The sequence below is a fragment of the Terriglobia bacterium genome, from assembly GCA_020073185.1.
GTDB lineage: Bacteria > Acidobacteriota > Terriglobia > Terriglobales > Acidobacteriaceae > JAIQGF01.
In genome coordinates this window covers 1-53,492 of sequence record JAIQFT010000026.1, presented here as the reverse complement: position 1 = coordinate 53,492, position 53,492 = coordinate 1, and the positions used below count along the sequence as shown (strand labels likewise).

Annotated in this window: 44 protein-coding genes; 26 read left to right on the top strand and 18 right to left on the bottom strand. The window is 61.4% G+C overall.

The annotated features are described in order from the left end of the window. Positions 1 to 308: 308 nt before the first annotated feature. The gene (gene tmk / locus LAN64_11375) at positions 309 to 1,004 is read right to left on the bottom strand and encodes a dTMP kinase (GenBank protein ID MBZ5568438.1); all 696 of its coding nucleotides are present in this window, start codon (positions 1,002 to 1,004) and stop codon (positions 309 to 311) included. A 136-nt stretch (positions 1,005 to 1,140) separates the two neighbouring features. On the opposite strand from tmk, the gene LAN64_11370 reads away from it, so the two are divergent. Next, the gene (locus LAN64_11370; protein ID MBZ5568437.1) at positions 1,141 to 3,051 is read left to right on the top strand and encodes a M61 family peptidase; all 1,911 of its coding nucleotides are present in this window, start codon (positions 1,141 to 1,143) and stop codon (positions 3,049 to 3,051) included. Between the two features lie 75 nt (positions 3,052 to 3,126). Here the strand turns inward: LAN64_11370 and LAN64_11365 are convergent, their stop codons facing one another. The 5 genes from LAN64_11365 to LAN64_11345 are packed head-to-tail and all read right to left on the bottom strand — an operon-like array spanning position 3,127 to position 10,116. Continuing rightward, positions 3,127 to 4,725 (bottom strand): glycoside hydrolase family 28 protein, encoded by a 1,599-nt coding sequence (locus LAN64_11365; protein ID MBZ5568436.1) that lies wholly within the window; start codon positions 4,723 to 4,725, stop codon positions 3,127 to 3,129. A 25-nt stretch (positions 4,726 to 4,750) separates the two neighbouring features. Then, positions 4,751 to 5,923 carry a DUF4861 domain-containing protein gene (locus LAN64_11360; protein MBZ5568435.1) on the bottom strand — a complete coding sequence of 391 codons (1,173 nt, stop codon included), beginning with the start codon at positions 5,921 to 5,923 and terminating at the stop codon, positions 4,751 to 4,753. A gap of 15 nt (positions 5,924 to 5,938) precedes the next feature. Further along, a complete protein-coding gene (locus LAN64_11355) occupies positions 5,939 to 7,324 on the bottom strand; it encodes a glycoside hydrolase family 88 protein (protein MBZ5568434.1) in 1,386 nt (461 codons plus the stop codon). Further along, the gene (uxaC, locus tag LAN64_11350) at positions 7,321 to 8,787 is read right to left on the bottom strand and encodes a glucuronate isomerase (protein MBZ5568433.1); all 1,467 of its coding nucleotides are present in this window, start codon (positions 8,785 to 8,787) and stop codon (positions 7,321 to 7,323) included. The genes LAN64_11355 and uxaC overlap by 4 nt, the downstream gene beginning before the upstream one ends. A gap of 24 nt (positions 8,788 to 8,811) precedes the next feature. After that, positions 8,812 to 10,116: a tagaturonate epimerase family protein gene (locus tag LAN64_11345; protein MBZ5568432.1), complete on the bottom strand. Its 1,305-nt coding sequence runs from the start codon at positions 10,114 to 10,116 to the stop codon at positions 8,812 to 8,814. Between the two features lie 468 nt (positions 10,117 to 10,584). Between LAN64_11345 and LAN64_11340 the strand changes: the two genes are divergently transcribed. The 6 genes from LAN64_11340 (at position 10,585) to eda (ending at position 18,568) form a co-directional block, all read left to right on the top strand. After that, positions 10,585 to 11,391 (top strand): IclR family transcriptional regulator, encoded by an 807-nt coding sequence (locus tag LAN64_11340; protein MBZ5568431.1) that lies wholly within the window; start codon positions 10,585 to 10,587, stop codon positions 11,389 to 11,391. 85 nt (positions 11,392 to 11,476) lie between these two features. Then, entirely contained in the window at positions 11,477 to 12,571 is a 1,095-nt protein-coding gene (locus LAN64_11335; protein ID MBZ5568430.1) for a sugar kinase, read from the top strand. Positions 12,572 to 12,651: 80 nt separating this feature from the next. Continuing rightward, a complete protein-coding gene (locus tag LAN64_11330) occupies positions 12,652 to 16,086 on the top strand; it encodes a TonB-dependent receptor (GenBank protein MBZ5568429.1) in 3,435 nt (1,144 codons plus the stop codon). Between the two features lie 128 nt (positions 16,087 to 16,214). Beyond that, complete coding sequence (locus LAN64_11325) at positions 16,215 to 17,012, top strand: 5-deoxy-glucuronate isomerase (protein ID MBZ5568428.1); 798 nt, start codon at positions 16,215 to 16,217, stop codon at positions 17,010 to 17,012. Positions 17,013 to 17,068: 56 nt separating this feature from the next. Further along, a complete protein-coding gene (gene kduD, locus LAN64_11320; GenBank protein ID MBZ5568427.1) occupies positions 17,069 to 17,827 on the top strand; it encodes a 2-dehydro-3-deoxy-D-gluconate 5-dehydrogenase KduD in 759 nt (252 codons plus the stop codon). 51 nt (positions 17,828 to 17,878) lie between these two features. Further along, positions 17,879 to 18,568, top strand: a complete 690-nt coding sequence (gene eda, locus LAN64_11315; protein ID MBZ5568426.1) for a bifunctional 4-hydroxy-2-oxoglutarate aldolase/2-dehydro-3-deoxy-phosphogluconate aldolase — start codon at positions 17,879 to 17,881, stop codon at positions 18,566 to 18,568. On the opposite strand, the gene LAN64_11310 is transcribed toward eda, so the two are convergent. After that, entirely contained in the window at positions 18,495 to 18,980 is a 486-nt protein-coding gene (locus LAN64_11310) for a response regulator (GenBank protein ID MBZ5568425.1), read from the bottom strand. The genes eda and LAN64_11310 overlap by 74 nt on opposite strands. A 9-nt stretch (positions 18,981 to 18,989) precedes the next feature. Further along, positions 18,990 to 19,520: a phosphohistidine phosphatase SixA gene (gene sixA, locus LAN64_11305; GenBank protein ID MBZ5568424.1), complete on the bottom strand. Its 531-nt coding sequence runs from the start codon at positions 19,518 to 19,520 to the stop codon at positions 18,990 to 18,992. Positions 19,521 to 19,761: 241 nt separating this feature from the next. Between sixA and LAN64_11300 the strand changes: the two genes are divergently transcribed. The 4 genes from LAN64_11300 to LAN64_11285 all read left to right on the top strand — a co-directional run bounded on the left by LAN64_11300 (position 19,762) and on the right by LAN64_11285 (position 23,265). After that, entirely contained in the window at positions 19,762 to 20,544 is a 783-nt protein-coding gene (locus tag LAN64_11300; protein MBZ5568423.1) for a UDP-2,3-diacylglucosamine diphosphatase, read from the top strand. Continuing rightward, positions 20,541 to 21,506, top strand: coding sequence for a hypothetical protein (locus LAN64_11295; protein MBZ5568422.1), 966 nt, complete (start codon positions 20,541 to 20,543; stop codon positions 21,504 to 21,506). The genes LAN64_11300 and LAN64_11295 overlap by 4 nt, the downstream gene beginning before the upstream one ends. Before the next feature lie 150 nt (positions 21,507 to 21,656). Then, entirely contained in the window at positions 21,657 to 22,034 is a 378-nt protein-coding gene (locus tag LAN64_11290) for a hypothetical protein (protein ID MBZ5568421.1), read from the top strand. A gap of 49 nt (positions 22,035 to 22,083) precedes the next feature. After that, a complete protein-coding gene (locus LAN64_11285; protein MBZ5568420.1) occupies positions 22,084 to 23,265 on the top strand; it encodes a galactosyldiacylglycerol synthase in 1,182 nt (393 codons plus the stop codon). A gap of 107 nt (positions 23,266 to 23,372) precedes the next feature. Here the strand turns inward: LAN64_11285 and LAN64_11280 are convergent, their stop codons facing one another. Next, on the bottom strand, positions 23,373 to 23,732 hold the full coding sequence (locus LAN64_11280; GenBank protein MBZ5568419.1) for an STAS domain-containing protein: 360 nt from the start codon (positions 23,730 to 23,732) through the stop codon (positions 23,373 to 23,375). A gap of 241 nt (positions 23,733 to 23,973) precedes the next feature. Here LAN64_11280 and LAN64_11275 point away from each other — a divergent pair, with 241 nt between their 5' ends. After that, positions 23,974 to 24,645, top strand: coding sequence for a hypothetical protein (locus LAN64_11275; protein MBZ5568418.1), 672 nt, complete (start codon positions 23,974 to 23,976; stop codon positions 24,643 to 24,645). Positions 24,646 to 24,735: 90 nt separating this feature from the next. On the opposite strand, the gene LAN64_11270 is transcribed toward LAN64_11275, so the two are convergent. Both LAN64_11270 and LAN64_11265 read right to left on the bottom strand, forming a co-directional pair. Next, positions 24,736 to 25,713 carry an NAD(P)-dependent alcohol dehydrogenase gene (locus LAN64_11270; protein MBZ5568417.1) on the bottom strand — a complete coding sequence of 326 codons (978 nt, stop codon included), beginning with the start codon at positions 25,711 to 25,713 and terminating at the stop codon, positions 24,736 to 24,738. 400 nt (positions 25,714 to 26,113) lie between these two features. Then, positions 26,114 to 27,268: an OmpA family protein gene (locus tag LAN64_11265; GenBank protein MBZ5568416.1), complete on the bottom strand. Its 1,155-nt coding sequence runs from the start codon at positions 27,266 to 27,268 to the stop codon at positions 26,114 to 26,116. A 264-nt stretch (positions 27,269 to 27,532) separates the two neighbouring features. On the opposite strand from LAN64_11265, the gene LAN64_11260 reads away from it, so the two are divergent. From LAN64_11260 to LAN64_11240, 5 genes are all read left to right on the top strand, one after another. Further along, positions 27,533 to 28,960 (top strand): M20/M25/M40 family metallo-hydrolase, encoded by a 1,428-nt coding sequence (locus tag LAN64_11260; protein MBZ5568415.1) that lies wholly within the window; start codon positions 27,533 to 27,535, stop codon positions 28,958 to 28,960. 344 nt (positions 28,961 to 29,304) lie between these two features. Continuing rightward, positions 29,305 to 31,017, top strand: coding sequence for an alpha-amylase (locus tag LAN64_11255; protein ID MBZ5568414.1), 1,713 nt, complete (start codon positions 29,305 to 29,307; stop codon positions 31,015 to 31,017). A 441-nt stretch (positions 31,018 to 31,458) separates the two neighbouring features. Then, positions 31,459 to 32,262: an MBL fold metallo-hydrolase gene (locus LAN64_11250; GenBank protein ID MBZ5568413.1), complete on the top strand. Its 804-nt coding sequence runs from the start codon at positions 31,459 to 31,461 to the stop codon at positions 32,260 to 32,262. A gap of 3 nt (positions 32,263 to 32,265) precedes the next feature. After that, positions 32,266 to 32,712 (top strand): hypothetical protein, encoded by a 447-nt coding sequence (locus LAN64_11245; protein ID MBZ5568412.1) that lies wholly within the window; start codon positions 32,266 to 32,268, stop codon positions 32,710 to 32,712. A 144-nt stretch (positions 32,713 to 32,856) separates the two neighbouring features. Further along, complete coding sequence (locus tag LAN64_11240; protein ID MBZ5568411.1) at positions 32,857 to 34,104, top strand: hypothetical protein; 1,248 nt, start codon at positions 32,857 to 32,859, stop codon at positions 34,102 to 34,104. 58 nt (positions 34,105 to 34,162) lie between these two features. Here LAN64_11240 and LAN64_11235 read toward each other — a convergent pair whose 3' ends face one another. The 3 genes from LAN64_11235 to LAN64_11225 are packed head-to-tail and all read right to left on the bottom strand — an operon-like array spanning position 34,163 to position 37,419. Next, positions 34,163 to 35,110, bottom strand: coding sequence for a dihydroorotate dehydrogenase (locus LAN64_11235; GenBank protein ID MBZ5568410.1), 948 nt, complete (start codon positions 35,108 to 35,110; stop codon positions 34,163 to 34,165). Then, positions 35,107 to 36,699, bottom strand: coding sequence for an alkaline phosphatase family protein (locus LAN64_11230; GenBank protein MBZ5568409.1), 1,593 nt, complete (start codon positions 36,697 to 36,699; stop codon positions 35,107 to 35,109). The genes LAN64_11235 and LAN64_11230 overlap by 4 nt, the downstream gene beginning before the upstream one ends. A 51-nt stretch (positions 36,700 to 36,750) precedes the next feature. Next, positions 36,751 to 37,419, bottom strand: a complete 669-nt coding sequence (locus tag LAN64_11225; GenBank protein ID MBZ5568408.1) for a hypothetical protein — start codon at positions 37,417 to 37,419, stop codon at positions 36,751 to 36,753. Positions 37,420 to 37,968: 549 nt separating this feature from the next. On the opposite strand from LAN64_11225, the gene serS reads away from it, so the two are divergent. From serS to LAN64_11205, 4 genes are all read left to right on the top strand, one after another. Then, the gene (serS, locus tag LAN64_11220) at positions 37,969 to 39,261 is read left to right on the top strand and encodes a serine--tRNA ligase (GenBank protein MBZ5568407.1); all 1,293 of its coding nucleotides are present in this window, start codon (positions 37,969 to 37,971) and stop codon (positions 39,259 to 39,261) included. A 97-nt stretch (positions 39,262 to 39,358) separates the two neighbouring features. After that, positions 39,359 to 39,721, top strand: a complete 363-nt coding sequence (locus LAN64_11215; protein ID MBZ5568406.1) for a hypothetical protein — start codon at positions 39,359 to 39,361, stop codon at positions 39,719 to 39,721. 66 nt (positions 39,722 to 39,787) lie between these two features. After that, positions 39,788 to 40,510 carry an outer membrane lipoprotein carrier protein LolA gene (locus tag LAN64_11210; protein ID MBZ5568405.1) on the top strand — a complete coding sequence of 241 codons (723 nt, stop codon included), beginning with the start codon at positions 39,788 to 39,790 and terminating at the stop codon, positions 40,508 to 40,510. Positions 40,511 to 40,704: 194 nt separating this feature from the next. Continuing rightward, complete coding sequence (locus LAN64_11205) at positions 40,705 to 40,926, top strand: hypothetical protein (GenBank protein ID MBZ5568404.1); 222 nt, start codon at positions 40,705 to 40,707, stop codon at positions 40,924 to 40,926. A gap of 62 nt (positions 40,927 to 40,988) precedes the next feature. On the opposite strand, the gene LAN64_11200 is transcribed toward LAN64_11205, so the two are convergent. After that, positions 40,989 to 42,386: a glycosyltransferase family 39 protein gene (locus LAN64_11200; GenBank protein ID MBZ5568403.1), complete on the bottom strand. Its 1,398-nt coding sequence runs from the start codon at positions 42,384 to 42,386 to the stop codon at positions 40,989 to 40,991. Positions 42,387 to 42,594: 208 nt separating this feature from the next. On the opposite strand from LAN64_11200, the gene LAN64_11195 reads away from it, so the two are divergent. The 3 genes from LAN64_11195 to LAN64_11185 all read left to right on the top strand — a co-directional run bounded on the left by LAN64_11195 (position 42,595) and on the right by LAN64_11185 (position 48,592). Next, positions 42,595 to 46,074: a glycosyltransferase gene (locus tag LAN64_11195; protein MBZ5568402.1), complete on the top strand. Its 3,480-nt coding sequence runs from the start codon at positions 42,595 to 42,597 to the stop codon at positions 46,072 to 46,074. Between the two features lie 149 nt (positions 46,075 to 46,223). Then, positions 46,224 to 46,775, top strand: a complete 552-nt coding sequence (locus LAN64_11190; GenBank protein MBZ5568401.1) for a LemA family protein — start codon at positions 46,224 to 46,226, stop codon at positions 46,773 to 46,775. Positions 46,776 to 46,783: 8 nt separating this feature from the next. Next, positions 46,784 to 48,592: a DUF2207 domain-containing protein gene (locus LAN64_11185; protein ID MBZ5568400.1), complete on the top strand. Its 1,809-nt coding sequence runs from the start codon at positions 46,784 to 46,786 to the stop codon at positions 48,590 to 48,592. Positions 48,593 to 48,764: 172 nt separating this feature from the next. Here the strand turns inward: LAN64_11185 and LAN64_11180 are convergent, their stop codons facing one another. The 3 genes from LAN64_11180 to LAN64_11170 are packed head-to-tail and all read right to left on the bottom strand — an operon-like array spanning position 48,765 to position 52,496. Further along, positions 48,765 to 49,289, bottom strand: a complete 525-nt coding sequence (locus LAN64_11180; GenBank protein ID MBZ5568399.1) for a hypothetical protein — start codon at positions 49,287 to 49,289, stop codon at positions 48,765 to 48,767. A gap of 26 nt (positions 49,290 to 49,315) precedes the next feature. Next, complete coding sequence (locus LAN64_11175; GenBank protein MBZ5568398.1) at positions 49,316 to 50,272, bottom strand: hypothetical protein; 957 nt, start codon at positions 50,270 to 50,272, stop codon at positions 49,316 to 49,318. Then, positions 50,190 to 52,496, bottom strand: coding sequence for a protein kinase (locus LAN64_11170; protein MBZ5568397.1), 2,307 nt, complete (start codon positions 52,494 to 52,496; stop codon positions 50,190 to 50,192). The genes LAN64_11175 and LAN64_11170 overlap by 83 nt, the downstream gene beginning before the upstream one ends. A 162-nt stretch (positions 52,497 to 52,658) precedes the next feature. On the opposite strand from LAN64_11170, the gene LAN64_11165 reads away from it, so the two are divergent. Together LAN64_11165 and LAN64_11160 are read left to right on the top strand one after the other, a co-directional pair. Beyond that, positions 52,659 to 52,994 (top strand): PilZ domain-containing protein, encoded by a 336-nt coding sequence (locus LAN64_11165; GenBank protein MBZ5568396.1) that lies wholly within the window; start codon positions 52,659 to 52,661, stop codon positions 52,992 to 52,994. Further along, on the top strand, positions 52,994 to 53,492 hold a 499-nt coding region (locus tag LAN64_11160; GenBank protein ID MBZ5568395.1), incomplete at its 3' end, for a DNA-binding response regulator. The genes LAN64_11165 and LAN64_11160, both read left to right, overlap by 1 nt.

Here is a 53,492-nt window from a genome sequence, read left to right as displayed (position 1 = left end):
TGTGCGCAATCCAGATGTCCTCTTGCTTCTCCCGCTGCTTGCGCGTCCCCATCGACATGCGCGACATTCTACGAACTATGCCTGTGGATACTTCAGTACTTTCCGCTCACGAATCCAGACTTGCACCACGGGCTGCTAGACGTTTGGGTTAGGTGATAGCTGATTGAAAGATTCTTCGGCTCGAGACAGTGGATGGCGGCACGCTTGGGAGCGGCCGGAGGCAAGTCCAGGAGTGCGGTCAAAACATCGGCTTCGCGCAGGAATGGCCGGCTCGGCGGCAGGCCGAAGAAAGTTGCTGCCGGATAGGATCACGCCGAGTTTGCCACGCCCAGGAATCTTTGCCGCACGACTTCAACAATCTCGCCATGCACCACATCCCCCGGCCGCCGCGCGTCCAGCATCAGCACGCGCTGCGGCTCGCGTTTGGCGATGGCGTGATAGGCCTGCTGCACGCGCGTGAAGAACGCCTGGTTCTCCTGCTCGAAGCGGTTCTCGTCGGCCTCGCCACCCTGCGCGGTTGCCACCTTTGCCAGGTTGCGGCGCCGCGCCCGCGCCACGCTGGAGGCCACATCGGAATCCATCAGCACCGTCATGTCGGGCTGAAGATCGCCGCACACCACCCAGTGCATGGTCAATACCGCCTCGCTGCCCAGGCCGCGCCCGCCGCCCTGGTACGCCTCCGACGAATCGGTGAAGCGGTCGCACAGCACCCAAATTCCTGCGTTGAGCGCAGGCAAAATCTTCTCGTAAGCCTGTTGCGCGCGCGCCGCAAACAGGATTGCCAGCTCGGCGCGCGGCGCCAGGCCCAAAGTCGCCGAATCGAGCACGATGCTGCGCAGGCGCTCTCCAATCGGCGTTCCTCCCGGTTCGCGCGTGACCACCACCTCGATGCCTTCGGCGCGCAGTACCTCCGCCAGCCGCTTCAATTGCGTGCTTTTGCCGCAGCCATCCAACCCTTCGAAGGTGATGAACCGGCCTCGTTTTCGTGCGCTCACGCGCGCCATGATACCATCGCGCTTCGAGCATCTGCGGCGGGCGCGCCAGTGGGGGCGTACTCGCAAAACGTAACTCCATCCGGGAGCACTGATGATTTTGGCTCGTCCTCGTCTTGTCCTTTGGTGCCTGCTCTTAACCTCTACTATGGCCCTGGCTGCCGCGCCGCAGCGCCGCTCCGCCGCCCCTGCCAAAGTGCTTCCGCCGACCATCTCCCTCGCGGTGGATGCCACCCAGGCCGCGCAGAAGATTCTGCACGCGCGCCTTACCATGACGGTCACACCCGGACCGCTCACCCTGCTTTACCCCAAGTGGATTCCCGGCGAACACATGCCCCATGGCCCGATTGTGGACAGCGTCGGCCTGAAATTCAGCGCCGGTGGGCAGACGCTTCCCTGGCGCCGCGACGATGCGGACATGTTTACCTACCACCTCACCATCCCGGCGGGCGTGAGCCAGCTCGAAATCGCGCTCGACTACGCCTCGCCCGTCGCCGGCGAAGGAGGCTTCTCTGCCGGCGGCAGCGCCACCGACAAGCTCGCAGTCATCAGTTGGAACCAACTCCTCCTTTATCCCGCCGGATTTACCAGCGACCAACTGACGTACGAGGCTTCGCTAACGCTGCCGCAAGGATGGAAGTTCGGCACCGCGCTGCCGCAGTCTGGGACGCTACAGCGTGTCGACAGCCAGAAGATGAATATGGCTCTCTTCCAGCCCGCCACGCTGACCACGCTGGTGGACTCGCCGGTCATCGCCGGCGAATACTACCGCTCCGTGCCGCTGTCGCCCGAAGGCGAAGCGCGTCCGGCTGAGCTGGACATGGCGGCCGACAGCGCCGCCGCCGTTGACATCGGCCCAGACGTGCAGAACCGGATGCGCAACCTCGTCGCCGAAGGTGGCGCTCTGTTTGGCGCGCGCCACTACCGCGATTATCACTTCCTGCTCTCGCTCAGCGATCACGTCGCGCACTTCGGCCTGGAGCACCACGAGTCCAACGACAGCCGCGTCTCCGAGCGCGCCCTCATTGATGACAACCTGCGCCGCGTCGCTTTCGGCGATCTGCTGCCGCACGAATACACCCACTCCTGGAACGGCAAGTACCGTCGGCCGCTGGGGCTCAGCACACCCGACTTCCAGCAGCCCATGAAAGGCGAGTTGCTCTGGGTGTACGAAGGTCTGACGCAGTATTTCGGCAAGCTGCTGGCCGCGCGCTCCGGCATTTGGTCGGCTGACGATTTTCGCGACAACGTCGCCCTGCTCGCCGCCGAGCTGGCGCATCGCCCCGGCCGGCAGTGGCGCCCGTTGGAGGACACCGCGGTCGCCGCGCAAATCCTCTACGAATCATCGCCGCAGTGGTCGAGTTGGCGCCGCGGCGTCGATTTCTACGATGAAGGCGCCCTCATCTGGTTGGACGTCGACGCCACCATTCGCCGCCTCACCAACAACCAGAAATCCATGGACGATTTCGCCAAGCTGTTCTACGGCCCGCCCGATAATCCGCCGGGTGTCGCGCCGAACGTGAAGCCGTACACGATTGACGACGTCGTTTCCACTCTCAACCAGGTCGCGCCCAACGACTGGCGCAAGTTCCTCCTCGACCGCGTCGCCACGGTCGGTCCCAACGCCCCGCTCGGCGGCCTCGAGGGCAGCGGCTGGAAGCTGGTCTACACCGACACGCCCAGCGGCCTGCAGCGCACCCGCGATTCCATCGAGCGGGATGCCGACTTGCGCTATTCCCTCGGCCTGCTCCTCAACCGCACCGGGCGCGTCGCCGATTCCGTCTTTTTCATGCCCGCGTATCAGTCCGGGATCATGCCGGGCATGACCATCGTCGCCGTCAATGGGCGGAAGTATTCGGCCGAAGTGCTCCACGACGCCGTCAAAGCGGCGAAGAACGACTCCGCGCCCATTCAGTTGCTGGTGGAAAATTCCGAATACTACAAGACCTATTCCGTGAACTATCACGACGGGGACCGCTACCCGCACCTGGTGCGCGACCCGTCAAGAACGGATTACTTGGGCGACATGATCAAGCCGCGCCAGACGCCTGCGAAGTAGTTGTCAGTCGTGAGTCCATTGGCCCGGGCGATTCGGCGAGCTGTGCAGGCTTGGGAGGTTGTTCCACCTGAAATCTCAACTTCGCTGGACGATGGCGCTGTCGCTGGCGCCGTCGACCAAGCCGACCTCGTCAGCAGCGCGGCTCAAGCGGTTGCCGATCAAGCTGATGTCGCGGTTGGCCGCACCCTTCAGTTCGAGGAAGGTGCTGGTACCTTCGGGAGCGGTGCAGGAATGCACCACCGCGTCGGTAACGTTTTCCAGGCGAACGACGGGTTCGCCGCTGTTTGGCTTGCGCGTGGTCGCCCCGCTGAGGACAAGGTCGTGAACCGTATCAGCAACGAGCATCGGTCCCTTCGCCGCATTCACCACGGCATCGGAGAATCTGACGCCGATTGCGTTGGTACAAGCAATGCCGCTTTCCGCACTCTCGACCGCGAAGTTGCTGATACTGAGTTCTTCGATCGGCATCTCGGGAAGGCCTTCGATGACTGCCGCCTTCTTAACATTGGTGGCGAAGATGTCACTGAAATGGAAGTTGCGGAACCGGGGCGTACCCTCGTTGACCGGTTCGGACTTGTGAAGGTCGCCCCCGGTGTAGAACATGGTGACCACCACGGCCTCGCCGACATGACGCATCACCAGGTTGGAGGCGCGGACGTTCTCCACGACGTTGCCGCGGCTCCTGGCGGTCTTGAAGCGTAGCCCGCGCTGGGTTCCGTCGCAGACGCAGTTGCTGATGGCAACGTTTCTCACGCCGCCCGCTGTTTCGCTGCCTATTCCCACGCCGGCATGACCTGTGCCGAAGATGCAATCGGTGATAGTGAGATTCTCGCAGGGGATTCCATCCTCGCGGAATTTGTACCCAGACTTAATAATGATGCAGTCGTCGCCCACGCTGATGTAGCAGTTTGCGATGCGCACATTGCGGCAGGAGTCGGGATCGATACCGTCGGTGTTGGGAGAATTTTCGGGCGCGGTGATGGTGAGACCGTCGATGACCACGTTAGCGCACCGCACCGGGTGGACATTCCACGAGGGCGCGTTGACGATGCTGATGCCGGCGATCCGAACGTTGCGGCAGCGGAAGAGGTTGATCATCCGCGGGCGGCCCCATTGCAGCAGGGATCCGGGAGGATTCTCCGGTTCGCGCTCCTCGAGCCCCAGCTTGCGCCGCAGATTCCGGTCCTGGCGAAAGGCTTTCCACCAGGCTTCGCCCTGTCCATCGAGTACGCCGCGGCCGGTGATGGAGACGTTCTCCAGATCAAGCCCGGTGAACAAAGCGGCATAGGTTGTACGATCGATCCCTTCCCAGCGCCCTTGTATGGCAGGTACAGCACTGAAGTCGGTGGTGAACAGGAGAGTCGCACCTGCCAGAATCTCGACTTCCATGTGGCTCTTTAGGAAGATTGCGCTGGTGAGAAAGTTGCCGGCCGGCACGATGACCTTGCCTCCGCCGGACTTCGCACAAGTGTCCACTGCTGCCTGGATCGCCGCAGTGCACAGAGTCTTGCCGTCGGGAACGGCGCCGAAGTCGAGGATGCTGCACAGCGAGGTACGAGAGCCCTGCGGAGCCGGAACCCGTTCCGCACCGTACGCGCTTGCGACTGGAACGGTTACGGCGGTGACAGCTGCCAGGCCTCTTATGAAGTCGCGACGCGGGCTATCGTCAGACATCTTCCCCCCTTGCCTTCAGCGGGCGCTACTGGACCGCCAGCGACACCTGAAGCGGCGCGCGCAGGCGAGTTGCGAACTGGGCAACGTAGCGGTCCCACTCTTCGGGGCCTTTGAAGTCGCCGCTCTTGTTCCAGCCAAAGCCGGCGTAATAGATAGCGACCTTGTCGGGCGGCAATTTCGCGGTGACAAGGTAGTTCTTGCTGTCTTCCGCTTTACTGATCACGCTTGCGGGATCGACGATGACAGCGCAACCCAGTTGGCCATCATCGCCCTTCAGGGATTCCCAGGCACGGAGCGTGCCAAGGTCGGGCGAAAAAGCCAGTTGAACCGCCGCCGATTTCCTGATGCCGGTAGCTTCAGTGAGTTCGCCCGAGCCACTCTCGACGGTGTAGTGGCTTTCGAAGCGATCAAGGTTCTGGCCGGCATCGAGGGTAATTCGCTTCACCATGGAAACGCGTACGCCGCCCGCCTGCCATGCCGGGTAGACAAGCTCGAACATGACGCGGATGGGCCCGTTGGCGAGCACGCGCGAATCGCGGAAGTTGGCGGACGGATGGAGTTGTCCACCGGCCCAAAGGCCGTCTCCGCCGCAGCCGCGGCTGCTGCCGGCAGAGTACAGGTCGGCGCCCTCACCGTGATCGTGGTGATAATCGTCCACCATGTACCAATCGTTGATCACCAGCTTTCGAGTGCGCTTGCTCCACACATCGACCGCACTGCTGGTCAGCGGCTCCTGGGCCCAAGTCTCCAGCGCCGCACCGTACATGCGGTGAGCGATGCGATCGTTTTCCCAGGCGAAGTCGTCGCGGCGTTCTCGCACGAAACGGCCGTAGGCCTTGAACTGTTCACGGGCGGCGATTTGTTTTTCACCAACCGTGAGAACAAACTTCAGCGCCTGCGACGGTCCGATGTCGGTCTGAAACAGAAGTTGGTCCTGGGTACCGTCGTCGTTCAAGTCGACAGCTTGAACGAGCAGATCCTGCGAGGAGCGGGCATCGCGCACATGGACCCGCCGGACGTCATCGACGCCGAGAATTCGCCGCAGCTCGGCAGCGTCCAGGACAATGGTCTCGGAGGATCGAGCGAGACCAATGGGGTTCTTCACTGTGACGGTGGCGGATGAGGAAGCCGCCGTGGCGGGACTTACGGCAGCCAAGAAGCTCAGGCCGATCAGCAATAAGCCAATAATGCGGGCCATGTACTGCTCCTCTTACTACTTCTGGCGCGGACGGTAATGAAAGGTGTTGAGCTTGCGTTCGACATCGAATGAGCGGAGCATCTGGATCATCTCCGCGCCGGCGAGCAGGGTAGGGCCGTAGCCCTGCATGGCGCGGAGACTGGTCGGACGGTTGTAGTAGTAAACGGCATCATAGGCAGCGGTCGTGCCAACGCAGATGCCGTCAATCTCTCCGCTCTCACGCACACGCGTGGCAACGGCCTGCCAACCGGCTTGCGCAACCGGGGCATAGATCGGGCTGAGCCAACCGCGATTCACTCCGCGCGCAATGGCAAAGGTAAACATCGCAGATGCCGAGGTCTCTAGATAGCTATCGGTACGATCGAGCAGTTGGTGCCACAGGCCATTGCCGGCTTGCAGCTCGGTGACGCCTCGAATGCCCGCTTGGAAGAGCTCGAGCACGCGTGGGCGATCCGGATGATTGTCCGGCATAACGCTCAAAAGTTCAGCCAGGGACATCAGGGCCCAGCCGTCGGCGCGGCCCCAGTAGAACCGGGGGTCGTGATCAACTCCCTGAAACCAGGCGTGGTCGTAGAGCCCATTGGCGGGGTTGAAGACGCGTGCCGACATCTGGATGGCTTGCCGGGCGGCATCGTCGATGTACTTGCCATCGCCCGTGAGGTGTCCCATCTGCGCCAGCAGCGGGATGCTCATGTACATGTCATCGGTCCAGATGGAAACCGGCTGCGGCCGCGGGCGCGCCAGAGTGCCGTCGGACATGCGCATCATACTGTGGAAAACGAAGTCGGCAGCCACGTCGATGGTCTCGCGGTAGCGTGGGTCCGGCTTCTTCCCATAGGCCTGGATGAGAGCAAAGCCGATGGCGCCGCAGTCATCGAGTTCGTGCATCGCCAGCAGACGGCGATAGCCGCGCGGCCGCGGCCCAAACTGCTGGGCCTGGCGGCGGAAGTAATCGAGATGGGAGAATATGAAGTCGAAGTTCTTGAGCGCGTAGTCCTGGTAGCGGCGATCCCCGGTCACATCGGAAACGTGCAACATGCCTGCCAGCGCAACCCCGGTAGAGTAGGTCCAGTCGTTGAACTCTCCGTTGCTGAGATCGACTTCGGCGGTTTTCACCGGATGGGAGAAGTCGGCGATGGGTCTGCCGGTACTGGAATCAATGATGCGATACGGCGTGGAGCCGACGAAGTGAGCAAGGATGCGATCGAGCGTGGCCTTGATCTCGGCCTCGGTGGGAACGGTATAGTCCACGCCCGGCGCGAGAGAAGGTTCGGAGAACGATGGATCGCTGCGTCCCGGCTGCTGGGGAACCGTCGTCGGCGTCTGTGCGATTGCGCCGATGGCGACGGCCAGTACGAAGGGCAGCGCTCTTCCGAAGACGACGGTCGCTGCTCCGCTCATGCCGGTTCTCCGCACTTCGCCAACTGCTTGCCGGCGACTGCGCCTTCGGTTGTGCCCTGGTCGAGTTCCAGTCCGAGATACTGCCTGGAGTTTTCGAAGCAGATGTTCCGCACCATGCCCCCGATGAGCGCTTCATCGCCTGGCAACTCGCCACTTTCCATGTCGGCCCCAAGCATGTTGCACAGGACGCGGCGGAAGTACTCATGGCGTGGATAGGACATGAAGGAACGCGAATCGGTGAGCATGCCGATGAAACGCGACAGAAGGCCTGCGTTGGACAGCGCATTGATCTGCCATTGCATGGCTTCCTTCTGATCGAGGAACCACCACCCGCTACCGAACTGGATTTTTCCGGCCACCGATCCGTCCTGAAAGTTGCCGATCATGGTCGCGAGGACGTAGTTGTCAGCCGGGTTCACGTTGTACAGGATGGTTTTCGGCAGCGCATTCTCGCGATCCAGTGCGTCAAGGTAGCGGCCCAGCGCCTCAGCCTGCGGCCAGTCGCCAATGGAGTCAAAGCCGGTGTCGGGACCGAGTTGTTGCAGCAGGCGGGTATTGGCGTTGCGGAGCGCACCCAAATGCAACTGCTTGGTCCAGCCTTTTTCGGCATCGAGGTGGCCGAAGTAGAGCATCATGAATGATGCGAACTGCTGCTGCTCGAACGACGTAGCGGCCTTGCCCGCCCGGGCATTGTCGAATATGCGGGCCGCCGTCGATTCCGGACAGAAATCGGCATAGCAGTAGTTCAGGCCATGATCGGAGAGACGGCAGCCCATGGCGTGAAAGAAATCGTGCCTCTGGCGAAGGGCAGCGAGAAGGCTATCGAGCTTGTCGATGTCGATGTTGCTGGCCGAAGCCAAGCGATCTATCCACGAGTTGAGCAGGCTGGGTTGGTGCACGTTGAGCGCTCTGTCGGGCCGGAATGCGGGATAGACACGCGTGCCGAATGGCCGGCCGGCAATCTGCTGGTGGAAGGCGAGGTCGTCAGTAGGATCGTCCGTGGTGCAAAGGGCCTTCACCGCGAACTTTTTCAGGATGGCCTGAGTGCGAAGGCTTTCTCCCGCAAGCTGGGCGTTCGCCTTCTCCCAAATCTCGCGGGCGGTGCGTTCATCGAGCAAGTCATCGATTCCGAAGTAGCGTTTGAGTTCGAGATGAGCCCAGTGGAAGAGCGGATTGCGAATCGTGTGCGGCACGGTGCGGGCCCAGGCCAGGAACTTGTCGAACGCAGAGGCGTCGCCGGTGCAGTAGCGCTCGGGCTCGCCGTCGGCTCGCATGGCGCGCCACTTATAGTGGTCGCCTTCCAGCCAGATTTCGAAAAGATTGCGAAAGCCACGGTTCTCGGCGATGTCCCTGGGCGAGAGGTGGCAGTGATAGTCCAAGATCGGCTGATGCTCGGCATAGCCGTGATAAAGGCGCTTCGCGGCTTGCGAGTGCAGAAGGAAATCTTCGTGGATATAGCCCATTGCTCTCCTCCTGGGCTGGCGGGCCTACGCTGACGCGTCCCCAGCCAGGAAAATCGGGGTCAAATGCCTTTCGTACAAGTTGGCGATCACATTGCGCGAGATGGAGTCTTCGCACGCCACCAGCATGTCCAGATAGCGCCGGCCCAGCTTCGCGGCGACCTTATAGGCAACGTGCAGCAACTGGCGGAAATCGGGGTTGTACTCGGGACACTTCGGGTCGTGACGCAGAGCGTCCGCATACTGCTGTGACGACCACCCGTTGACCTGCTCCGGAGAGGGCAGTCTCGCTGCGCTGATATCAATCACGGTTGCATAGGGAGCGCACAGCTCATCACGATGTACATACGCCGCGGCGTAGATCTCCTTCGCCAGTGCAAGGCCATCTCCACCAGCTTCCGCCAGTCCGACCAGTTCTTCGAGCCAGGTGGTGCCGGCTGTTTTTACATGCACGCCGGCCCCGGTATCGCGCAGGGCGCGGCGTATGGCCGGATAGATGGAGAATTTGTCGCTGCCGGAATGGATGCTCAGCTTGAGTTGGGCAGGCAGGCCGTAGACGTCGATAGCATGAGCGATGACCGCCAAGTCGCTGCGAAACTCGGCTTCAAACTGCGCCACGTCTCCCACATAATCCACGCCCTTGTTGAAGCGGCCGGTAAACTTCGGCGCAATCGTTTGCAGGGGAATGCCCTCATCGGACAGGGCCGCGAGGATCACCAACAACTCGGCGGGACTCTGGGGAGTGTCGGTTTCGTCCATCGAGACTTCGGTGATGAAGGCGCCGGTTCCCAGCGCGCTCTCGATGTGCCGATAAATCCTGCCCGCCTCCTGGGTGGCGAACAGGTACTTGGTTGCGATCTCGGCCAACCCTTCGGGCGACAGTGGCCGGACGGACCCGCGAGCTTGCAGTTCTATGGGCCGCAGTAACTCAGGATGGCGGCCGATGAATGCGCCGATGGCCGACGGCTGCGGTGGCTTGCCGATGGCATAGGCAACGTCCAGGGTGTAAAAGTCGCTCGATGGCAGGAAGTCGTCCACCGTGTCGAGGTTGATATGGTCGGCGTCCACGTGGAAAGGCCTGGTCCATTCCAGCTCGCGGACCGCGATTTCGGCGGCGGCGCGCACGCTGTCGGGCTTGGAACCGACAATGCGGTGTTCGCGGTTCGACTTGTTCCATACCGGAATGATCTCGACGCCACGCTGCGAAGCCATGACGCAGGCGCGCAACTGAGCCCGGGCTTGATGGGCAAAGCGGTCGCCGACGCCAAAGGAGCATCTCGCGAGGCGGAGGCCGGCGGAGGACGCCAAGGAGTGAGCGGCGGATGAGGTCATCTGGGATCCTCGCGGAGCGGCCTGGGCAAAAATCTGCGGAGGTGCCGCTCAAGTTACTGCGAATCCTAGTCGTTTTATACAATACAACGATGTTGCAATTGACAAAACAATAGTTTCGTGTTTTCTGTTGCGTGTCAACCTCCTTCTTGGTCCGCGGTGTGGCCGGAGGCGCCCGCCCGAGACGATGCAATGCCGCAGCCTGCAAGCCAATTCGCCGGCGGCACAACCACGGGTGACATCGCGGTCGGCGGTGGCCAGTCTGCAAAAGCGGGGCCATTGTACGACTTCACCGGCCAGGCGGCGGTGCGGTCGAGAGAACCGGCTCCACGCGCCACGGTCAGTGGGTTCCCGAAACGGGCCCTCCGATCGTCCCAGCAAAGGAAGAATGCTGCTTGACAAGCGGGCTCGCCGGTGACAGGCTGTGCTCGCTCGGTTTGTCTATTGCAACAGCATTTTAGTAGATAAAACATGAAAGTAGCGCGAACCACCTCCGGCAAATACGTGGTGGATGCGGTCGCCAAGGCGCTGGATCTGCTGGAAGTCTTTGCCGGCAGCGAAGGCCTTACGCTGAACGAAATCAGCCGGCAGCTCGGATTGAACAAGAGCCGCACGTTCCGGCTGCTGCACACCCTGGCCGAGCGTGGTTACGTGGAGCGCAGCGCCGATGGCAGCCTGTACATGCTGGGCATCAAGTTGTTCGAGCTTTCCACCCATGTCCGGCGCGACATCAAGGAAATCGCCCGCCCGCTGATGCTGGAACTGCGCGAGCGTTTTAACGAGATGGTAAACCTCAGCGTTCTCGACGACGGCAACGTTCTCTACCTGCAGATTGTGGACAGCGCGCGTCCGATCCGCATGAGCGCGACCGTGGGATGCCGCATGCCGGCTCACCAGACATCCATGGGAAAGGCGATGTTGGCGTTTCTGGGAGCGGATGATTCGCGTTCTCCCTACTTCTTCTATCTTGCCAGGCTTTCGCGGCCGCGCCTGCAAACCGTGCGCAAGGAGCTGGAACTGACGCGCCAGCGGGGCTATGCGATCGACAACGAGGAGAACGAACCCGGTGTGGCCTGCATCGGGGCGCCCGTCTTCGACCAGTACGGGCAGCCCATCGCGGCCATGAGCGTCTCCGGGCCGGTCCATCGGATTCTGGAAAATGAAAGCAAGGTCGCGAACGCGCTGATCGCGGCCTGCCACGGCGTTTCGAAAAAGCTTGGCTACAGCGTGCGCGTGGCCGCGGAGCCTGCCAAGCAGCGCCTCAGGGCGAAAGCATGAGGCCGCTGGGGCGGCAGCATGACGGAGGGAATGCGAACCTGCTTTTCTTCCGCCATGCGACCCCAGCCGGGTGAAAGGCAATTTGATGTTGCAGATTAGGCCCAAGGCCGGTTGCAAGTGGGATCTGGTCAGCTTGGGAGAAGTCATGCTCCGGCTCGATCCCGGGGATGCGCGCATTCATACCACCCGCGGTTTTCGTGCCTGGGAGGGCGGCGGTGAATACAACGTTGCCCGCGGCCTGAAGCGTTGTTTCGGAATGGACACGACGATCGTCACCGCCTTCGCCGATAACCCGGTGGGCCGACTGATCCAGGACTTCATCTATCAAGGCGGCGTGGACCAGTCGCATGTGCTGTGGGTGCCGTACGACGGGGTTGGGCGCACGGTGCGGAATGGGCTCAACTTTACGGAGCGGGGATTTGGAGTGCGTGCGGCTCTGGGCTGCTCCGATCGCGGGCACACCGCGGTTTCGCAGCTGAAGCCCGGCGCCATCGACTGGGCCCAGATTTTTGCGCACGAGGGTGCGCGCTGGTTCCACTCCGGCGGGATCTTTAGCGCGCTTTCCGAAACCACGCCGTGCGTTGCCAAGGAAGCCATGCTGGTGGCGAGAAAGAACGGGGTCGTCGTTTCCTATGACCTCAACTACCGCGAGTCCCTGTGGAAGTCCATCGGCGGCAAGAAGGCGGCGCAGAAAGTCAATCGCGAACTGGCTCCGTTGGTGGACGTGATGATCGGGAACGAAGAGGACTTCACCGCCGCCTTGGGGTTCGAAGTCGAGGCCCTGGATGAAGACCTTTCGAAGCTGGATCCGGCAAGCTTCTGCCGCATGATGGAGCGCGTGGTCGCCGCCTTTCCCGGGATCAAAGCGGTTGCCACCACGCTGCGCCATGTGAGGTCGGCGAGTAGCAACGACTGGAGTGCCGTCTGCTTTTGGGACGGGAAACTCCATCGCGCGACGAATCGGGAGAATCTCGCGATCCTGGATCGCATTGGCGGAGGCGATTCCTTTGCCTCCGGCCTTATCTATGGATTTCTGACCGGCCGCGAGCCCCAGTGGGCTGTCGAATGCGGGGCGGCGCATGGCGCACTGGCCATGACCACCCCCGGAGACACCACCATGGCAACGCTGGCCGAAGTCGAGAAAGTAATGAAGGGCGTGAGCGCACGCGTCGCTCGATAGGCGGCGTGTGGGCAAACGGCCTTGGGCCGAACCTTGGGGCTTCAACAACTTCCTAGCCGAAGGGCAGCTTGGAGATAGCCATGAAGATCGTACAGTTGCTAAAGGTCCTGGCCGTGTGTGCGTTCGTCGCATTAGCGCAAAACGTTGTCTTCGGCCAGGCAGTTAACTTCGCCCAGATTCAGGGCCGCATCAGCGATCCGAGCGGGGCGGCAATCGTCGGAGCACAAATCACCGCAACCCAGGTCGAAACCGGATTGGTCAGGAACACGGTCTCCAATGCGGAGGGCCATTACGTCCTGCCCAACCTGCCGGTCGGCCCCTACCGAGTGAATGTCTCGGCCAGCGGCTTCCAGAACTATCAGCAGAAGGGCATGGTGTTGCGAGTGGGCGAGACCCCGGAACTCAATATCAAGCTCACCGTGGGTAGCGTTGCTGAAACCATCGAAGTGAGGGCGGATGCCGCTCTGGTCGAGACGCATGAAAACTCGATCTCGACCATGATTGACAACGAGCGCATCCTGCAGCTTCCGCTCGATGGCCGCAACATGGTGTCACTGGTCATGGGGACGGGCGCGGCAACTAATCCCACGCTGCCCAGCAACGACCTGAACAGCACCAAGAACTACGGCAACGGGCAATCGAGCGGGCCCTCGCAGACGATCTCGGTGGCCGGCGGCCAGGAGAACGCCAACAACTACTTGCTGGATGGGAGCGACAACAACGACGCCTTCTCGAACGTGAATGCGCCTTATCCGTTTCCTGATGCGATCCAGGAGTTCAGCGTGCAGAGCAGCGGGCTCTCAGCGCGATACGGCGTGCATGCCGGGGCCACGGTGAATGCAATCACCAAGTCCGGCACCAATGTCTATCACGGCACCCTGTTTGAATTTCTGCGCAATCCGGCTGTCAATGCCCACCACGTGTTCTTTACCACCCCGGCTCCTGGCTCGCGCGACGACACCGTCAAGCGCAACCAGTTCGGAGGAACATTTGGCGGACCGATCAAGAAAGACAAATTACTGTTCTTCGTTGGGTTTCAAGGGACCCGGCAGTCAGCATCGTCGAACCTGACAACCGTCATCGTTCCCACTGCCGCAGCCATTACCAATGGCGACTTCAGCGTGATGATGGCGGCGGCGTGCCAAAGCAGTGGAAAAGCCAAGACATTGAAAACCGTCAACGGCGTCACCATTACAGGCAACAAGGTCAATCCCGCAAGCTTCAATGCCTCGGCATTGGCCTTGCTCAAGTACGTGCCTGCTTCCACCGATGCCACGGGCTGCGGCAAGATCAGTTATTCCTACCCGCAGATTTGGAATGAGGACCAGGGTGTGGCTAAAGTGGATTGGAACCTGAGTCCCAAGCAGACCGTGTTCGCGCGTTATTTCGGCACCGATTCCAGGGTGCCGCTGCCGTTTGACAAGTCCGACATCATCCCGCAGAGCCAGATCTCCAACCAATATGCCCGGTTCCAGACCGGGGCCATCGGGCACACGTTTACGATCAGCCCGAACCTGGTCAACTCCTTCCACGTCACCGCCACTCGGCTAGCCATCAACCGCGGCCCGGCCGACGACATGATCAATCCCGCCAGCATCGGCATCACCGTCCCGAGCCCGGTTCCGAATGGTTTAGTGCTCAGCATCTCCAACTACTTTGCGACCGGCGGCGGATCGTCCATGCCGGGACACTTCATCAACAATCTGTACCAGATTGCCGATGATGTGGACATCGTGCATGGCAAGCACCAGTTTTCTTTTGGCATCAACTTCATGAAGATGCAACTGAACTACATCTCCACCTTCCAGTCCAACGGCCAGTTTACGTTCGGCGGGAACTTCAGTGGAGACAACCTGGTTGACTTCATGCTGGGCTTCCCCTCGAACTTCGCGCAAGGGAATCCGGAAGCGGAAAACTGGAGATACACCTACTGGGGTCTCTACGCCCAGGACAACGTCAAACTACGGTCCAACCTGACGCTCAACATAGGGGTGCGCTGGGAGCCGTATTTGCCGTCGACAGATATCATGAAACGGGGGAGCCATTTCGATTACGCCGCCTTCGCGGCCGGCACCCGCAGTACGGTATTCCCGAATGCGCCCGCCGGCTTGCAGTATTGCGGCGATCCCGGCGTGCCCTGCGCATACGCGAACAACAAGCTGGCGCAGTTCTCGCCTCGCATCGGACTGATCTGGGATCCGACCAAGAACGGCTCCATGACAGTGCGGGCGAGTTACGGCCTGTTCTATGACAGTCCGGAGATGTACTTCTTCGATCGCTACGCCGACAATTCACCGTATGGCAGCGGTGTCAGCTTCACTCCGAAAGCGAGCGCGGGCGGTACCCTTTCGAATCCCTACGCCGGCCAGGCGGGTGTGCCGCAGTTCCCGCTGCCATTCCCCAAACCAGGAGATCCGGCAGCCTTCTTCCCGCTGAACGGCGTGTATATCAATAACAGCTTCGACGTTCATCCGATGTACGTGCAGAACTGGAACTTTAGTGTCGAGAAGCAGTTGGGCAGCGATTGGCTGCTCTCCTTGAGTTACCTGGGCAGCAAAACGACCCATGTTTGGGTGGCGTATGAAGCCAATCCGGGCATGAATGTCCCGACGGTAGCTACGCCCTCAGCGGCGGCCGGCGGGAGCGGTTGCACGGCCGGAGCAGCCGCCGCCACCGGCAATACCAACTGCCGTCGCGCGCTGGTGGTAGCCAACCCGCTGCAGGGCCAGTACTTCTCTAACCTGACATCGCTATGGGATGGAGCCAACGCTAACTACAACGCGATGCTGGCTAGCGTGAAGCATCGCTTCAGCCGCAACTACACCTTCCTGTCCAACTACACCTGGTCGCACTGCATCAGTGATCAGGACTTTACCGGAGAGCTGACCAACAGCCGTCCGGATCTGTTCGTCTCCCCGGTTACGAATCCCAACCTGGCGGTTCTGAAGGGCGATCGCGGGAACTGCGGCTTCGACATTCGCCATTCCTTTAACGTCTCGGTGGTGGCGAATTCGCCGAAGTACCAAGGTTGGAAGGGAGTAGTACTCAACAACTGGCAGATTGCGCCGTTACTGACCTATCGTACTGGGATCCCCATCACCGTACTGACCGGCGTGGATACTGCCCTGACCGGCACCACCACTTCGTTCAAGGACCGTCCCAACCTGGTGGGCGATCCGCTTTCGGGGACTTGCGCTAATGGTTTCACCGTGGGGAGCCGCAATTGCTGGTTCAACACAGCGGCTTACGTAGCGCCCGCCACCGGCACGTTTGGAAATGTGGGTCGCAACTCTCTCTCGGGTCCGGGCGGCTTCACGCTCGACACCTCTATCTCCCGCAGGTTTATATTTGCCGAGACCAAGGAGCTGTCTCTGAGGCTCGACACCTTCAATCTACTGAACCACCCCGTTCTGGGTAACCCGAACGCCAGCGCCAACAGTGCCAACTTTGGCAAGATACTCAGTCAGGTTGGCAATGGACGTACATTGCAGGCCGCAGTTAAGTTCAGCTTCTAACCGTTTAACCGGGCGGCAGACCTCAGTGCCTGCCGCCCGGCTTCCACGCTCAAAAACCAAGAACACCATGCCAACAGCCACGTAGGTCCGGAGTCATGAACAGCCAGACGCAAGTTCCCGTCGACAAGATGGTGTTCCGGGGCACTAACTGCCATACCGGCCGAGTGATCTCGGTCACACCCGAAAACAGCACAAATAAGCACCTGGCATACGGGCGCATTATCTTGAATCCTTCGATGCCCGCCGTTTCCTTCAGCAATGGGAATCGCGAGACTGGCCTGATTGTGCTCTCGGGGGAAGCCACGCTGAAGGTAGCGAGCCAATCGTTCCAACTCGGCCAATACGACTCCGTCTACGTCCCGAAAGAGTCTTTCCTCGAAGTCACCAGCGGCAGCAGTGTCGATATTGCTGAGTTCTCCGCCGATGTCGAACACCGGTACCCGCTACAGGTGGTGCGCTACAGCGAGATATTGAAGGATCCGGGATTGGTGTTCCCGGCCGGGTCTGGAACCAACGCGTCACGCCATCTTCACATGGCGATCGCGAAGAACGTGGAAGCGGGAAGGCTGGTGGCGGGATTCACCTGGTCCGATCCCGGCAATTGGACCAGTTGGCCGCCGCACGAGCATGCGGCCATGCTGGAAGAGATGTATGTGTACTTCAATATGCCGGCGCCGGCCTTCGGAATCCAGATGGTCTACAACAAGACCGATTACCCCGAGTTGGTCACCGTGGTGCGCGATGGCGATGCCGTGCTGATGCCCAGCGGTTATCACCCGAACGTCTCGGTGCCGGGCCATCGCATTTGTTTCCTCTGGGCCATGGCCGCACATCGCGAGGTTCTGGACCGCCAGTTTGGCGTGGTGAATGTCCAGCCCGGATTCGACGGCGGAGGCTCAGGCCTGGAAGCCGGTCGCAAGGGGTAGAGGATGGTTGCGAAGAGCCAGTTCGGCCCGACGCAATGCTGTGAGGCGCAAAAGTGATCCTGGATGCATTCCGACTCGAAGGCAAGAATGCGCTAGTGACCGGCTCGCAGAGTGGGCTGGGCGCCGGGATTGCCCGTGCCCTGGCCGAAGCCGGAGCCAACGTCGGGTGCCATGGGCTTACTCCGGAGCCGTGCGGGATCCGCGAGGACGTTCGCCGGCTCGGGCGCAAGGCGTTTTTCATGTTTGGTGATGTGGCCGAGGACAAAATCTGCTCCGCCCTGATTCAGCGCACCGTGGACGAGTTCGGGTCGATCGACATTCTGGTTAACAACGCCGGTACCATACGCCGCGCGCCGGCCGCCGAGTTTCCGCAGTCGTACTGGGATGAGGTCATCGCCGTCAACCTGACCTCGGTGTTCCGTCTCTCGCAACTGGCGGGGCGGCACATGCTGAAGCAGGGTAGCGGGAAGATCATCAACATCGCTTCCCTGCTGGCGTTTCAGGGGGGTGTGTTGGTGCCCTCCTATGCGGCAGCGAAGTCGGGGGTGGCGGCGCTGACCAAGGCGTTCGCGAATGAGTGGGCCAGCAAGGGGATCAATGTCAACGCAATCGCGCCCGGATACATGGCAACCGACAACACCGCGGCTCTGCGAAAGGACCCGGAACGTTCCCGGCAAATTCTGGAACGCATTCCCGCTGGGCGATGGGGCGAACCCTCGGACCTGGCAGGGGCGGCCGTTTTTCTCAGCTCCGCGGCCAGCAACTATGTCCACGGCCATATCCTCCTCGTGGATGGAGGCTGGATGGCCCGATGAGCTTGCGCCCACGCTATCAATCGCAGCAATCGCAGCAGAAGGGGCGGGTCGATGACTAAGCAGGAAGTGCGCCATCAGATCACACAAGTCGGCATCGTACCGGTAATCCGCGCAGCTTCCGCAAAGCAAGCGATGATGGCCATCGAGGCGGTCTGCCTCGGGGGAATCCCGATCGCCGAAATCACCATGACGGTTCCGGGGGCAGTATTTCTGATTCGCGAGGTGGCCAGGTCCATGGGGTCGGACGTGCTGGTGGGAGCCGGGACGGTTCTGGATGCTGCGGCCGCCCGCGAGTGCGCCGATGCCGGTGCGCAGTTTCTGGTCAGCCCTGGACTCGATTACGAGACAGTTGATTTCGCAAAGACACGCGACATGGTGATGATGGCCGGCGCCCTTACTCCCACCGAGGTGATGAATGCCTGGAAAGCGGGCGCGGACTTCGTGAAGATCTTCCCGTGTGGCGAACTGGGCGGCGCTAACTACATCAAGGCCTTGCGCGGCCCACTCCCGCAGATCCCGATGGTTCCAACTGGCGGCGTGAACCTGGAGACCGCGGCAGCTTTCATTCTCGCCGGCGCTGTTGCTTTGGGCGTCGGCGGTGAGCTGATCTCCCCGGCCGCACTCAACGCCGGCAATACCCACGTGATTTGCGAATCCGCCCGCCGATTCATCGAGGTGGTTCACAACGCCCGCATCTTGATGGACCAGAAAAGGGACGAGGCGGGCGTTGCTCGGCGGTAAGCCTGCCTGCCCAAGGTACGACTGCCGGGTCATCTCTCTGTTGCCGCAGCACAGCCTTGACACGAGCCACCAATTCGCGAGGACTGAATGGTTTCGTGATGTAGTCATCGCCGCCGCATTCGAGTCCGAGGATGCGATCGTCTTCCGAACCCCTGGCGGTGACGAAAATGATGGGCGTCTTGCTGAATTCCGGCATGCTGCGCAGACGCTGGCAGAATTCTAGCCCGTCCTCGCCCGGCATCATGATGTCGAGCAGAAACAGGGACGGCGGTTGCACCTTGGCCTTGGCCAGGGCGGACATCACGTTGGAGAAGGGCTCGGCGATATATCCCGCCCTTTGCAGGTTGGCGCGAATCAGACGATTCACGTCCGGGTCATCTTCAACGACGAAGACGGTCTGCCGTGGTTTCACGGGAACCATCTAGCGTGGCCCCCGGGCACGAGGTGGGGCGTCATGTTGCTCTGCCCAGCAGGCGCGGAGCAGTTTGGGGGTGAGACACCACTGGAGCGTCGCGCCGGTGCGCCTCTTGACGACCTTAGCGACTGCGCCTTTCTTGAGATGAATGCCCGCGCGCCCGCTGCTGTTGCTGATCAATTTTCCAATGAATTCCGCGAGCTTGGAATTGTGCCCAACGAGCAAAGCGGAATCGGCGCTCCGCATCTCGGATAGCAATTGCAGGAACCGCTCGTAGGTGCCATCCGGGCGCAGGGCCGGGGCGAGCTCGATGTGGCCCCGATAACCGGTTCGTTGGGCAATGATGGCGGCCGCTTCGGAGGCGCGCCTAAATGGGCTGGCGACAATTTCGTCGAATCTGATGTCGAGCGCCGCCAGCAGCTCGCCGATCAGCTGGCATTGCAGCCGTCCCTCCTTATCAAGTTCACGCTTCGCATCTTCCTGCGGGTGTGGTTTTGGCGCGCCGGCGCTTCCGTGTCTCACGAAGTACAGATTCATGCCACCATGCTCGAATAGCCAAGGCCATGCGGCGAGCTCATGGTCGAAATGCTAGGTTGAGTCTGTTAACGGAGGATTACTGCAGTGTGAAAACTCCGTGACAGTAACCGGGGAAGGCGGCCACACTGCGCCGCTGAACGACATCAGCGCGGTCGTAACGGTCCTGGCTCTGGTATGCCCTGTAAACGTCAATTAACACGGCTGTCATCGAACCTTAACCTCAGTCGGTTCTAATGAAAGCATGGACACCGTTATCGCCGATACGATTCTCGTGTCCGACCTGCACTTGGGATCCGAGACCAGCCGTGCCCGCGAGGCCACGCAGTTCTTGCGCTCCGCCATGTTCAATCGATTGATTCTCCTGGGAGACATCTTCTGCGATCTGAATTTCCGGCGGCTCAAGAAAGAGCACTGGCAGTTTCTTTCCTTGATCCGGAAGCTGTCGAATCCGAAACGTGGAGTCGAAGTCGTATGGGTCGAAGGGAATCACGATCGCGGCCTGGCACAGTTGATGTCGCACCTGGTTGGCGTGCGGGTCTACGACGAGTACGGATGGCAATACCGTGGCGTGAAATATCGCGGCATTCACGGCCACCAGTTCGATCGTTTTCTCGTGGACAGCGCGTTGTTGAGCGCACTAGGCGAGTTCATTTACCTCCACATCCAGAAGGTTGATTTCAAGGACAGCAAAATCGCGCGCTGGCTGGATCGCCTCAACTCGCGGTGGCTGCGCCTGACGCCGAAGGTGGCGGCGGGCGCCTTGGCGTTCGCCGAGGCGCGTGGTGACGACGTCGTGTTTTGCGGACATACGCATCAGGCATACCAGGCAGGCGAAGGCGGGGTGCGTTACTTCAACACAGGCTCCTGGACGCACGAGCACCTGACCTATGCCGCGGTGGATGAAAATGGCGCCCGACTGGGCGAGTTCGTACCGCCTCCACGCGACCCCGAAATCGCGGACGAAATCGCCGACCCGATGCGCGTGGATGCTTCGAGCGAACCACTCCCTGCGGCCCGCGGATGAGAACTTTCGCGCTTCTCTGCAACCTCTCGTGTGGGACCGGCCGGCGGGCGCAGGCACGCCTGCAGCGGCTGAGACAAGCTTTTAGCGCCCGCGGGGTGGAGTTGCGAACGTACAGTACTTCCACGCCGCGCTGTGCGTCCGCCGTTGTACGCGGAGCGATCGCCGGGGGCTGCGAAGCCATCCTTGCGGCGGGCGGCGACGGCACGTTCAACGACCTGTTGCAGGCCACGATGCTCCACGCCGACAGCTTGCCCGTGGGCATTGTTCCGTTCGGGTCCGGGAACGTGCTTTCGCACGACATCGGACTCAGCGGCGACGTCGCGCGCATCGCACAGGAGCTGGTGGGAGCGACTCCGACGAAGGTTCCGGTTGGATTGCTGTCCAGCGGGCTCGCGAACGGAGCCACGGTGAACCGATTCTTTACGGTGGCCGCGGGTATCGGGGCGGACGCCCGCGTGATCTGCGGTGTCAGCCTGGCGTGGAAAAAGCACCTTGGCATCAACGCTTACTACGCGGAAGCCACCCGCCAGCTTCTGTTCTCTGCTGACCCGTTGCCCTTGTTCCGCGTCCAGTACAACGACATTCAAACCGGCGAGCGCCGCGAACAGACCGTGTCGCAGGTCATCGTTGAGAGGGTCGGCTATTTCAGCAGCCCGCTGATGAAAAAGAACGGAACCGCTCCGCTGAGGAGCAAGGTATTCCGGCTGGTACTGTTCAAGACGCAACGCCGCGCAACCTATTTGAGGTATGGACTCCAGTTATTGGCGGGCCAGTTCGGCAGCGCACCGAGCCCGATCGGCAACGTCGAAGTGGCACAAGCGACGACCGTGTACTGCGATCCGTTGCCCGGGTCGGCCGCGACCGACGTACTCACGGAAGTAGATGGTGAACCGGTGGGCAACTTGCCTGCCGAGCTGACGTTAGCCCCGCAGGGCATCCGCCTGCTAATGCCCAGTACATGAATCGAGCTGCGCAAGAGCAATTTAACCGGAAATTCACACCGCCGTCATCGTCAAGCAATGACCGCCCGTTACATTCGCGACATGAGCAAGTCCAGGACCAGCGACGTTCCGAACCTGGAGGTCGCTGGTCAACCTTTCGTGGAGAAAGCAATGGGAACTCGGCGCAGCATATTGGTTGTCGATCACGATGAAGATGTCCTGCTGCGGCTGGAGCACTTGCTGGAAACGGCGGGATTCGACACTACGGTGACATGGCGGCTCGACGAGGTTCGCCATTTGATTGACCAACGACGGTTCGACCTCGTCGTTATCGGGCATCATCCGCCCCATCTTGACGCCTCTCGCGTGCTGCGACTGACCGGCGGCGACCGGAGGACGCCATGTATCGTCTTGTACCCGCCGGAGCGTTTTCATTTCGACGCCGAGTATTTCTACTCGCTCGGTGCTCACGCCGTGCTGTCGAAGTGGAGTCCGGAAGTCTCTGAACGCGTCCGCCAACTCTTTCCGCCTGCCCAGGCCTCGGCTTAGCGCGGCGTTTCGCGGAAACTGCGACGATGGGCAGGAGGGTACGCCAAGGATGCAACGCATCACCTTCGTTTACTTCGACGCTGGCGGCGGTCACCGAAGTGCCATGGACTCGCTGCTCACGGTCATTGAACGTCAGAAACGTCCCTGGGATATTTCCACCCTCAATCTGCAGGAGGTTCTCGATCGGCATGACTTCGTCCGCCGGCTGACCGGCCTGCGCGTACAGGACGTTTACAACCGCATGCTGGCCTCGGGCTGGACGCTGGGTACACCGCAGCTCTTGTGGGCGCTGCACGGCGCGATTCGAGTGCTGCACAACCGTATGGTCTCGACCCTGGCCGAGTACTGGCGGAACCGTCCCGCCGAGGTAGTGGTCTCGGTTATCTCCAACTTCAACCGCGAGCTCGCGGCCAGCGTCAAGCTGGGCTTGCCGGGCGCGAAGTTCGTTGCCGTGATGACCGACATTGCCGACTATCCCGCACGTCACATCTGGATTGTGCGGGAATTGGAATACCTCGTCTGCGGAAGCGAGCGTGCCGCGGAGCAGGCCCGCCAATTGGGCCATGGCAACGGCCGCGTATTCCGAACTTCCGGCATGATCCTGAACCCGAGGTTTTACGAGAGCCGTAACGTGGAGCGCGGCCCGGCGCGGCAGCGCCTGGGGCTTGACCCGGATTGCCCGACTGCGTTGGTCCTTTTCGGCGGGCAAGGTTCCAACGACATGCTGGAGATCGCCCGCCGCCTCGAGCATTACCCGGGCGCCCTGCAATTCATCTTCATCTGCGGACGCAACAAGGATCTGGCAACAAAACTGCGGGGCATGCGCACTGGCAAGAGACGGCATATCGAAGGTTTCACGTTCGAGATCCCGTACTTCATGCGTCTGGCGGATTTTTTCATCGGGAAGCCGGGGCCGGGCTGCGTGAGCGAGGCGTTGTCATGCGGGCTGCCGGTCATTGTCGAGTGCAACGCATGGACGCTTCCGCAGGAGCGTTACAACGCCGAGTGGATCCAGAACAATGGCTATGGAATCATGCTGCGCAGTTTCGACGACATCAACCGGGCGGTCACTGAAATGTTGGAGCCTGGCGCAATGTATCCTGGCAACGTAGCCCAGTACTTCAACTGCGCCGTTTTCGAAGTTATCGATATTCTGCAGCAAATCATCGACGAACCGCACTTGCCCGCTTCGGGCACAAGTGACGCAACGGTGAGTCCCTCCTCCAATTGATTGCAGCCACTTCTTGGTTCTTGGGCAACCGGCGCACAGCCGAACATCGCGGAGATGCAGACGACCTACGCAAACCTGCAGCAGGGCGTGAATGCTCTCAGAGACAATTAGCCCGACCGGTTTGCGACGTATTGATCGGCTTCTGCAAGGCTGGAAAATATGGGGAAGAATTGCTCCACGTTGGCTACCCGCAGGGATGTACGCACGCGGTCGGTAACCCCTACCAAACACAAGCTTTTGCCCGCATTCTGGTGAGACACGTAACCATTAACCAGGCAGCCGATTCCGGCGGAGTCGATGTACGGCACGCCGGAAGCGTCGACGATCAGGCACGTAGTGCTGTCGGAACGGACAAGACTTTGGAACTCAAAGAAATTGGAAAGGGTCAGTGGTCCATCAAGCTTGAGCACCCGACAAACGGCAACTGAACTGGGTAGAGTTTCCACGCGCAGCGGGGCGTCGGGCATTGCTGAATTGTAGTGACCGCACTTGCACTGCATTGTTAAAAACAGGTTAAAACAGCGGAGAGTCTGGACTGAAGAGCCGCGGATGACGACGATTCCGGTCGCGAAAGGGCGAGCACGATGACGCCGGAACGCGTATCCTTGGGCGGAAATGGCGTTTTGTAGCCACTGCGGAAAGCTGGCGGAAGGCGGACGTTTTTGTACCGGCTGCGGGGCATCGATTGCGCCGGACGCGGTCGCGGCCATGACCGCCGAACTCCATCGCCACCACAAACAGATGCGCATCCTTGTGGTCGCGCTTGGCCTGGTCGCATTAACCGGGGGGCTAATCGTCATCCGGGTGATGTTCGTCCAACGGGCAGCCCGCATCGGCGGCGAGACCTCCGCTGCCGCGCTCCAGCAACCGCTTCCTGGTACCGCCGCGCCATCTCCGCCCGGTCAGGCAAGCACTCCCGACACATTCACATCGCAGCCGCCGCAGCAACCCGTAATCGTCCCGGACGCCAACCACCCCGCGAGCCACTCGTCGGCGGGCAGCATCGACCCGCAGGCGGTGCAGAACGCGTTGAGCACCCTGGTGCAGCAGGGCAAGCAGAGCGACCCATCCCTGCAACAACGGCCGGCGCCAGCGGTGGGTTCGTCCGACTCCGACCGTTATCCCGGCTCGCAGCCGGTCGAGGTGAAGGACGCAAACCTCCCCGACATCGGCATCCCCGTTGCCAGCGAGGTCTATACCACATCCGACTCCGTCTCGACTGTCGTCAGCTACTACAGGCGCCGCTACCCCGACGCCGAAGTGACGGAAGTCAACGGACAGAAGATCATTGCCGTTAACCGGCCGGGGGCCACCAAGGTCATCGCTGTGGGCACGACCGGTTCGGAGACGCGCATCGCAATCGTTCAGCCGGCTAATTGAAGATCGCATGTGGATTGCTTCCGGTTGGCCGTGACTCGGTCGCTGCGTGCACCGCGGAACAAAGTAGGTGGACTGTCTGTCGTCGGGGATTTATTCCAAGGCTATCGCCAGCTTTGCCCGGGCGTGCCCTGTCGCCAGATACCGGATCGCCTCCGGGACTTCACCCAAGCTGTAGCACCTCTCGATGACGGGTGTTACCTTTCCGGCCTGCATAAGATCGCGCATGACAGTCAGGTCCTCTTTGGTTATTTTCGCCATCAAGACCACGAATCTCTGGCTTGCGACCCGCGAGAATATCGGCGCTGTTATGGAGGCACGAATCAGAAAACCAATGATGGATCCGCCTGGTCCTATTCCGGCTCCAACGTATACCCCTTTGGGATTCAACATGCGTCTGAATTCTGAAAGTGAATGGTTGGCAACGAGGTCGAGAATTAGATCGTACTTTTGCCCGCCTTTGCTGAAATCCTCTTGCGTGTAATCAATGACGCGATCCGCACCGAGCGATCGCACCATCTCCACATTCCTCGTACTGCATACGCCGGTAACATTGGCGCCGAGCGACTTGGCAATCTGCACAGCGAAAGTACCCACGCCTCCGGAAGCGCCGTTAATCAACACCTTCTGCCCCGGCTGAACCTTCCCCTTATCACGAAGGCCCTGCAATGCGGTGAGTGCCGCGATGCCTACAGAAGCCGCTTGCTCAAACCTCACCTCGTCCGGCTTCATGACCAGTCTCGATTCAGAAGCACAGGCATACTCGGAAAACGACCCAAGGCACACTCCCAACACCTCGTCGGCCGGCTTAAACCGGGTAACATCCCTGCCTACCGCTTCAACCCGACCGGCCACATCACGGCCCAGTCGTGTATCTTTCGGCTTGAGCAGCCCGAGCCCGAACAAGCGAATTAAGAACGGCTTGCCTTCCACGAGGTGCCAGTCGATTGGATTGACGGAAGCCGCGTTGACCTTTATCAGGACTTCGCAGTCCTGGGGAACAGGCTTTGGAATATCCTTGATTTGAACAACGTCCGGTGGCCCGTACCTGAAATAGACGGCCCCTTTCATGACGCTCTCCTCTGGCCGCTTGGGGGGGAAGTATACGCCGCCGGACGACTACAAATGAGCTTCCTCCGGCGCGAGCGACACTTTCCCCTAGGAATTCGCCTCGTTTCTCGCGGGAACCAGACCATCAATGGGGATGATAATCTTCTCGCTGATGCAGGTTGGGCGACAACGTCTTGGGGCAATGGCGCGCGCGCGCTCTAACCGGAAGCATTTCCCATTTCTAACTGGACGTCCAGTCGGCTTTAACGGTGCTGCCCCGCTCCGCAATCGGAAAACACCAAATGAAAAAGCCCCTCGCGGTCGAGAGGCTTTAACTCTGGGCTGCGGCCCCTGCGCCGGAGCCCAGGAAAGTTGGGGGCGCCCGGTACGCGCGGGGGCGCACGTACCGGGCTTGCGGGGGCTACTGCTGGGGCGGGTTCGACTGTTGCGGCGGAGTGCTGGGGGTAGCGCTCGGCTGCGGAGGCGCAGGCGAAACCGGCTGAGCCGTAGCGGGGGCAACGGTAGATGCTGGAGAGTTCATGTCGGTGGCCGCGGGCTCTGAGCTTGGCGACGTTTGCGGCTGGGGCGCCGTCTCGCTCGTTCCACCCTGGTACGAGGCTGGGGAGGCAAATGGCCCGGACGAAACCGGCTGCATTGCGCTGAGCTGCTCGAGGTCGTTCTTCAGCAGGCTGATCTCGACGCGGGCGCCGCGCACGCGCTTTGCGGTCCCGTCGCTGGACGGAATCGCCGCGTTGCCGAGGCCGAGCACATGCACGCGGTACACCGGAATATCGTGGTTGATGACCAGATAACGGCGCACGGCGTCGGCCATGCGCTGCGAGCTTTCGATCGCCGGCGCACCGCGCCCGGCGGAGAAGCCCTGGACCTCCAGGATGTAGCCTCGCTGGTCTTTCAGGTCCTTCGTCATGTCGTCGAGTGCGTCTTTGGCCTTCTTGCTGAGGGCGGTCTGGCCGGGACGGAAGCGGATCTCGGCTTGGGTGACCGGCTTGTACTGGTCAATGTTGGTGACCACCTGCTCGACGGTTTGTATGCGGGTGCTGGTCTGGTTGGCGGTTTGCTGCGCTGCCTGGGCGCGGTTGCCGGCGTCCACGGCGTGCATGTCGGCTTCGTTGGCCCGGTTGCTGGCCAACTGGATGCCCTGCTGCGCGCGGGTGTCCACGTCCTTGATGCTCTTGGCGTTGGCGGCGGTCAGCTCATCGAGCTCGTTGACGCGGTCGCGCACCGGGCTGAGCTGGCGCTGCACGTACTTCTTGCGCGCGAACGGGTTGATCTTGCCCCAGAAGCCCTCGCGACGCTCTGCGGCGAGCGGCTGGCGAGCCTGCAAGTTCTCGTCGGCGGCCTTCTGATCGGGCGTCTGCTGATTGCTGGTCGGCTGCGTGCTGGAGGCCGGCTGGTCCTGCTGTGAAGCCGGGTTCTGCGGGGCCGAAGTGTCGTTCTGGGCCAACGGCGCCGGCGGTGTCGTGTTCTGCTTGCTGGAACTGGGAGAGGTCTGCGCGGCAGCCGGAATGATGAGTGCGGCAGCCAGCGGCAGAGCGATCCAGAAACGGGTCTTCATGGGAAAATTCCTCCGAGAGAACGTGAGCGGCGCATCCCAACATCATGCGCCGAGTAGAAAAACTGTTTGCGCCCCACCGGCTTGATAATCAAATCAGTTGCCAAAGTTCTGGCCGGATTTCGGGCTGTAAGTTACTGAGGAGTAAAGGCGGCTTTTTCCGGCCAAGTTCCCCGGTGCGTAGGAAAGGGTGGAGTAGGGTAATTTTGTCTTGGCGTATCTGGCGCCGACTACCGGCGCAAGGGGCGAGTATCCGCCCAGGAGAATATGATCAGAACGAAAAGAATCGCTCTATTGCTTCTCACCTTGGCGGTGGCTGCTCCAGCGCAGACGAAACTCGCTTCTGATTCCATTCCCCCCGCGAGGCTGCAGACCTACGCCGAGTTGGCGGTTAGCTGGATGCGCGAGTACCTGCAGATAGACACCACCAACCCTCCCGGCAATGAGATGCGCGCGGCCGCCTGGCTCAAGAAGATCCTGGACGAGGAAGGGATCGAGAACCGCGTTTTCGAATACGCACCGGGGCGCGGCGACGTCTGGGCGCGGATTGCGGCGACGAGCGCGGAGAAAAAGCGGCCGATCATCCTGCTGAGCCACGAGGACGTGGTGACCAGCGACGCCGCGCGCTGGAAGTTTCCGCCGTTCAGCGCCGCGGTTTCTGACGGCGTGATGTACGGCCGCGGCGCGCAGGACATGAAGGGCGAAGGACTCGCTCACCTGGTGGCGATGGTCATGCTGAAGCGCGAGAAAGTGCCGCTGGATCGCGACGTGATTTTCCTCGCCACCGCCGACGAGGAAGTGGACGGCACCGGAACCGACTGGATGATTGCGCATGAGCGCGACCTGCTGGGCAACGCGGAATTCCTGATCACCGAGGGCGGTGAGAATCCGCTGGAAAACGGGAAGGCGACATTTGTCGGCGTGGATGTGGCGGAGAAAGCGCCGTTCTGGCTGCATCTTGTAGCCCAGGGAAGGCCGGGGCATGGCTCGCGTCCCATCCCCGATTCCGCACCCGACCGCCTGGTGCGCGCGCTGCAGCGGCTGATCGAATACAAGACCGAACTCAAGGTGCTTCCGGTCAGCGAGCAATTTCTGGCGGCGATGGCGGCGTATGAACCGCCGGCGCGCGCGCGCCAGTACCGCCATCTGCGCCAGGCGGTGCGCGACCAGCAGTTCCAGCAGGAAGTGGAACAGGATGCATCGCTGAATTCCATGCTGCGCAACACGATTTCGCTGACCATGCTCGGCGGTTCGCAGCAGACCAACGTGATTCCCGGCGAGGCGTGGGCCAACCTGGACGTGCGGCTGCTTCCGGGCGAGGAGCCACGGCAGTTTCTCGAATTGGTGCGCCGGATCGTGGCCGACGACAAGGTCAGTATCGAGCCGCTGAAGCCGTTCAAGAAATCCAATGCATCGCCGATCGATACGCCGTTGATGTCGGCGATCCGCGGCGTGTGCGCGCGTTATTTTCCGGGTACGCCGGTGGCGCCGCGCCTGACCGGCGGCTACACCGAGAACGAGCGCTTCCGGCAGTTGGGCGTGGTCAGCTACGGTTTTTCGCCGTACACGGCCACCCCGGACGAAGGCGCCAGCGAGCACGGCGACAACGAGCGCATCCGCATCGAGGAACTCCGGCGCGGGTTCCGCGTGATGTACGACGTCGTCGTTCAACTCGCGGCGGCCGCCCACGAATAAGTGACACTGGGCAACCAACAAATCCAATTGCTACTGCGGAGACGAGCGTAGCCATTCCCGCGCTAACGTGGAGAGCACGCACGAGAGCCTTGAGCCGGTCACCCGTTCCGATTTCGGAACAAAACAGAATTTGCGTTGCAGTTCAATGAAATTGGTGTAGTTCTTCGTCCATCTTCACGTCGAGAAAACCCGGAGGTGTTCTTGAAATGCCTTCAGCTTTGCGCATTATCACGGGGTGGAGGCAGAAGCTTTGGTTCCCAGGTTAACGCCGCGTACAGTAGCCGGTAGCGTCCCCGGGATTCGCCCGTGTCAGCCAGTGCTTAGACGAAAGGAGGAGTCATCCGATGCCTGACCCCACGTCTATCTCTCAAATCGATCTCACTCCCATTGCTGGGAAAGAATACTTCACTCTCGAGCGCGAATGGCGAGAAGAGTTCATTTACTTCCTCATGGTCGACCGCTTTCATGATGACCAACACCGGGCGCCCGTCCTGCAGCCCAACCGCTCAGTGGGAATCCAAACGCCCGACGCATTCTACGGCGGCAAAATCAAAGGCATCACCGATCACTTGGACTATATCGCCGGCCTTGGTTGCACCGCGATATGGCTTTCTCCGGTGTTCGAGAACAATCCCGGTGCATACCACGGATACAACCTTAACAACTATCTCAACATAGATCCGAATTTCGGCACCAAGCAAGACCTCATTGACCTGGTCAACGCTGCGCACGCCTTCCGCAGAAATGGGCAGCCCTGGCCGATGCGCATCATTCTCGATGTCGTCATCAATCACTCGGGCGACAACTGGGCTTACCCGGGCGATGATCCATACTTCTATTTCAATGACCTGCAATTTCCATTTGGCTTCTGGAGGCGCAACGACCGCCCACTTCCTACCGATTTGCGCGACCCAACCTGGTATCACCGGCGCGGCCGAATCAGGAATTACGACGCCTACCCCGAACTGGAACACGGCGACATCGACAGCTTGAAGGACTACGCCAACGACGATGATGCCACCGGGTCCGCTGTGATCAACGCGCTTATCAAGGCCCACTGCTACTGGATTCGCGAGACCGATGTCGACGGTTTCCGCGTCGATGCCGTCAAGCACATGAACGCGGTTGCCTGTTCGCGCTTTTGTTCCAACATCCGCGAGTATGCCTACTCTTTGGGCAAACGTGCATTTTTCCTGTTCGGCGAGGTCGCCACTCCCGATGACGACGTTTACAACCGGTACATCGGGCAGAATACTTCCGTGACCGATGGCGGCGACACGGTCTTTTTCGGACTGGATTCCGTCCTCGATTTTCGACTGGCTGAAGGCGTTTACGGTGACGAAAACAACGCGCCTTTACGAGATGTCCTCAAAGGCTTCAAGGGACCACAGACGCTATTCAATCGCTTGGAGGCACAACGGCAGCGGGCCTTGAACCGGGGAGAAATTGGCCGGTACCTGGTCAGATTCGTCGACAACCACGATTCCTTCTGGCAACCTTCTGGACGCTTCGCTAACGGAGCCCCGGACGAGCAAGTCATCGGCGCGATCGGTTTCTTGCTCTGCGCGCTCGGGACCGCGTGTATCTATTACGGCACCGAGCAGGGCTTTTCCGGCCAGGGCGGCGACAACCAGGTGCGGGAGGCCATGTTCGACAGAGCGATCCCCGGCAGGAATGTGCTCAATACTAGCTGTAGTATCTACCAGGAGATCGCCAAGATCGCTCAAGTCATGCGGAGCCATGAGCCCCTGCGCTTTGGCCGCATGTACTACCGCCAGATCTCGGGTGACGGCCAGCACTTCGGCTTGCCGTTCGGAACCGCTTACACGCTGGCATTCTCACGTCTCCTCTACGGCCAGGAAGTGCTGGTCGCCTACAATGTCTCGGGCCAGCCGCGAAACGATTTCGTCATCGTGGACTCAACGCTGCATGGCGATGGGTCGACAATGCGCTTTTTGTACGGCGGGGTCGGCACAGCCCCCGTTGGCGCCGCAGCGGACCGATCAAGATTCATTCGGTTGAACTTGCCGGCATTTGGATTTGTCATCCTTGTGTAATCGGCGGTCCCGGTTGAGGGTCGTAAAGACATGACGGTTTACACAAGCTAGGACAGCTTCTCGGGTACCAGCATTTGAACTGTGTAGACTCGTATGCGCGCGGCATTCACTGCCCTGGGGAGGCGGTTCCAGCCTGGAACTGCGCAGCCAGTACGAAGTAGTTGCGGGGATCGAGTTTCGACTCTCCGAGACCAACACGCTCTTACGACAGGCAACTCCTGGCGGCGGTCTGCGGGCTGACAGTTGAACTCGGGCCGCGGCCGAGACTCAACGTCCATCCTGCGACGATGACCCGGTTACGCTTGGAGCGCCGGTCCGCATCGGCGGGCCACTTTGGTGCACGGATCAAACGAAACTAAAGCTGAATCTGAGACTGAATCTGGGACTGTTGTCCTTCTTGTCACTCCCTTTCCACATCGTACTCCCGCTATCCTCTGCGGGATGGTGTCGCTCACGGTCTTGGCGAGCGGGAGCCGCGGCAACTGCAGCGTGCTGGCCAGTTCGCGCACGCGCATCCTGGTGGACGCTGGCCTTTCCTGCCGCGAGATCGGGCGCCGCATGGTGCTGGCGGGCGATCATCTGCTGAACTTGTCGGCCGTGATCATCTCGCATGAGCACTCCGACCACGTTGCCGGGCTGTACGTGTTGGCGCGCAGGTTGAATATCCCGATTTTCATGACGGGCGCGACCTACCATGCGTGGCAGCGCTGGGCGCGCGACAAGAACGAAGGCGTTAAGCCTCACTTGACCAAGCTGGAAACGTTCGAATCCGGACGCAGCTTCGCGGTTGGCGACATCACCGTCGCGCCGTTTACCATCCCCCATGATGCGGCCGATCCGGTGGGTTTCGCCTTTCGCGCCGAGGGGGTGAAGATCGGCATCGTCACCGACTTGGGCTACCTGCCGGCCAGCGTGGCGGACAACATTCGCGGCTGCGACGGGTTAGTCATAGAGTCCAATCATGACGTTGAAATGCTGCGCGGCGGCCCCTATCCGTGGGTGGTGAAACAGCGGGTGATGTCGCGCGTGGGACACTTGTCGAACGAGGCTCTCGCGCAATTCTTTGCCGGCGACTATGATGGAGGTGCTGCATTCCTGGTGCTGGCCCATTTATCGGAACTGAACAACCATCCTGACCTGGCGCGCAGAGCGGCCGAGCATGCGCTGGCGCCTCGCCGGGATCTGCTGCGAAACCGCCTGCTGCTGGCCTCGCAGCATCATCCCCTGGAACCCATCAGACTGTAGAACATGAAACCGCAGTGCACTGACAAGTTCGTGGGTGCAATCCTCGCCGGGTGGCGATACGACATTTCCGGCATCACGCCGGAGATGCGCGGCGACTACGAGGAACACTTCCGCGAGTGCGAGCACTGCCGCTACTGGCGCAAGCTGCACCGCACCATCGACGTCGCGCTCATCATCCTGACGGCGATTTCCGCCGGCGTTTTCCTGCTTGCCTTCGGCGTGATCCACCACTTCGAGCCGCGCCACGCGGTGCTGCTGGAGTTGGCCGCGCTGGCCGGTTTCGCGCTTTCGGCGCTGATCTGGGTGATTGTCGCGGTGGCCACGCCCGCACCGCTGGTGATGGCGGACGCGGCGCGCCTCGGCGCCCGCGCCGTGCACGACCGCCTGCCCCCCGAAATCCGTCAGCGTATCCCGGAAGAGCTGCGGCTGAAGATCTCCGGCCAATCCTGACGACCCACCCCAGAACGCGCCCTTCGGCTCCGCTCCGGGGAGCTTCCAACCGCGCGTTCCGGGGACCCCGCACGCATCCATTTCGCTCGCTGCGCGTCTAATCGGCAGTTGCGAGTCAGAACTGCGAATATCGTTATTGCCCTGATGGTCTTGGCCGCGATGTCGGCTGCCCAGCAGTCGTCCCAGCCTTCCGCCCACGAGCATATGCAGCACGAACACGCCGGCATGGTCATGAACATGCCGGCGGCGCCGGTGGCGCAGTCCGCCTCGGGAACAAGCTGGATTCCTGCATCGTCGCCGCTGCACATGTGGATGAGCACACTCGGCGGCTGGCAGTTGATGGCGCATGGCGAACTGTTCGTGGGATACAACCAGCAGGGCGGGCCGCTGGGCGTGGGCAAGGTGGAATCGCAAAACTGGCTGATGCTGATGCAGGAGCGCAAGCTCGGTGCCGCAACCTTGCAGGTGCGGCAGATGCTGTCCGCCGAGCCGTTGACCGCGCCGCATCCCGGCTACCCCGAGCTGTTTCAGACGGGCGAGACCTACAGGGGACGCGCGTTGGTGAATTATCAGCATCCGCACGACGTGTTCAGCGAACTATCGGCGCTGCTTAGCGTGCCGGTGTCGGAGAAGGTCACGTGGCTGCTGTACGGCGGGCCGGCGGGCGAGCCGGCACTGGGGCCGGCCGCGTTTCCACATCGCATCTCGGCGTCGGAAGACCCGGCGGCGCCGCTCGGCCACCACGTGCAGGATTCCACCCACATCAGCTACGGCGTGGTGACCAGCGGCTTTGTCATTGACCGCTTCAAGATCGAGGCTTCGGCGTTCAACGGACGCGAGCCGGATGAGCGCCGCTACAATTTCGATCTCGCGGCGCTGGATTCCTGGTCGGCGCGGCTTAACTTCGCGCCGGGAAGAAACTGGGCGGCGCAGTACAGCCATGGTCATCTAGTGCATCCGGAAGCGCTCGAAGCGGGCAACGTGAACCGGCAGACCGCGTCGCTGGCGTACAACCGTCCGTGGGTGGCAGGGAACTGGGCCACCACGCTAATCTGGGGAAGAAATTCCAAGCCGGCGACGCGGCGCGTGCAGAACAGCTACCTGCTGGAATCAACGCTCAATTTCGCGCGCCGCAATTACGCCTACACGCGCCTGGAGCTGGTGGACAAGGACGAACTGTTTCCCGCCGCGCTGAACGGAGTCTCCTACCGCATTGGTGCGTACACCTTCGGCGGAGTGCGCGATCTGGCACAGGGCAGATACGGGCAAATCGGGCTGGGCGCCGATATCATGTTCTACTCCAAGCCGGTTGCGCTTGACCCGGTGTACGGGCGCGATCCGGTGTCAGTGCGTATTTTTCTGCGCTTCCGTCCGCCGGCGATGAAGCATTGACCAGCTGTCGATGGTCGATGGTCGTTGGTACGACGCGAACCCCTCAATAGATAAGAGCCTATTCGGTTTTCAGGCCGCCGACAAGTTCCGTGATCTTCGTCACGCGGTGTTCCAGGCACCAGCCTTCCAGCGCGTCTACGATTTTTTCCGTAGCGCACGGGTCCCAGAAGCTGGCGGTACCGATCTCGACTGCGGCCGCGCCCGCGAGCATGAATTCCACCACGTCCACGGCAGTGGAGATGCCTCCGATGCCGATCACCGGAATGGCTACCGCATGTACCGCCTCGTACACCATGCGCAAAGCGATCGGCTTGATGGCCGGTCCGCTGAGCCCGCCGACAATGTGGGAGATGCGCGGGCGACGGGTTTCGGCGTCAATGGCCATGGCGACGAAGGTGTTGATCAGCGAAATCGCGTCGGCGCCGGCGTTTTCGGCGGCGCGCGCCATCAGCGGAATGTTGGTCACGTTGGGCGACAGCTTCACGATCAGCGGCCGGCGCGACGCCTTTTTCGCCGCCGCCACCACTTCCTCCAGCAGCGCCGGGTCGGTGCCGATCACCATGCCCCCGCGATTGGTGTTGGGACAGGAGACGTTGAGTTCGTAGGCGGCTATGCCCTCGCCTTCGTTGAGGATGCGGATCACCGCCTCGTAGTCCTCCCGCGTATAGCCGAAGACGTTGGCGATGACCGCGATGTTTTTCTCTTTGTTCAGGGGCGGTAGTTTCTCCTCGACAAAGGCTCGTGCCCCGATATTTTGCAGTCCGATGGAGTTCAGCATGCCGGCGGCGGTCTCGAACAGGCGCGGCGGCGGGTTGCCCGGCATGGGTTCGCGCGACAGGCCCTTGACTACGAACCCGCCCAGCTTCTGCAGGGTGACGATATCTTCGAACTCGACGCCGTAGCCGAAGGTCCCGCTGGCGGCGATCACCGGGTTCTTGAGCTGAACGCCGGCGAAGCTGACGCTTAGGTCCGGCGGGCCGCTGACGCGCCGGGGCGTGCTGCTCATCGCGCGTCCTCGCGCGGGCGCAGCGCTTCGGTGAGCACGCGCCCGATCGCTTTCGACGGCGCATTGATTCCCAGCATCGAAGCCAGGGTCGCGGCCATGTCCACCGGCTCGCAGTGTCCGCGATACACGCCCGCCTGAAAGGGAACGCCGAAAAACGCGAGCGGGACATGTGTGTCGTAGAAATAAGGAGAGCCATGCGAAGTGCCGAGATTCGCCGGCAGGGCAAACGGCGGTTGCAATCCCAGCACCCACCATCCGGCGACCGGAGCGTAGCTGTGCAGCATGCGGCGCCCGGTTTCGTTCGGCGGTACCTGGCCTGCCTGCAACTGCGTTTTGGTGAAGTAGCTGCTGTAGCCGAGCTTGAGCAACTCCTCGCCGACGATTCGCTCGGCATCCGCCTCTTTGAGTTTGCTGGCCATAAATGCGCCTTCACTCAGGTAGAGGTGCTCGAACTCGTAGTCGCTGGAATGAACAAACTCCGATGCGGGGCGATTCAGACGCTTGGAAATGGCGACATTCAGCCTGGCAATCAGGGGAGGAACATCGACTCTCTTGGCGTCGATGCGGTCCTTGTCCCGGATCTCCTCCGCGACGGGCGCGACTCCGTGGTCGGAGCTGAGCACGAGCCACACATTCGCCAATCCAATCCGCTGGCCCAGGAAGGCGAAGAAGTCCGCCAACTGACGGTCCATCTCCAGCCACATGGCTTGCATCTGCGGAGAGTCGGGCCCAACACGGTGGCCGAGAATGTCGTTGGGCGAAAGGCTCACGACAAGCAGATCGGTGGCGGGGCCCTCGCCCAAGTTGGTGTTGGTCACCAGGGCGCGCGCAAAATCGAGTTCGTACTCGTTGCCGAAACCGGTGCCGCCGATCACGTAATAGAACTGCGAATTGGATTCGCGCGTGGTGTGCTGCAGGACACTGCCGCCCGCGTCTTTCCAATCCCGGTTCCAGTATTTTGCGGCGCGCCCGCTGGCGTTGAAATCCTGCGCCCACTTCGGGAGCTCCTTCATGTAGAAGCTCGATGAAATCCATGTGCCGCTGAGCGGCTCGATCCAGAACGCTCCGTCGGCGGAGAAGCCGCCGGTGAGTACCGCGGCGCGGTCTTTCAGCGAGACGGTGTACACGCGCGAGCGATTCTGGGTGGACATCTTCAACTCATCGCCCAGGGTTTCGCTCAGCAAGTTATGCGGCGATGCGCTGGGGGCGGCGCCGGGCATGCCGACCACGCGAACGTTGTCGTCGCTGACGGCTGTGATCCAGCGATCGTCTTTTTCTCTCCACATTTCATTGGCGAGGATGCCGTGGCGGTCGCTGTAAGCCCCGGTGAGCAGGGTGGCGTGTCCGGGCGCGGTCTCCGTGTTGGCGTAATCGTAGTTGCAATCGGCGAAGTACGCGCCGCGCTCGGTGAGCAGCCGCAATCCGGCAGGGCCAAACTGGTCGTGCGCGCGTTCCAGATAGTCGGCGCGAAACTGATCGATGATGACGATGACCACCAGCTTCGGCTGCGCGTTATAGGCGGTGGCCAGCGCCGTGCCGCTGATGACCAGAAAGAGTAGCAGGAGCGCACAGATTCTCAGGCTCTTCATCGCGCCCTAGTTTACAGCCTGTCAGTGTTGCCGCAACAAGACGCAGGCTCTTTAGCGCCCGCAGCGTCCCGAGAATCTTCGCTGAACTTCTATAAAGCAGTACTGCGAATCGCAAGTGAGAAACCAATAGTAGATTGAACTTGGATTTGTCGACTGCTCCTCAAGTCGGATCAGCCGCTCGAGCACTTTCCGTGCAGGTTCGTCGCGGGCTTCGAACGACACCTCTGCCATTCCCCACGGAATTCCGGCGACGTACATCTGGCAACACGCGACACGAAGGCCAGCCTGTTCCGATAATTGTTTCGCCAGCATGTTTCCGACATCCGCAATTCTGCGAGCGCCAACCGGAATTGTGATGTGGCGATCCAGCAGTGCGACTCTCTCTACGATTTCTCCTGCTTCATTACGCGTCCGGGTTGGCACAAGTGCCGCAAATTCTCCGTTGCGGTCCAGGCGATACCCGTAAGGGGAGAGTACATTGGCGGCGTCGGCGACCTGCTGCAAGACGGCAGGAACGTCATGCAGAGTCTCATGTTCGGGCGCGAGGAATCGAATCTCCAGGCGCCAACGTTTCAGGTCGTAGACGCGGGTCTCAGGGTGGGCGGCTTTCCACGCTGCAGGCGCTTTGTCCGTCCTGTCGGTCAGGTCGGCGGGAGATCGCTGGTCCGGATCTTCGGCGCTGATCAGGATACCGAATCGGTCCGCCAGGGTCTTCGCCACGGCGTGCAACGGGCGCCACGTATCGGCCACGATGGTAATCTGATCGCCGTCGCGTGTAACCTGTGCGCACTCTTGCGCCATGGCGCAGGCTGAGCAGACGACCAATATCGCGATCACGAATCGCCCGGTCACACCATGTATTGTAGCTATACGCGAGCGCGTGTGGCACAACGCAGGCTCACACACTGACCCATTGACCTCCTGATAAACTAGAGCGTGTTCGGCTTTGTTGACGTCCTTTTCGTTCGAGCTGCGGCATCCCTGCGGACTGCGTGGCCTCAGCCCCGCAGGGGCGACAGAACCGAGCCCGGCACGCAAGTGCCGGGAAAGCTGCCTTTGAAATACCCAGAGTCCCGTAGGGACGGTACGAAGTGAAACTTGCTTTCTGCGAGGATCTCAACAGAGCCAGCGTGTTTCCAAAATGGGTTCTTTTGAAGTGGCCCGGCTTCCGCCGGGCCGCTCCGAGCCCCAAAAACACTGGGCTTTGGCCCCTGAGGGAATTGGGTGTTACCCTCAAAATGGATTTTTGAACCAAGCTCTAGTGAGTTTATGCTCGACCTCAATTTCGTGCGGGGGAACCTCCCGCTGATTGAAAGCAAGCTGCGCGACCGGGCCATGAACCCGGAGGAGGTGCTGCGTGACTTTTCCGCGGTGGACGCGCGCCGCCGCGAGCTCATCACCAACATGGAGCGCCTGCGCGCCGCGCAGAACAAGGCCGCGGAGGATATTGCCCGCTTCAAGAAAGAGAAGCAGGACGCCTCGGCGCAGATCGCCGAGATGCGCCGCGTCCGCGAGGAAGTCGCTGCATTGGAGAAACAGTCGGCCGCTGCCGAGGCCGAGATGCAGGACATCCTCAAGACCATCCCCAACCTGCCCCACCAGAGCGTGCCCGTCGGTCACAGCGCGGACGAGAACGTCGAAGTGCGCCGCTGGGGCACACCCCCGCAATTCGATTTCACGCCCAAGCCGCACTGGGAACTCGGCGAGCAGTTAGGTGTTCTTGACTTGGCGCGTGCCGCCAAGTTGACCGGTGCGCGTTTCGTGGTGTACTGGGACCTCGGCGCACGCATGGAGCGCGCGCTCGCCAACTTCATGCTCGATCTGCACACCCGCGAGCACGGCTACACCGAGGTGCTGCCACCGTTCATGGTCAATGCCGACTCGATGTACGGCACCGGCCAATTGCCCAAGTTCGAGGCCGACCTGTTCAAGGTTCCGCACGGCGATAAGAATCTCTACTTGATTCCTACCGCGGAAGTGCCAGTCACCAATCTCTATCGCGACGAAGTGCTCGACGCCGCCCGCCTGCCGGTGAAGCTGACTGCCTGGACGCCGTGCTTTCGCAGCGAAGCCGGCAGCTACGGCAAGGATGTGCGCGGCATCATCCGGCAACATCAGTTCCAAAAAGTTGAGCTGGTAAAGTTCGCGCGGCCGGAAACGTCGTACGACGAGTTGGAAAAACTCACCGCCAATGCGGAGGAAGTGCTGCGGCGCCTGGGGCTCCCTTATCGCGTGATGGCGCTATGCACCGGCGACATCGGATTTTCCGCCGCGAAAACTTACGACATCGAAGTCTGGCTGCCGGGCCAGCAACTGTTCCGCGAGATATCTTCCTGCTCGAACTTCGAGGCGTACCAGGCGCGGCGGGCGAACATCCGGTGGCGCCCGGAAGGCAAGGGCAAAACCGAGTTTGTGCACACGCTCAACGGCAGCGGGCTGGCGATCGGCCGCACCTGGCTGGCGATCCTGGAGAATTACCAGCAGGCCGACGGCAGCGTGCTGATCCCGGAAGCGTTGCGGCCCTACATGGGAACGGACCGCATCACGCCGAAGAAGTTTTAAAGAGTTTCAGTTTCCAATTTCAGTTTCAAGCGTCTAGAGTTAAACAAACCGCGAACTGATAACCGATAACCGCCAACCGCCAACCGCCATGTCGCGCATTCTGAAGACAATCCGCGGCTACATCCTTTGGACCTACGAACGGGGCAGCATGCAGTACGACGTGATGGTCACCCTGATCCTCGTATTCATCTTCGTCGCGCCGTACTGGGTGAACTTCAAGGACAAACCCATCGAGCGCACCCCGCATCAAACCGAAGTAATCGTATTTCCCGACGGGCAGAGCGGCTTCATCTACCAGGTGGATGCCTCGGTCGTGCACGGCGGTGATCCGGCGGCCATCGAGACGGACCTGCTACGCATCATCGAGCCTATCGCCGGCGAGGTAGACATCACCAAGTTCGAGCCGGTGCGCGATGCCCGCGGCCGCCTCGTCGGCTACAAGGTTTGGGTGTCGCGGTGACAGGTTGTGAGTTCTGAGTCCGGCAATATTGGTGGCAGCTCATGAGTGTGATTTAAGACGATGAGGATGAAGCGGCACATTTGTTCCGTATTGCTGTGCATGTTGTATGCGGCCGCGTGTCTCGCACAGGCGGCGAATCCGGCCGCGCTGGCCCAGGCCAAAGCCTCCGCCGGCAATCTCGAAGCGGTTCTGACCTCCATGGATCGCGCCGCCGCCGGCTTCAAGTCCGCCGAGGCCAATTTTGTCTGGGACCAGTTCACGCGGGTGATCCAGGACCACGATTTCCAAAAAGGCGCCATCTACTATCGCCGCTCCGGAAACGAGGTGCAGATGGCCTCCGACATCACCGAGCCGGCGAAGAAGTACGTGCTCTTCAGTGGCGGCAAGGTCCAGGTTTATCAGCCCACGATCGAGCAGGTGACCGAGTACAGCGCAGGCAAGAACAAAGCGGAGTTCGAGAGTTTCCTGGTAATCGGGTTTGGCGGGCGCGGCCACGACCTCCAGAAATCGTTCGACATACGCTACGACGGCACGGAAAACCTGGACGGCGTGGAGACCGCCAAGCTGACCTTGGTGCCGAAGTCAGTCAAGGTCCACAACATGTTTCAGCAGATTATTCTGTGGATCGATCCGGCGCGCGGCGTCTCGGTGCGGCAGCAGTTCATCGAGCCCAGCGGAGACTATCGTCTTGCCGAGTACAGCAACATCAAACTCAACCAGAACATACCCGACGATGTCTTCAAACTGAAGACCACGGGAAAAACCAAGTTTGTGCGTCCACAGGGATGATCGTGAGCCGATTCATTCCGGGACTCGCCGAGACTGTTGCAAAACGAGACATGGTATCCGTGCGGCGCTGAATTCTTTTGTGGAACCGAACTTGTTCTCAGCTTATACTGCCTTCTTACGCGTGGGGTGTTTCCACGTCAACGGGCAACATGGGCAAGTTCCAGCAGCGTCCAAAGCAGCCTAGACCGAGGAATATGGCAAAAGTTTTCACGATTCCCGTTGTCCCCGATCCTACGCGCCGCAACCAGCGTGACCGCAAGTCCGACCCTCGCTACGTCGAGGGCCAGCGACTGCTGGTCGAAGCTATGCGATACTTGGCGCAGAGCAACAAAGACGCCAATCGCGAGGCGATTGACTTGATCTTCCAGCACTTCCAGTCCAATTTCCGCAGCAGCGACTCACCGCTGACCATCTAGGTTGATCGCTCCTCCGGCCCATCGTCCCATCGGCGGTAGTGTGTTCGGTTCGACGGTGATTTTCACTTTCGGACAGATTCTTGGGCGGGCTGGCTGACAGACTCTGTGACCAATCGACCGGCAGACCGATAGACCAGACCGAGAGCTGCAAACACTACCACCACCGGATAGCACTGCAGCACGTATCGCGGTTCCGGGTAGGTGAGCGCGGTTACGATAACCGTGCGGACCACGGCGAAGCCTCCCAACATGCCCGCGTAATCAATCTTGCGACAGCCGAGCGCGCCCACTCCTGCCAGCACGACGAACACAAGATTGATGCCGGCCAGCAGCATGGACCAGGAGAAATCCCGCGCGTCTTCGCGGAATCTCCACCAGTGGGAGTCGAGCGGCAGCATCTCGGTGCGCGGCCGGAACCACAGATCGACGATGCGCAGCAACGGCAACTCCAGGTAGTAGCGCAGTGGCCGGCGCTGAATGCGCTGGCGCGCCAGTTGCTCGAATTGCGCATCGAGCTGTGGCGTCATGGTGACGCTCTGGTTGTAATCCTCGAATAGCTGCGCCGTCCGGTTGCGCTCGGCGTCGTTGTCGAACGCGCGATTCGGGACGGTGGCGAGGTCAATCTCCTCGCCGTCCATGCGGAAGCTGATGTCCTCGACCGAGGCGTAGTCCACCAGCCAGGTGTGCGTCCAGTGGTCAAAGCCGATGGCATAGTACTCCCCGGGTTCACTGGAGTGCGTGGGCGCCAGCGGCTGGAAGCGGTGGAATTCCTGCCAGTTGCGGATGGTCCACGGCGCCAGCGGTCCCAGCGCGAAAACGCTCAGCACGACGCACGCCCACAACGTCCGCGACCTTTCCAGCTTGCACCCGAGCCGGTACAGCAGGTATCCGCCAACGGCGATCAGCATCGCGCCGCCGTCGGGACGCAGATAAATGCCCGCCGCTATGGCCAGCCCGCACGCGGCCCACAAACGCACGCTCGCGCCACCGGCTTCCTCACGTTGTAGCGCTGTGACGGCAAGATCCAAAGCCAGCGCCGCCAGGAAAGTCGCCGGGGTTTCCGTTAGCGGCACGGCGGTGTAGTTGGCGAGAAATGGGCAGAGCGCGGTGAGCGCGAATGCCCATCGTGCCGCCCGCTGCGACGATTCCACGGGCAACGAATTTGCCACCACCCGGCGCGCCAGGTCGGTCGTAACCAGGCAGGTGCCAAGATCAATGAGTACCTGCGCAAATCGGATGGCGTTGTAATGATCGATGCCGAAAGCCGCGAACAGCACCACCAGGAATGCTGGATATCCGGGCATGCGGATCAAGCTGGGCGATAGCCCCGTTCCGCTCATGCCGTAGACGCCGTGCAGCAGCCAGTTCTTGGTCAGGTCGGCGTAGATGATGCCGTCGGGGGTGACCGTTGGAAAGCGCAGCACAAAAAACAGGCGCAGCGCCAGTGCTCCCACCGCCATTCCTGAATACCACCGCCGGTGCGACTGCAATAGCCCGCGGAAGCCGCGGTCGGCACTCGTTTTGGTGGTATTCTGCATTCAGTAGTTAGGGACTCTCTGGGTGACACCGCCACCCGCACCCGGTCGGCCACCGGGTTTCCGGCGCCCCATTTATCATGGGTGTGCGGAGACGTCTGCCGTCATTCTAGGATGAAAGCTGTCAAAGCCGATGGCCATGCCCATTTTCTACGATCCCCAGCGCAAACGGTGGAAGCGTCTCCGCCGGCTGATGGACGTGTTGGGCCTGACCGTCTCGCTGCTGATCGTTTTCTTTCTGGTAAGCGCGCTCAGCGGCGTCAGCCTGACCACCCTGTTACTCCCGGAACAGCACCGCCCGTACAAGGCGCTGAAAGAGAAAGAGCGCAAGCGCCCGAAGGCGCGCCGGGTCACCACCAAGTCGAAGAAGCCGCCCACCGAACTGGTGCTCAATTCCGGCGAAGGCGTACGCGCCGCCTTCTACGTCACCTGGGACGCCGCCTCCTACTCGTCGCTGCGCGAGTACGTCCGCCAGATTGACATCCTCTATCCCGAGTGGTTGCACGTGCTCACCCCAGACGGGCGCATCCAGGCCGTTGATCCGCAACTCAAGCTGTTTGACGTCGTGCAGGGCAACACCATTCACAGTCCGGATGACAAAGAACGGCCGGTGATGAAGCTCCTCAAGGACGAGGACGCCGACAGCGAAGTTCTGCCGCTGGTTAACAACTTCGACCCCACGCGCAACCAGTGGATTTCCGGCATCGACTCCTTCCTCAACACCGCCGAGTCGCGCGCCGCCTTTCGCCGCCAGGTGGGGCTGTTTCTCGCCAGCGACAACTACAGGGGCCTGACCCTCGACTTCGAAGGCTTCCCGCGCTCCGCGCAGCCCGGCTTCCGCCAGCTTGTGGACGAACTGCACTCCGACCTGCAGGCCCGCGGCATGAAGCTGCACATCGCCGTCCCGGTGAACGACGACGACTTTGATTACAGCTTCCTGGCGGCGCATTCCGACGGCCTCATCCTGATGAATTACGACGAGCACTTTCAGGGTGGCGATGCCGGCCCCATCGCCTCCCAGGAATGGTTCACCAGGAATCTCGTCGACGCCCTCAAGCTCATTCCGAAAGACAAGCTCATCTGCGCCATCGGCAGCTACGGTTACGACTGGTCGCTGGTGCAGCAGAAGAAGGGCAAGCCGAAAGTTGATAGTGCGCGCAGCATTGACAATCAGGAAGCCTGGCTCAGCGCCTCCGATTCCGACGCCCAGATCAGCTTCGATCCCGACAGCCTCAACCCGCACTTCGCCTATGAAGACGAAAACGGCAAGCGCCACGACGTCTGGTTTCTCGACGGCGTCACCGCGCTCAACCAGATGCGTGCCGCCGTCAAGCTGGGCATCAACACCTTCGCCCTGTGGCGGCTCGGTTCGGAAGACCGCTCGCTTTGGCCGGTGTTCGATCTTCCCGGCAAAGTCGGTGTGGTGCAGGACCTGCGCCTCGTCCCGCCCGGACAGGACGTGGACATGGAAGGCGCGGGCGAGGTCATCCGCATCGGCAGCCAGCCCGCCTCCGGCGAGCGCACCTTTACCCTCGACCCTTCCACTGGCCTGATCACCGACGAGAAGATGACCGTGCTGCCCAAGCCCTACCAGATCGACCAGTACGGCGCCAATGCCAAGCAGATCGTGCTCACCTTCGACGACGGCCCCGATCCCGATTGGACCCCGAAAATTCTCGATGTGCTCAAGCAGAAGAACGCCAAAGCCGCCTTCTTCCTGATCGGCATCCAGGCGGAGAAGTACCCGCAACTAGCGCAGCGCATTTACGCCGAGGGCCACGAGATCGGCAACCACACCTTCACCCATCCCGACATCAGCAACATCCGCAAGGGTTACATGCGCGTGGAGCTGAACCTGGCGGAACGCTTTTTCGCCAGCCGCATCGGCGTCAAGCCCCTGCTGTTCCGCCCGCCCTATTCGATTGACCAGGAACCCGACACCGCCGATCAGGTGCGCCCGCTCGAAATCGCGCAGCAGATGGGCTACATAACTGTCGGCGACAAGATTGACCCGCACGACTGGCAGGACCCGCCGGCGGCGCAGATCGCCGCCGAAGTCATGGCCCACCTGCCGCCCTGCGATCCCGACGACATGCGCTGCGGCAACATCGTGCTGCTGCACGATGGCGGTGGCAATCGCACTCAAACCGTGAAGGCGCTGCCCCTGATCATTGACGCCCTGCGCCAGCGCGGCTACCAGATCGTCCCCGTCTCGCAATTGCTGGGGAAGCCGTACAACCAAGTCATGGTGCCGCTGGCGCCCAACGAGCGCTGGTCGGCGCGCATCGACAGCTTCGGTTTTTGGATGTTCGGCGTCATCGGCGCCGCCATCGTCGTCATCTTCTTTCTCGGCGACGTGCTCATGTCGGCCCGCCTGTTCTTGGTCGGCGCGCTCGCCATCTTCGACCGCTTCCGCCACGCGATCAGCCAGCGCGACTCGACCCAGATCACCGCCGCGCAGGCCTTCAAGCCCGCTGTCGCAGTCCTGATTCCGGCATTCAACGAAGAAAAAGTGATCGAGCGCACCGTTCGCGCCGCCCTCGACTCTGACTATCCCCAACTGCGCGTCATCGTAGTGGACGACGGCTCCGCCGACCGCACGCTTGAAGTCACGCAGAACGCCTTCGCCGCCGAAATCCGCAATGGCCTTGTCACCGTCCTCACCAAGCCCAACACCGGCAAGGCCGAGGCCCTCAGCTACGGCCTGGAATTTGTGCGCGAGGAGATTTTCGTCGGCATTGACGCCGACACGGTCATCGCCCGAGACGCCATTTCGCGTCTGGTTCCGCATTTTCTCGATTCGCGCGTCGGCGCCGTCGCCGGCAATGCCAAGGTCGGAAACCGCGTTAATCTCTGGACGCGTTGGCAGGCGCTGGAATACGTCACCAGCCAGAACTTCGAACGCCGCGCGCTCAACGTACTGGGCGCGGTCAGCGTGGTGCCGGGAGCGATCGGCGCCTGGCGCGCCTCCGCGGTGCGCGAGGCCGGCGGCTTCCACATCGACACCGTCGCCGAAGACGCCGATCTCACCATGGCCCTGCTGCAGCGCGGCTACCGCGTCACCTACGAAGACCGCGCGCTGGCCTACACCGAGGCCCCGATGAACGCCAGCGACCTGATGCGTCAGCGTTTCCGCTGGTCCTTCGGCATCATGCAATCGGTGTATAAGCACCGTGCTGCCTTCGGCCGCAAGGGCGTGCTCGGCTGGGTGGCGCTCCCCAACATTGTCATCTTCCAGATCCTGCTGCCGCTGGTGTCCCCCTTCATTGACCTGATGTTCGCCTACGGCGCCTTCATGTACCTGCTCGACCGCTATTTCCATCCCGAGACCGCGGACTTCCGCAGTTTCGAGAAGCTCGTCACCTACTTCGCCATGTTCCTCGTCATTGACTTCATCGCCTCCGCTCTTGCCTTCGCCCTCGAGCGCCGCACCGCCGACAACCGCGAAGACATCAGTCTTTTGCTCCACGTCTGGCTGCAGCGCTTCGCCTACCGCCAGTTGTTCTCCATCGTGCTCATCAAGACCCTGAAGCGCGCTATGACCGGTCGCGCCTTCAACTGGGACAAACTGGAGCGCACCGCCGCCATGCCCTATGCGGGCGTGGGGCGGTAGGTGGTAGTCCGTAACTCGTAGTTCGGCCGGCTTCCGCTCCAGACTACCGACTACTGACTACCGATTACGACTTCCGCCCCCGTTTTTTTCACCGCACGGGTATCATAGGCACTGCAATTCCTGATCCCACTGCACGCCAAGGAGGCGACATGGGCCTGATCATCCTGGTTGTCGTAATCGTCGTTATCGCCGGCATTCTCATCGGCCTCTACAACAGCCTGGTGCAACTCAAGATCCGTGCCGACTCGGCCTGGTCCGACATTGACGTGCAGCTCAAGCGCCGTCACGACCTGATCCCCAACCTGGTCGAAACCGTTAAGGGCTACGCCGCGCACGAAAAGGGCACGTTTGAAAACGTCGCCAAGTGGCGTTCGGCGGCCATGTCGGCTACCGCTCCGGCGGAACGGGCTCAGGCCGAAGGTCAGCTCACCATGGCGCTGAAGTCGCTGTTCGCCGTGGCCGAGGCCTACCCACAGCTCCGCGCCAACGAGAATTTCATGGCGCTGCAGAAGTCGCTGTCCGACATCGAAAACGACGTCCAGAACTCGCGCCGCTACTACAACGCCGTGGTGCGCGATTACAACACGCGCATCCAGACGTTCCCGGCCAACATGTTTGCCGGATCGTTCGGTTTCCAGCCGCGCCAGTTCTTCGAATTGGAAACGCCTGCGGACCGTGAAGTCCCCAGCGTCAAGTTCTGAGCGTCACCATGCGGGAAGCGACCTCAAACGCCTATGCTGTAGCCCCCGGCGCCTCGCCGGGTTTGTGCGGTGGGTTAACGCGTCCGAGTCGAAGGACCTGGTGTTTCCTCCTCGCGCTCGCATTCTTCGTCTGCCTCGCGACCCCTGCGCTCGCCCGCAATTGGCGCATCGCCGACTTCCACTCCACCGTCGCCATCGACGACCACGGCGGCGCCACCATCACCGAGCACATCACGCTCGTCTTCGTCGGGCAATACAACGGCATCTGGCGCAGCATCCCGGTCGAGTATCCCGGACCCGGCGGCACCAACTACTCGCTCTTCCTCAAGGTCGAGGCTGTCACCGACGAAAATGAGCGGCCGCTGAAATACGAAGTCAGCCGCGACGGCCCCAACAAGAAGATCAAGATCTACATTCCCGGCGCGCTGAACACCACCAAGACCGTCCTCGTCACTTACAGCTCTCCCAACGCCCTCCGCTATTTTGACGATCACGACGAGTTTTACTGGAACGTCACCGGCAACGACTGGCCCGTCCCGATCGACCACGCCTCCGCCCTGGTCTCGCTTCCCGACTCGGCGGCCGGCGGCCTGCGCGCGCAGGCCTTCACCGGCTTTTACGGCTCCACCAGCCACGAGGCCACCGCCGACGTCAAAGGCTCGCACGTCGAGTTTGAAACCACCAACCCGCTGCCCATGCGCGGCGGCCTGACCGTGGACGTTTACATCCCCAAGGGCATCCTCCATCAGCCCGGTCTCTTGACTCGCCTCGGCTGGTTCCTGCGCAGCAATCCCGCCGTCTTCCTTCCGTTCTGGTCATTGCTGGTGATGTTCACGCTCTGGTACTACAAGGGCCGTGATCCCGACCCCGGGCGCTCCGTCGCCCCCATGTACGAGCCGCCGAAAGACATGACCCCGGCGGAGGCGGGCACGCTGCTCGACGACAGCCTCGATCCCCGCGACATCACCTCCACCATCGTCGATCTCGCCGTCCGCGGCTACCTCAAGATCGAGCAGGTTGAAATCCCCGGCTTCTTCCATCACGGCAAGGACTACGTCTTCCACCTGCTGAAGCCGAACTCGCAGTGGTCGGAGCTGGCGCCGTTCGAACGCGTCATGCTGGAAAACATTTTCTGGGGCGGAACCAAGACCGACCTCTCCAGCCTGCGCAACCGCTTCTACACCGCCATTCCCGTCATCAAGCAGGACATCTTCTCCGCCCTCAAGCGCAAGGGGATGTACTGGCTCGACCCGGAATCGGCGGCGGGATATTCGCTATTGGGCGCCATCGTGTGTGCCGCTCCCTTCGCGCTCGGCCAATTCACCGGCGTGATGTCGCTGTTCGATTCGCCGTTGCTGGCGGTGATCTCGATCGTGATTTCTCTCGTTATCGTCTGGCTCTTTGCCCGCCAGATGACCTGCAAGACCGTGCTCGGGGCGCGTACCCGGGTGGAGGTTCTCGGCTTCCAGGAATTCATGGACCGCGTCGACCGCGACCGCATTGCGCGCATGCCGCCCGACACGTTTGAAAAATATCTGCCCTACGCGATGGCTCTCGGGGTCGAGCACAACTGGGCGCAGGCCTTTGCCGGCATCGTGCAACAGCCGCCGAGCTGGTACGCCGGACCGGGCGGCAGTGGTATGTTCAACCCCGTCCTCTTCTCCAGCAACATGCACACCATGGCGCAAACCGCGCACGAGACTTTTGTCGCCGCGCCCCGCGCCAGCTCTTCCGGTTCCGGTTGGGGCGGTGGTGGCGGCGGTGGCGGAGGCTTCTCCGGCGGCGGCGGCGGCGGCGGTGGTGGCGGCGCCTTCTAGAGCCGCTTCATCTTTTGCGTAGTCGATGTCATCCCGAGCGAGGGAGGGCTCCCGCGCGTTTTTTCCAGCGCGGGAAACCCGAGTCGAGGGATCTCTGTGTTTCCTCTCGGCTACACCAATTCTGAAACTGCTCCTGCGATCAAGGCTGAGCAGGAATTCGGATTCAGCCTGGTTATCGGCTGGAGCGCAGCATGACCCGCAGGCTGTATTCCTTGTCGGCGGGCAGGTGTCCGTCCACTCGAACCACCTTGACCGAGGAGTCCACGTCGGCGGCGCGCACATAGCCAATCGCGCCCGGGACGTTGAACACGAACTTACGCACTTCCAGCGAAGTCTCCATCGTTCTGGGTGAGACAAAGACCTCCCCTGTAAACTCGCCGTGCAGGAAGTGATTGCCGAAGTCTTTCTCGTTCATCTGGTAGATTTCCCGCAGCATGGTTTTCCGCTCCAGCGTTCCCGTGCCCATCATGACCGGTGTGATGCGACGCCCGTTTGACCAGTGACTGCGCTCTCCCATGAAGACCTTGCGCAGCTCCGTCGCGGAGAGATTCTCCACCGGGTTTGATTGGTTGACGATGATCGCCAGGCTATGCTCCGGAGCGGTCTGCGCTTCCGCCGCCAGCGCGCCGCCATCTGCCGCATGATTCGGTAACACCGGCAGCACAGACCCGACGGTCGCGATCAACAGAATACTCATCCGTCGCCACATTTTCTTCTTACCTTCTAGAACGTAAATCCTACCTGTAGCCCCAGCGCGCTGATCGCCTGCTGCCGGCGCAATGCGGTGTAATCATACTGAAGCTTCACCGCCACCGACTCGGCCGCATCGAACCGCAGGCCCACCGAGGGACCGCTGCGCAACCCTACGTCCGGGAACACCGGTTCCTTATCGGGAGAATTCACATACTCGTACCGGAAGTAAGGCCGGTAGGAGCCAAAGCGTCTTGAAATCTGGCTGTAAAAACCAGGCGTCTGATACACCAGCGTCGTTCCCTGCGGCGCATGGCGAATGACCAGCGCCTCGTTCAGCCACTCGAAGTTAGGCCGCGCCAGCACGGCGTGGGCCGCAAGAATTGTCTCGCCGATGTGCGCCGCGGCAACCGGCCCCGGGGCAACGCCGAGGCCCGGCGCGCCAGGCGTCAACACATCGCGATAGACCGAGAAGCCCGCCTGCAATCCGCGGACGCTGTCCGGCCGGGCGAACAATGCCAGGTTGACCGCTTTGTGTCCGTTTTCATCGACCACATTTTGCACTGCTTCGCTGAGCGGAGAGCGCGAGGCCCGCCCGTTGCCGACCTCCGCGACATAGTGCAATCCAAGGGGTCCCGACGGAATCGCCCCCGACGCCGACACACCCACATTGTGGACCGGCAGGATCCCTCCCTGGTCTTCGAAGGCGAATAGAAACGGTCGTCCCGTGGTGGTTTGAAACCAGGTGCTATGGTGATAAGCCGTGTTGTAGTAGCCGATGCTCGTGTGATACCGGCCAACCGCCAACTTCAGGAAGTCTCGGTAGGAATATTCCAGCAGCATGCGTTCCAGATCCACTCCGAACACGTTATCGGTTCCAGCTTCGAACACGATCTCGCTGATGACCTTAAATTTTTCGGAGATATCCGAGGTGACGAACAGGTTCACCTGTCCCAGGCTGAAGGAGGTCGGGGCGCAGGTGTGAATCACGCATTCCGGAACGTCGTTCCTGTGATTGCTGCCGTGCAGCGTGATATCGCTGAACCCTCTTATGCGCAGCCAGGTTTTGTTCAAGTCCATTTTCTCTGGGCCCTGCAAATCCGGCGGCATTTCGCTTGGGGCCTGCGCGGCCGCAATGCTTGGCGCGCTCGCTTCCGCCGTCCCCGCGCCGCCGGCTTGTCCGCGGGCCGCTTCCAACTGCGCGACTTTGGCCTCCAGTTGATCGATTCTCCGCAGCAACATCTGAATGGCCTTGAGACAACAGCGGAGCCGGTTCGGTTGCCGGCGTGCTTGTCCCCGGCACCACGTACAGGTTATGCGTGGTCTTGGTCTGCACCGTGGCCAGCGTTTTGCCGTCCGCCGAGAGGGTCAGGGTCGCGTAGCTGTTGGCGTCGCGTGTGACCGGTTGGAATTGTCCACCGGAGCCAAAGAACCCAATCTGCTCTCGCTGGTAGTAATCGGGCCCTTTCTGCGAATACAAGCTCAGGAACCCGCGCCCGTCTGGCAGCCACTTCAGCTCGTACGTCAGCTTGTCGTCGAAGGTTGCGAACCGCCGCGTTTTGCCGCTCTCAATGTCGAACAGCTCGATTCCGCCCAGCGCCTTGCCCGGCTTCAACACCCGATAGGCGAGCTGCGTGTCGGTGGGTGACCAGGCAATAAAGCTGGGGAAATCCGACACCGGCGCCGTGTGCAGCACGGTTTCGTTGCTGCCGTCCAGATTGGTTGTTATGAGCTGGTACTTGCCCGGCTCGGGCACGTTTTGCCGGGCGAAGGCAATGCGCCGCCCGTCGACCGAGAATGCGATGTCGCTGTCGATGCCGCGCACCACGGTTTGCGGAGTTCCGCCCAGCACCGGCGCGCGATACAGATCGAAGTATGTGTAGGTGGCGTCTCCAGCCCGAATGAAGTAGAGGTAATTCTCGTCAGGAGAAAATGCCAGGCTCTTGTATGACAACGGGGATGGCGCCACCACCTGCGTGTCGCTGTTGGTGGGGATGTTGCGCAACCAGAGGCTCTGCAGTCCCTTGTCATTGAGCACCGTCAGCACATAACGCGCGTCCGGCGAAATCGCGGTCAGCGCGGCCTTGCCGCTGGTCGTAACCTGGCTGACGGTGAAGTCCCGGAAGTGAGGTGTTCCGCGACGATGCAACAAGGTGTAAACGCCAAACCCAGCCGCGGCGAGCACCAAGATCGCCGCCAGCGCCAGTCCCGCTGTTCCCCACTTGTGCTGCCTCGCTACCAGCATCACCGAGCTGCTGGCGTGCTGCTGCGCGCTGGAAGAGGGCGCCGCCGGCACCCCCGTCGCCGTGGCCGATATATGTGCCGTGCGATTGGAATCGGACTCCCGCTTCAAGCGCTTCAGATCGGCGCGTATTTCCGAGGCTACCTGGTAGCGCAGGTCGCGGTCCTTCTCCAGCGCCTTGCGGATAATCTCGTCCATCTTGGGCAGCAGATCGGGGTTCAGCCGTAGCGGCGACGCCGGCGGCCGGTTCAGGATCGCATCGAAGATCGTCGCCGAAGTGTCGCCGCGAAACGGCAGCGCTCCAGTGGCCATCTCGTACAGCACCACTCCAAATGAGAACAGGTCGGTGCGCGCATCCAATTCCTTCCCCTTGGCCTGCTCCGGTGACATGTACGCCACTGTGCCCACTGCCGTGCCCGGGCTCGTCAGGTGTTCGTAGTGGACCGTGGTCGGCGATTCCGTCTTCGAGCTGGCCGTGCCGGGCGCCACCTTGCTTCCCAGCGGCGATAGTTTGGCCAGCCCGAAATCCAAGACCTTGGCGTGTCCCCGCTTGGTCAGGAAAATATTGGCCGGCTTGATATCGCGGTGAATGATCCCTTGGCTGTGCGCCGCATCCAGCGCATCGGCGACCTCGATCGCCACCGCTAGCAGCGTTTCATTGTCCAGGGAACGGCCGGTGATCGCGTGCTTCAGCGTCGTCCCGTCCAAAAACTCCATGGCGATGAAAGTCTGGCCGTCCGCCTCTCCGATGTCGTGAATCGTGCAGATGTTGGGGTGATTCAGTGCCGAGGCGGCTTGCGCCTCGCGTTCGAAGCGCGCCAACGCGTGTGGGTCGCTGCAGACCTCGGGCGGGAGAAACTTGAGCGCGACAAAGCGTTTCAGGCGGGTGTCTTCGGCCTTGTACACCACACCCATCCCCCCACCCCCCAGCTTGTCGACGATGCGGTAGTGCGAGATCGTCTGGCCGAGCATCCGTGGAATCTTAGGAGCGGGCTTGGGCAATGTCAACGCACCCCGGCTGCCTACCCCGGGGACGGGACTCCGCCTTGATTCTTTGGGTTGCGCGCCTGCTGTGGTATAACGCCCCCAGCAACTCGGCTCCACGACTTTATCTGAGCCATGGGAGGAGGCCCCTTGTCCGAAGCTCGCACCGGCCGACGATTTGCGCTGTCGCTGCCGGTCAAGATCAAGAAGGCCGATTCGGGGCGCTCGCACGCAGCCACCACCAATAACATGAGTGCCGCCGGCGTCTACATCACCACCAAGCTGCCGTTTCGCGAGGGATCCAAGCTGAATTTCCAGATCACGCTGCCTGCGCCTGTGATCGGCTCGGCCAACAACGTGGAAGTCAACTGCAGCGGACGCGTGGTGCGCGTGGATACCTCGACCAAGGGAAAGCGTCGCGGCGTGGCCTGCGTGATTGATCGCTATCAATTCAAACCGCAGCGGAAACCGCGGGAGGCCAAGTGATGCTCAAGATGGTCCTCGCAGACAAGCAGGCAATCTTCCGTGCTGGGATCGCCAAGGTGCTCGGGGTGGAGGACGAAATCCGCATTGTGGCGCAGGTGCAGTCCTGGGACCAGGTTTCCATGTCGCTGGAAAAATTCCGTCCCAACATCCTGGCGTTCGCCGCCAATCTCGTGCCCGATATGTCCGCGCTGATGCACGCCGCGGCCCAGAGCAAGACGCGCCTTATCGTTCTCGCTGAGACCGGCGAAAACGGTCAGGCTTACCTCGGCGCCGGCGTGCACGGTGTCGTCTATCGCAACGTTACGGGAGCGGCGTTGCTGGAATGCGTTCACAAGGTTGCCAAGGGCGAAACCTGGGTGCAGCCGCAGATGCTCGCGCCCGAAGAAGTGGAGAACGATATGGTCGGCGCGCGTGTGCGCGACCGCCTTACTCCTAAGGAACTGCGCATCGTCGCCCTCATCGTGCAGGGTTACAAGAATAAGGACATCGCCACCGAAC

Bases quoted from the DNA above. Each gene is read 5' to 3' on its own strand.
- tmk (MBZ5568438.1), bottom strand. From the start codon at position 1,004: ATGGCGCGCGTGAGCGCACGAAAACGAGGCCGGTTCATCACCTTCGAA.
- LAN64_11370 (MBZ5568437.1), top strand. From the start codon at position 1,141: ATGGCCCTGGCTGCCGCGCCGCAGCGCCGCTCCGCCGCCCCTGCCAAA.
- LAN64_11365 (MBZ5568436.1), bottom strand. From the start codon at position 4,725: ATGTCTGACGATAGCCCGCGTCGCGACTTCATAAGAGGCCTGGCAGCT.
- LAN64_11360 (MBZ5568435.1), bottom strand. From the start codon at position 5,923: ATGGCCCGCATTATTGGCTTATTGCTGATCGGCCTGAGCTTCTTGGCT.
- LAN64_11355 (MBZ5568434.1), bottom strand. From the start codon at position 7,324: ATGAGCGGAGCAGCGACCGTCGTCTTCGGAAGAGCGCTGCCCTTCGTA.
- uxaC (MBZ5568433.1), bottom strand. From the start codon at position 8,787: ATGGGCTATATCCACGAAGATTTCCTTCTGCACTCGCAAGCCGCGAAG.
- LAN64_11345 (MBZ5568432.1), bottom strand. From the start codon at position 10,116: ATGACCTCATCCGCCGCTCACTCCTTGGCGTCCTCCGCCGGCCTCCGC.
- LAN64_11340 (MBZ5568431.1), top strand. From the start codon at position 10,585: ATGAAAGTAGCGCGAACCACCTCCGGCAAATACGTGGTGGATGCGGTC.
- LAN64_11335 (MBZ5568430.1), top strand. From the start codon at position 11,477: ATGTTGCAGATTAGGCCCAAGGCCGGTTGCAAGTGGGATCTGGTCAGC.
- LAN64_11330 (MBZ5568429.1), top strand. From the start codon at position 12,652: ATGAAGATCGTACAGTTGCTAAAGGTCCTGGCCGTGTGTGCGTTCGTC.
- LAN64_11325 (MBZ5568428.1), top strand. From the start codon at position 16,215: ATGGTGTTCCGGGGCACTAACTGCCATACCGGCCGAGTGATCTCGGTC.
- eda (MBZ5568426.1), top strand. From the start codon at position 17,879: ATGACTAAGCAGGAAGTGCGCCATCAGATCACACAAGTCGGCATCGTA.
- sixA (MBZ5568424.1), bottom strand. From the start codon at position 19,520: ATGAATCTGTACTTCGTGAGACACGGAAGCGCCGGCGCGCCAAAACCA.
- LAN64_11300 (MBZ5568423.1), top strand. From the start codon at position 19,762: ATGGACACCGTTATCGCCGATACGATTCTCGTGTCCGACCTGCACTTG.
- LAN64_11295 (MBZ5568422.1), top strand. From the start codon at position 20,541: ATGAGAACTTTCGCGCTTCTCTGCAACCTCTCGTGTGGGACCGGCCGG.
- LAN64_11290 (MBZ5568421.1), top strand. From the start codon at position 21,657: ATGGGAACTCGGCGCAGCATATTGGTTGTCGATCACGATGAAGATGTC.
- LAN64_11285 (MBZ5568420.1), top strand. From the start codon at position 22,084: ATGCAACGCATCACCTTCGTTTACTTCGACGCTGGCGGCGGTCACCGA.
- LAN64_11280 (MBZ5568419.1), bottom strand. From the start codon at position 23,732: ATGCCCGACGCCCCGCTGCGCGTGGAAACTCTACCCAGTTCAGTTGCC.
- LAN64_11275 (MBZ5568418.1), top strand. From the start codon at position 23,974: ATGACCGCCGAACTCCATCGCCACCACAAACAGATGCGCATCCTTGTG.
- LAN64_11270 (MBZ5568417.1), bottom strand. From the start codon at position 25,713: ATGAAAGGGGCCGTCTATTTCAGGTACGGGCCACCGGACGTTGTTCAA.
- LAN64_11265 (MBZ5568416.1), bottom strand. From the start codon at position 27,268: ATGAAGACCCGTTTCTGGATCGCTCTGCCGCTGGCTGCCGCACTCATC.
- LAN64_11260 (MBZ5568415.1), top strand. From the start codon at position 27,533: ATGATCAGAACGAAAAGAATCGCTCTATTGCTTCTCACCTTGGCGGTG.
- LAN64_11255 (MBZ5568414.1), top strand. From the start codon at position 29,305: ATGCCTGACCCCACGTCTATCTCTCAAATCGATCTCACTCCCATTGCT.
- LAN64_11250 (MBZ5568413.1), top strand. From the start codon at position 31,459: ATGGTGTCGCTCACGGTCTTGGCGAGCGGGAGCCGCGGCAACTGCAGC.
- LAN64_11245 (MBZ5568412.1), top strand. From the start codon at position 32,266: ATGAAACCGCAGTGCACTGACAAGTTCGTGGGTGCAATCCTCGCCGGG.
- LAN64_11240 (MBZ5568411.1), top strand. From the start codon at position 32,857: ATGGTCTTGGCCGCGATGTCGGCTGCCCAGCAGTCGTCCCAGCCTTCC.
- LAN64_11235 (MBZ5568410.1), bottom strand. From the start codon at position 35,110: ATGAGCAGCACGCCCCGGCGCGTCAGCGGCCCGCCGGACCTAAGCGTC.
- LAN64_11230 (MBZ5568409.1), bottom strand. From the start codon at position 36,699: ATGAAGAGCCTGAGAATCTGTGCGCTCCTGCTACTCTTTCTGGTCATC.
- serS (MBZ5568407.1), top strand. From the start codon at position 37,969: ATGCTCGACCTCAATTTCGTGCGGGGGAACCTCCCGCTGATTGAAAGC.
- LAN64_11210 (MBZ5568405.1), top strand. From the start codon at position 39,788: ATGAAGCGGCACATTTGTTCCGTATTGCTGTGCATGTTGTATGCGGCC.
- LAN64_11205 (MBZ5568404.1), top strand. From the start codon at position 40,705: ATGGCAAAAGTTTTCACGATTCCCGTTGTCCCCGATCCTACGCGCCGC.
- LAN64_11200 (MBZ5568403.1), bottom strand. From the start codon at position 42,386: ATGGCGGTGGGAGCACTGGCGCTGCGCCTGTTTTTTGTGCTGCGCTTT.
- LAN64_11195 (MBZ5568402.1), top strand. From the start codon at position 42,595: ATGGCCATGCCCATTTTCTACGATCCCCAGCGCAAACGGTGGAAGCGT.
- LAN64_11190 (MBZ5568401.1), top strand. From the start codon at position 46,224: ATGGGCCTGATCATCCTGGTTGTCGTAATCGTCGTTATCGCCGGCATT.
- LAN64_11185 (MBZ5568400.1), top strand. From the start codon at position 46,784: ATGCGGGAAGCGACCTCAAACGCCTATGCTGTAGCCCCCGGCGCCTCG.
- LAN64_11180 (MBZ5568399.1), bottom strand. From the start codon at position 49,289: ATGAGTATTCTGTTGATCGCGACCGTCGGGTCTGTGCTGCCGGTGTTA.
- LAN64_11170 (MBZ5568397.1), bottom strand. From the start codon at position 52,496: ATGCTCGGCCAGACGATCTCGCACTACCGCATCGTCGACAAGCTGGGG.